This window comes from Micromonospora zhanjiangensis (assembly GCF_042650605.1).
Classification (GTDB): domain Bacteria; phylum Actinomycetota; class Actinomycetes; order Mycobacteriales; family Micromonosporaceae; genus Micromonospora_J; species Micromonospora_J zhanjiangensis.
The window spans coordinates 1-54,847 of the sequence record NZ_JBHSBN010000026.1 but is presented as its reverse complement, the minus strand read 5'-3'; the positions used below and the strand labels follow the sequence as shown (position 1 = coordinate 54,847).

The window sequence follows — 54,847 nt, the reverse complement described above, 5'->3', positions numbered from 1 at the left end:
GGTGCTGGCCGACCTGGGCCGGCTCGGTAACCGGGAGACCCCGGTGATCCTGTCCGTCCTGGTCATCGAGGACCTGGCGATGGCGTTCTACCTGCCGCTGGTGACCGCGGTGCTGGCCGGCACCGGCCTGATCGGCGGTGGCATCGCGCTGGCCGTGGCGGTCTGCACGGTGGTGGTGGTGCTGGTGGTGGCGATCCGCTACGGCCACGTCATCTCGGCGATGTTCTCCGCCAAGGACCCCGAGGCGCTGCTGCTCGGCGTGCTCGGCCTGACCCTGCTGGTGGCCGGCGTCGCCGCAGGCCTGCAGGTGTCGGCCGCGGTGGGCGCCTTCCTGGTCGGCATCGCGCTGTCCGGCCCCGTGGCGCACAACGCGACCGAGCTGCTGTCCCCGTTGCGGGACCTGTTCGCCGCCGTCTTCTTCGTCTTCTTCGGGCTGGCCACCAACCCGGCCGACATGCCCCCGGTGCTGCTGCCGGCCCTCGGCCTGGCCGTGGTGACGATGGCGACCAAGGTGGTTACCGGTTACCTCGCCGCCCGGCGGGTGGGCATCGCGCTACCCGGCCGGCTGCGGGCCGGGCTGGGGCTCATGCCACGCGGCGAGTTCTCCATCGTCATCGCCGGCCTGGCGGTGGCCACGCCCGGCATCGAGCCACGGTTGGCTCCGCTGGCGACGGCGTACGTGCTGATCACCGTAGTGACCGGGCCGCTACTGGCCCGGGTGCCGGACACCGCGTGGTTCAAGACCCGGATACGGCGGCTGGCCGCGCGACGGGCCGAACCGGTGCCGGTCGACGTCGGTGCAGGTCGATGACCGGGATGTCCGGCCTCGGGACGTCCCGAGTCTGGAAACTCCCGAGACCGCCTCTTCCCCAGTTTGCTCCGGCAAGCTAACCTGCCGCATCAGATAGCGGTGCGCGTGCCGAGGAGTCGCGCTCCGCAACGGCGAGCGGGAAGGTCGGCCCGTTGAGCGTGCAGCAGTCGGGGTTCCAGGGGTTTGCCAATCCGGTGGACCCGTCTCCCGCCGAGCTGCGCGCCTGGGCCTACGAACCGGACTCGGTGCCGCTGCAGTCGATGCCGCAGGACTGGGATCTGCTGGTCGCCGGTGACCGGCTGGTCCCGACGTTGTTCGAGCTGGCGATGGACCGGTCCTGCCCGGCCCGCCGGTTCGCCCTGCACTGCCTGTACATCTACGCCGCGGACGGCATCCGGACCAACTTCCGGGCGCACCCCCGGCGCCGGCTGCGCAAGCTGGTCGAGCAGGCGGAGCAGGCCGGCGACGAGCTGATGACCACCTGGGCGCACAACGCCCGGATGCTGCTGGCCCGGCCGGACCTGTTCAACTACCACGACTGGTGCGAGGGCGGCCTGGTCCGCCAGGGCAAGCGCCTCGGCTGAGGCGGGTCCGGGCCGGGAACACCCGCGGACGCGTGGGCCGGGACCGGGACGCACCTGGGCCGTGGCCCGGAGGCGCGCGGGCCGGGACCCCCCGTGGATCCCGGCCCGCGCCATCAGCCCCCCGGCCGACGTCATTTGTCGCTGCCGCGATCCTTGACCTCGTTCGCCCGTACCCGGGCCTGGTCCTGTCCCTTGTCGACCTGGTCGGTCAACTGGTCGACCTTTTGCCCGGCAGCCTCGGCCGCCTTCGCGGCTCTCTCCTTGGCCTTCTCGGCCACTCTTCTGACGGAATCGCCGCTCACGCTTCTCACCCCACCTTTAGCCCGTAATGGGAAAAATCGGACTATTCCCAGGTTATCCCAGTCGGCGGGTTCGGGAAGGGGAAACGCTCAGCCTCGTCCGCCGGGCCCACCGTCGGCCGACGGACGCGGCCGGGCGCCGGGCGGCTGGGACCGCATGCCGGCGGCCTGGGAGCGCCAGACCACCAGCGCGGTGGAGGTCCGGGTGGTCGGCACCAGGTCCCGGCGGGGGAAGGCGGCCAGCGATTCCAGCTCGGCGACCCGCTGGTACGCGACGTCCAGCTCGGCCCGCAGCTGGGCCATCTGCCGCTGCATGCGGTCGACCAGTTGCTCCAGCTCGATGATCCGTTTGATGCCGGCCAGGTTGACCCCGTCCTCCTGGCTGAGTCGCTGCACCTCACGCAGCAGCACCACGTCCCGGACGCTGTACCGGCGACCGCCGCCGGCCGTACGGCCGGGCTGGACCAGGCCCAGCCGGTCGTACTGGCGCAGCGTCTGCGGGTGCATGTTGGCCATCCTGGCCGCGACGGAGATCATCAGCACCTTGGCGTCGGACGCCTGGGCGACCGAGATGACGAACTCCTCGACCATCATGGGAGCACCTCCGGGAATGACCGGCTAACTGAACCGACGTACGCGGGCGTCGAGATGTTCCCGGTCGGCGCCGGGAGTCTGGGCGGCGAACGCCTCCAGCGTCTCGCGCGCCTCGGCGGACAACCGGCCGGGGACCGTCACCTCGACGGTGACCAGCAGGTCGCCCGGCTCACCGTCCCGCCGGGCCACACCCTTGCCCCGGGCCCGCAGGGTCCGGCCGCTCGGCGTACCCGGTGGCACCCGCAGGGTCACCGCACCGTCCATGGTGGGCACCCGCAGGTCGGTGCCGAGCACCGCCTCGGCGAAGGTGATCGGCACGGTCAGGGTCAGGTCGGCACCGTTGCGCCCGAACAGCTCGTCCGGACGCACCTTCACCAGGACGAAGAGGTCACCGGCCGGTCCACCCCGCTCACCCGGCTCACCACGCCCGGCGAGCCGGATCCGCTGCCCGTCGGAGACCCCGGCCGGGAACCGCACGTTGAGGGTGCGGGTCTTGGTCACGCCACCGGTGCCCAGGCACTCGGGACACTTCTCCTCGACCACGGTGCCGACGCCCTGGCACTCGCGGCACGGCTCGGAGAAGCTGAAGGAGCCCTGGTTACGGGTCACGACGCCGGCGCCGTGGCACTCCGGGCAGGCCCGTGGCCGGGTGCCCGGCTTGGCGCCGTCACCGTGGCAGGTGTCGCAGACGCCGGGCGCGCGCAGGCTCAGCGGCAGGGTGACGCCGCGCACCGCGTCGCCGAAGTCCAGCACCACCTCGGCCTCGACGTCCCGGCCCCGGGCCGGCCCTCGGGCCCGCCCGGCGTTACCGCCGGAGAAGATCGAACCGAACAGGTCGGAGAAGCCGGCACCGCCGAACCGTCGGTCACCGGCACCGGGCTGTGGTTGCGCGCCGGCACCGAACAGGTCGGAGACGTCGAACGGGAAGCCGCCCGGTTGCCCGGCCGACCGGGCGTTGCGCCGGAACGAGCCGGAGCCGAAGAGCGAGCGCATCTCGTCGTACTCCTTGCGCCTGCGCTCGTCGGACAGCACGTCGTACGCCTCGGAGACCGACTTGAAGCGGTCCTCGGCCTCCGGGTTGCCGGGGTTGTGGTCCGGGTGCAGTTCCCGGGCCAGCTTCCGGTAAGCCTTCTTGATCTGGTCCGAGGAGGCGGACCGGTCCACGCCCAACGCGGCGTAGTAGTCCTTCTCCAGCCAATCCTTCGAGCTCATGCCGGCACACCACCGCACTCGCTCACTGGCGTCCTCCTCACTCGTGTCGTGATCGAGGCGCCCACCCGGGCCGGCCGGGCCGGCGGGGTGGGCACCTCGATCACGCCAATTGCCCTATTCAGGATCGGCCACCGCGACCAGCGCGGCCCGGAGCAGCCGTTCGCCGAGCAGGTAACCCCGCCGCATCACGTCGACGCAGGTCGGCTCGGTCACGTCGGCCGAGGTCAGGTGCGCGACCGCCTCGTGCCGGGTGGGGTCGAACGGGTCGCCCTTCTCGCCGAACGCGGTCAGGCCCAGCTTGCCCACCACGGCGGTGAGGTGCTCGGCCACCGCGCCGAACGGTCCGACCAGGTCGCCGTGTTCGCGGGCCCGGTCGAGATCGTCGAGGATCGGCAGCAGTCCGGACAGCACCGTCCCGGTGTTCTGCTCCGCGACCAGTCCCCGGTCCCGGTCGACCCGCTTGCGGTAGTTGGCGTACTCCGCGGTGACCCGCTGCAGATCCCGGGTCCGCTCGTCGAGCTCGGAGCGCAGGGCCTGCAGCTCGGCACCGAGGCCGGCAGGCCGCTCCGGTGCCGGTACGTCGACCGGCTCGGCCGGGGCGTCGACCACCGGGCCGTCACCACCCGACCCGCCGGCCGCCTCGGTCTCCGCCGCCTTGGCGGTCTGCGCCGAGTCCTCGGCCAGCGCGGTCTCCACCGCCGAGGAGTCGACCCCGGCGGGCGCCGCCTCGGTCGACTCGGCCGGGTCCGGCTGTGCGTCGGCGGCCCCGGCCGAGGACTTCGCCTCGTCCGGGTCGGCGGCGGCCTCGGCCCGGTGGGCCCCGCCGCCGTCGCCGTCGGTGCGGATCTTCCGCTTGTTCCGGATGACGACGCGCTCGGCGGCCTGCTCCTTCGCCTGGCCGGCTGTCGCGGAGCCACCCGGCGTCGACCCGGTCGTCTCCGGGTCGGCGGCCCGTGGCTTGTCCGTCATGCGACTACCTCAATCCGTTGGACGTCTGAACTGAACCCTGGCGAACCAGGTTCCTCGGAAACGCGGGAGGGCGACACGTCACTTCTTGTCGTCCTCGTCGACGATCTCCGCGTCCACCACGTCGTCGTCGCTCTTGCGCGCCCCACCGGTCGCGCCGGCACCGGTCGCACCGGCGGTGCCACCGGCCGCACCGGCGTCCCCGCCGGCCTGCTGCGGCTGCTCCGCCTGCTGGGCGTAGAGCAGCGAGCCGGCCTGCTGCGAAACCTGGGCGAGCTTCTCGTGCGCCGACTTGATCTTCTCCAGGTCGGAACCGCCCAGCGCACCCCGCAGGTCGCCCAACGCCTCGTTGATCTGGTCGCGGTTCTCCGCCGGGAGCTTGTCGCCGCTCTCGGCGAGGAACTTCTCGGTCTGCCACTGCAGCTGCTCGGCCAGGTTGCGGGTCTCCGCCTCCTCGCGCCGCCGCTTGTCCTCGTCGGCGTGCTCCTGGGCGTCGCGCATCATCTTCTCGATGTCGTCCTTCGGCAGGGCGGAACCGCCGGTGATCGTCATCTTCTGTTCCTTGCCGGTACCGAGGTCCTTGGCGTGGACGTTGACGATGCCGTTGGCGTCGATGTCGAAGGTGACCTCGATCTGCGGGACGCCGCGCGGCGCCGGCGGCAGACCGGTCAGCTCGAAGGTGCCGAGCTTCTTGTTGTACGAGGCGATGTCCCGCTCACCCTGGAACACCTGGATCAGCACCGACGGCTGGTTGTCGTCGGCGGTGGTGAACACCTCGGAGCGTTTGGTCGGGATGGTGGTGTTGCGCTCGATCAGCTTGGTGAAGATGCCGCCCTTGGTCTCGATGCCCAGGCTCAGCGGGGTCACGTCCAGCAGCAGGACGTCCTTCACCTCGCCCTTGAGCACGCCGGCCTGCAGCGCGGCGCCGACGGCCACCACCTCGTCCGGGTTCACGCCCTTGTTCGGCTCCCGGCCGGTGAGCTGCTTGACCAGCTCGGAGACGGCCGGCATCCGGGTCGAGCCGCCGACCAGGATCACGTGGTCGACGTTGCCGACCTTGATCCCGGCGTCCTTGATGGCCTGCTCGAACGGGCCCTTGCAGCGGTCCAGCAGGTCCTGCGTCATGCGCTGGAACTCGGCCCGGGTGAGGGTCACGTCCAGGTGCAGCGGCGACGAGGGCGCGCCCTCGGTGGCCGCCGGACCCGCCGTGATGTACGGCAGGTTGATGCTGGTCGTGGTCGCGGCGGACAGCTCGATCTTGGCCTTCTCGGCGGCCTCGCGCAGCCGCTGCATCGCCATCTTGTCCTGGGACAGGTCGACGCCGTGCTGACCGCGGAAGGTCTTGACCAGGTGCTCCATGATCCGCTCGTCCCAGTCGTCGCCACCGAGGTGGTTGTCACCGCTTGTCGACTTGACCTCGATGACCCCCTCGGCCAGCTCCAGCAGCGACACGTCGAAGGTGCCGCCACCGAGGTCGAAGACCAGAACGGTCTGCTCCTTGGAGCCCTTGTCCAGCCCGTACGCCAGGGCGGCGGCGGTCGGCTCGTTGACGATCCGCAGCACGTTGAAGCCGGCGATCTCACCGGCCTCCTTGGTGGCCTGCCGCTGTGCGTCGTTGAAGTAGGCCGGGACGGTGATCACCGCGTCGGTGATCCGCTCGCCGAGGTAGGCCTCCGCGTCCCGCTTGAGCTTCATCAGCGTCCGCGCCGAGATCTCCTGCGGGGTGTACTTCTTGCTGTCGATGTCTACGGTCCAGTTGGTGCCGATCTCCCGCTTGACCGAACGGATGGTCCGGTCCGGGTTGGTCACCGACTGGCGCTTGGCGACCTCACCGACGAGCACCTCACCGTTGCGGGCGAACGCGACGATCGAAGGAGTCGTCCGCGAGCCCTCGGCGTTGGCGATGACGGTAGGCTCACCGCCTTCGAGAACGCTGACGCAGGAGTTCGTCGTGCCGAGGTCGATGCCGACCGCACGTGCCATCTTCGCTTCCTCGCTTCGTTACTAGAGCAGGTGACGGGCACCGCCCGCAGCACACCCACCACAAGTTGAGTGGACCGGACTCAATAGTGCCACGATCACCGGTAACGTCAAGTCGACTTGAGCCAGACCGACGCAACCCGCCGCCATATTCGGACATCAGGGGCGATAGCCCGGACGGAGGTACCAGTTGTCTGCGGTGCATAGATCAGGCACGCTTTACCGATGACCACGCAGGGTGAGCCGGCTGTCCGATCCGGCAGGACACCCGTCGCCCCGACCGAACCGGACCTTCGGGATGCGTTGACCGGGTTGCGGGCGACGATCGCCGACACCCCGTACCCGTTGGCGCTGCCGTCGGCCGACGAGGCCCGACGGGTCGGCGCCGCCCTGGTCGGGCAGCTCGACGACTACCTCCTACCCCGGCTCGCCCGACTCGACGCCCCGCTGCTGGTGGTGGTCGGCGGCTCGACCGGTGCCGGCAAGTCGACCCTGGTCAACAGCCTGGTGCAGGCCCGGGTCAGCGCCACCGGCGTGTTGCGGCCCACCACCCGCTCGCCCGTGCTGGTCTGCAACCCGACCGACTCGGCCTGGTTCCGGCAGGGCGACCTGCTGCCCGGCCTGACCCGCACCTCGACGCCCAGCGACCGGCCGGACACCCTGCAACTGGTCGGGGCGCCGGCCCTCACCCCCGGCCTGGCCTTCCTCGACGCGCCGGACATCGACTCGGTGGTGGACGCCAACCGGGCCCTCGCCGCGCAACTGCTCGCCGCCGCCGACCTGTGGCTGTTCGTCACCACCGCCGCCCGGTACGCCGACGCGGTGCCCTGGGGTCTGCTGCGTACCGCCCGACTACGCGGGACGGTGATCGCGCTGGTCCTGGACCGGGTCCCGCCAGCGGCCGCCGACGAGGTGGCGACCCACCTGCGGGAGATGCTCGCCGAGCACGACCTGGCTGCGGCACCGCTGTTCGTGCTGCCGGAGACCGTCGTCGACGGACAGGGCCTGCTGCCCGAGTCCACCACGGCCGAGTTGCGTACCTGGTTCGGTCGACTGGCCGCCGACAGCGCGGCGCGCGGTTCCGTCGTCCGGCAGACGCTGGACGGCGCGCTGGGTGCGCTCAGGCCCGCCGTCGAAGGACTGGCCGACGCCGCCGACGAGCAGGCCACCGCCGCCGACGCCCTGGCCGAGCGGGTCCACGCCGCGTACCGCAACGCCCGCCAGACGGTCGCCGCCGGGCTGCGCGACGGCCGGTTGCTGCGCGGCGAGGTGCTCGCCCGGTGGCAGGAGTTCGTCGGCACCGGGGAGTTCTTCCGCACCTTCGAGGCCCGGATCGGCCGGTTACGGGACCGGATGGTGGCCGCGGTCACCGGCCGGCCGGCGCCGGACCAGCAGTTGCAGACCGCGATCGAGTCGCAGCTGGTCACCCTGTTGACGGGGGTGGCCGCCGACGCGGCCGAGCACACCCACAGCGGGTGGCAGGCGCACCCGGCCGGGGCCGCGTTGCTGGACCCCGCCCTGGGTCGGCCGGCCGCGGACTTCCCGGCCCGGGCCGAACGACTGGTCCGGGACTGGCAACGCGACGTCCTGGAACTGGTCCGGACCGAGGGCGGCGACAAGCGGTTCGTCGCCCGTACGGCCGCCTACGCGGTCAACGCCACCGGGCTGGCGGTCACCATCGCGGTGTTCGCCTCGACCGCCTTCATCCCGACCGGGCTGGAGGTGGCCACCGGCGCCGGCACCACGATCGCCTCGCAGGTGGTGCTCCAGGCGATCTTCGGCGACCAGGCGGTACGGACGCTCGCCGCCAAGGCCCGGGAGGACCTGCTCCGGCGGGTCGACGGGCTGCTCGACGAGGAGGCCGAGCGGTATCTGGCCCGGATCGCCGCCGCCGAGGTGGGCGCCGGACCGGGCGAACGCCTGCGGGCGGCGGCGGTCGCCGTCGAGCAGGCCCGCAACCACGCGCGACTGCGCGACGACGTGCCGCTGCGCCTGCCCGGAGACGACCGTTGACCAATATCGTTGACAAGATGCGTGACGCGTTGCGCCGCGACCGGTGGGTGGACGCCGACGCCCTGCTCGACCGGGTACGCGCGGTGGACCGGTTCCGGCACGAGGCCGAGGGCCACCTGCCGGACGATCTGCTGGTCGCCGCGCACACCGTGGTCGAGCGGGCCGGGACCCGGCTGGCGCTGTCCCAGGACCACACCGTGGTGGCGCTCGCCGGTGCCACCGGGAGCGGCAAGTCCAGCCTGTTCAACGCGCTGGCCCGGATCACCCTGTCCCCGGTCGGCGTCCGCCGGCCGACCACCGGTGTGGCGTACGCCTGCGTGTGGGGGGCACTGGACGGGGCGACGAAGCTGCTCGACTGGATCGGCGTACTGCCCCGGCACCGGTTCGTCCGGGAGAGCGTGCTGGACGGGGACGACGAGGCACCCCTGCACGGGCTGGTGCTGCTCGACCTGCCGGACTTCGACTCGGTGAAGCGGGCGCACCGGATCGAGGTGGACCGGCTGCTCGGCCTGGTGGACCTGGTGGTCTGGGTGGTCGACCCGCAGAAGTACGCCGACCGGGTGGTGCACTCGGCGTACCTGCGTCAGTTCCACCGGCACCGGGACGTCACGGTGGTGGTGCTCAACCAGTCCGACCGGCTGCCGCCGGCCGAGGTGCCCCGGGTGCTCGCCGACCTGCGCCGGCTGTTGGAGGCCGACGGGCTGACCGGCGTACCGGTGCTGGCCACCTCGGCGGGCGACCGGCCGGCGATCACCGACCTGCGCGCCACCCTGGAACAGGCCGTGGCCGAGCGCCAGGCCGCCCTGCTCCGGCTCTCCGGCGACGTGGACGCCGTGGCTGAACGGCTCGCCCCGGTCGTCGGAGCCGGCACCGACGTGGCCGAGGTGGACCGCACGGTGGTGCGGCAGCTCACCGCCGCGCTGGCGGCCTCGGCCGGCGTACCCGCGGTGGCCGACGCCGCCACCCAGGCGTACCGGCACCGGGCCGGCGCGGCGACCGGCTGGCCGCTGGTGCGGGGCTGGCGGCGGTTGCGGCCCGACCCGCTGCGTCGGCTGCACCTGCCCGGGGGCGGCTCGGCCGGCGACCCCGCGGCGACGCCGGTGCCACCGGCAGCCACCTCGCTGCCCGACCCGACGGTCGCGCAGCGCTCCGCGGTCGGGTTGGCCGTCCGGGCCGTCGCGGACCGGGCCGGGGCCGCCCTGCCGGAGGCCTGGCGTCCCGCGGTCGGCGCCGCCGCCCGGTCCCGGCTGGGCGACCTGCCGGACGCGTTGGACCGGGCGGTCGCCGGCACCGACCTCGGGCTCGGTCGGCGGCCGGTCTGGTGGCGGGTGGTCGGCGGCTGGCAGTGGTTGGTGACCCTGGCCGCGCTGGGCGGCCTCGGCTGGCTGGTCCTCGGCTACCTGCTGCGCGTGCTGGGGCTACCCGCCCTGGACTATCCCCGGGTCGGGGTGGTCCCGGTGCCCACCCTGCTGCTGCTCGGCGGGCTGTCGCTCGGCCTGCTGACCGGGCTGCTGGTGAAGCCGGTCACCGGCTGGGCCGCGGGCCGGGCCCGGCGGCGGGTGGAGAAGCGACTGCGGGAGGCCGTCCACACCGTCGGCCAGGAGTACGTGGTCACCCCGGTGCACGAGGTGCTGCGGTCGTTCGTCCGGGCCCGGGAGGCTCTCGCCGAGGCCCTGCCCGGCCGGTGAGCCACGCGCTCCTGATGACCGACGGGCGCCCCTCGGCGTAGGGTCGGAGCATGGCCACCACACCTCAGACCCCCTACGAAGCGGTGCTCCAAGCCGCCCGCGAGGTGACCAAGCTCGACTGCGCGCTGGACGCCGAGATGCTCGGCACGGCCCTGCTCGGCAGCGTCTACGCGATCGCCGAGGAGGACCGCGGCGGTGCCGTCCGCGACTTCGTGACCGGGTTCCTCGCCGCGACCAGTCGGCGCCGTACCCCCGCCGCCACCACGATCCGGCGGGTGTTCGCCACCCTGGTGCCGGACGCCGCCGGGGCCGCCGCGGTCAAGCCCGGCACCCAGGCACCGCCGTGGTCCGACCAGCTCGGCCGGGTACGCCTGACCGGCAGCTACGCCTACGGCGACGTGTACGGCGACCAGACCTCATACCTGGCCACCTTCGCCTACGACGACAGCGACTCGGGTGGGCCGGAGCACGCCGTGGTGGCCCTGGTCGACCACAACATCGGGATCACCAAGGACGTCTTCGTCGGCGGCCCCGCCGAGCGGATCCTGGACCAGGTCCGGCAGATGTGCTCCGGCGACGAGTTGACCTGGTTCCGCGAGGAGGACCCGCGCCGGCTGCGCGGCGAGGTGGCCCGGCACCTGAGCATCACCGACGGCCTGGAGTCGCTGCCGGACGAGGGCTCGCTGGCCACCGACCGGGCACTGGTCGGCGCCCGGCTGGCCCTGCTGCCGGCGCCCCCGTTGGCCGTGGTGCGGGACGAGCCGGAGCCGATGTCCCGGGAGCAGAGCAGTGCCTTGATCCGCGAGTTCCTCGACTCGCCGGCCGCGGCCCGGTTCGGGCTGGACGAGGTGGACGGCGCCGACCTGGCGTCGTTGCACTTCTGCCTGAGCCTGGTGCTGGACCACGCGGCGACGTTCTCCGAGCCGGATCCGATGCGTTGGAGCCCGGCGGTGGCCGGCCTGTTCCTGCTGGACTGGGTGCACCGGCGGGCGGTGCTCGACATGGACGACGCCGCCATGCTGCCCCGGGTGGTGCGCGGCTGGGCGGCCCACGCCGCGGCCCGCCGGGGCCTGCCCGCTCCGGCCGCGGCACAGACCGACGCCGCGATCGAGGAGATGGTGCCGGAGTTCGTCCGGCTCTACACCACCGGCGAACGGCGCAGCCCGGCCACCGCCGCGGTCGCCCAGCTGATGGCCGACGGGGTGGACCCGAACGACCAGGCCGCGCTGGAGGCGTGGATCGAGGCCAACCGCGAACGGCTCGGCGAAGACCCGGCCTGACGCACTGTCGACGGTCTCCACCCGACCCTCCATCCGTTCTCCACCCCGTCCTCCACCGCCGGGTGGGTCCCCGCGGCGGCCGCGGTCCCTAGCGTTGCTGTCCATGAGGGAATCGGAGAAGGACCTGCTCACGCGGCTGGTGCGCCGGTTCGTGGCCGGAGAGGGTGGCAGCGTGAGTGGGAAGTCGGTCATAGGATTGGCGGTCGTCGGACTGATCGCGCTGCTGGTGTTCGTGGGATACCGGCTGCTGGTGGTTGAGTTGATCACCAACCTCCGGCACTGACCGTCGGGAACGGGAGCCCGGTCTGATGCAAATGCCGTCCGCCGTCCCGCACCCGATCCGCAGGGCCCGCCGTCCGACGGCCTGGCAGGTCGAGTGCACCATCGGAACGGTCATGATGGTCGCGGCTCCGCTGACGGCCAGGACCCCGTTGCCGACGGACGTCCGGCTGACGGCGGGCGTCGGCATCGTCGGGTGGCTGGTGTTCCTCGTCCTGGACCACCGGCGGCCGGCGGCCGCGCCGTTCGTTCTCGGCGGTTCGGCCCTGGTGCTGGCGCAGTCCATGGCCGCCACCGACGACGGCACGATTGTGATCATGGTGTGTGTCGCCCTGGCCGCGCTGTCCGCACACACCCGACCGGCGCCGGTCACGATCGTGCTGGCCACGGTGGCGGTCCTCGGCTCGGCGGTGCTCGGTGACGTGGTACGGGCGCGTCCGGTGGCGCACGTCGGCGGCAGCGCCTCGATCGTCCTCGTCGTGGTGATGCTGGGACTGATCCGCCGCGACTACCGGGTGAAGGCCGAACACGCCCAACGCCTGGTGGAACGGGAGGAGCATGCCCGGCGGGAGCATGCCCGGGCCGCGGCGCTCGAGGAGCGGACCCGGATCGCCCGCGAGTTGCACGACGTGCTGGCGCACTCGCTAGGCTCGCTCGCGATCCAGCTCGAGGTCGCCGACGGGCTGCTCGACGAGCGCGCCGACGTGGCCGCGGCCCTGCACCGGATCCGGCGCGCCCGGCGCCTGGTGGACGAGGGGCTGGTGGAGGCCCGGCACGCGGTGGTGGCGCTGCGCGAGGACGTACGGCCGCTGGCCGAGGCGTTGGCCCGATTGGCCGCCGACCACCAGGATGGCGGGACGAACCGGGTACGGATGGCGGTACTGGGGACGGTCCGGCCGGTGGCCGCGGACGCCGCTGTCGCCCTGCTGGGTGCGGCCCGTGAGGCGTTGACCAACGCCGCCAGGCACGCGACCGGCGCGGACGTCGGCATCACGCTCGAATTCCGACCCGACGCGGTCCGGCTGACCGTGCGCAACGATCCCGCGGAGCGACCACGTGGTCCGGAGCACGGACCCCATGGCTACGGTCTGACCGGCATGGCCGAACGCCTCGCGCTGGTGGGCGGGTCGTTGACGGCCGGCCGGGACGGGGACGGTTGGCTGGTCGCCGTCGAGGTGCCCGGATGACCGGCGACCCCATCCGGGTCGTCGTGGTCGACGACCAGCACGTCGTCCGGGAGGGACTCGTCGCCCTGCTCGGTCTCATCGACGGCATCGAGGTGGCCGGTGCGGCGGGGGACGGCCGCCAGGCCGTCGCCCTGCTCCGGGCCGTCCGCACCGACATCGTGCTGATGGACCTGCGCATGCCGCACGTCGACGGCGTCGAGGCGACCCGACGAATCACCGACGAGCACCCGGAGGTGGCGGTCATCGTGCTGACCACCTACGTCGACGACGAATCCATCCGGGCCGCGTTGCGGGCCGGGGCGCGCGGCTACCTCACCAAGAACGCGAGCCGGGACCAGATCGCGGTCGCGCTGCGGGCGACCGCACAGGGACAGGCCACGTTCGACCCCGCGGTGTCGCGCCGGCTGGTCCACGCGCTGCGGGTGTCGACGCCCGCTCCGGCATGGACCAACCCGGACCGGCTCACCCCTCGGGAGGTCGAGGTTCTGCGCCTGATCGCCGCGGGCACCGGCAACAGCGCGATCGCCGCGGCCCTGTTCGTCGCGGAGAGCACCGTCAAGACACACATCAACAACCTGTTCGCCAAGATCGGCGCGCGGGACCGCAACGACGCGACCCGGTACGCCCGCCGCAACGGCCTGGTCGAGGGCTAGCTCACCCGCCGAGGGTCGGTTGTCCGAGCGGGGTCGACCAGGTCGACTCCGGCGCCGACGGGACCGTGGGGGGCGACGACGGCCCGGTCGAGGCCGGCTGTGTCGGCGGCGGGCCGCTCGGTACCGCCGGGCCGACGGTGGGCGACGACGGCGGCTGGGTCGGAGCCGGAGGTGCCGGAAGGGCGGGGGACGGCGTACCCGAAGCGGTCGGGACGGCCGATGACATGGGCTGCCGCGACGGCGGTGGCTGTGGCGGCTGCGGGTCGGTGCGCACCGACCCGGTCGACGGCCGGGCGGCCGGTGAGCCGGGACCGGTGGGCAGGTCGCGGCGCGCCGGCGTACCGGGGTGGTGATGGGTGGCGGCCGGCGCGCCGCCGCCGACCGCCGACGGTGGCGCGTCGGAGGTCAGGACGACCGGTGGCAGCGGTATCACCACCGGAGCCGCCGGCGGGGGCAGGATGAACGGCGTGACCTCCGCGCCCTGACCACCGCCGTCGACGGTGGCCGAACCGGCGCCCATCACCGCGATGATGGGCATCGACGCGGTCCCGGCCAGTAGCGCGACGGTGAAGAGGTATCGCCGCGCCGGCCCGGCGAGACCGTCGGCCCGGTGCACGCCGACCCCCCGGCGGCCGGCGCGGTCACCGCCCGGCGACCGGTGCCGGGTCGGCGGCGACGGTTCACGGGCAGGGCCGGGTTCGGACACGGAAAGCTCCTCGTCAAGGGCGCGGAAGCCGGACGGACGCGGGGCGCGACCCACCGCTGTCACAGACTCGCTCAGTAACGCTGAGTTTTCCAGTCATGCACAGCATGTCAAAACGGCGAGTCGCGATTCCTCGACCCGGCGAACGGAGCAAACAGGGTACGGCTCGCGAACCAGGCACATACCGGCGGCGGTTGGAGACCGAACTGTGGGAGTGCTCACCTCCTCTGCGAATATGGGACCCGACGGCAACGCAGCCGCGGCCGCGGCGTACCCCGCAGCAGGTCCGGCTGGGCGTCGGCACTCCCGGATCGGATCCGGTCAGGACCCGGTCCACGCCGCGTGGCAACCCCCACCGGGGCTAGACGCGGAGCCAGGAAACCGCCCGGCACCAGTCGGGCGGGTGCACGAGTCGCGCGGTCGGGACACCCCCGGTGCCGACGCACGAAAGACAGGGAGATACGGATGGCGAAGGGCGACCCCGGGGTCACCTCCCGCGGCAAGCGGGCCACATCCCGGTCACGACGACCTGGGACCGGCGGCAGCGCCGATCCGGAGCTGGTGCAGCTACTCACCCCGGACGGCGACCGGGTCGACAGCGTCACGGCCCCGGACGGCACCGAGTACCGCGTCGACTTCACCGACGAGGAGTACCGCGGGCTCTACCGCGACCTCGTCCTGGTACGGAAGCTGGACGCCGAGGCGACCGCCCTGCAACGGCAGGGTGAGCTGGGCATCTGGGCGAGCCTGCTGGGTCAGGAGGCGGCCCAGGTCGGTTCCGGCCGCGCCCTGCGCCCGCAGGACATGGCGTTCCCGACCTACCGCGAGCACGGCGTGCTCTACTGCCGGGGCATCGACCCGATCATGCCGCTGGGCCTGTTCCGCGGGGTCGACCAGGGCGGCTGGGACCCCAACGAGTTCAAGTTCAACATGTACACGATCGTCATCGGCGCGCAGACGCTGCACGCCACCGGCTACGCCATGGGCGTCAACATGGACGGCCGGACCGGCACCGACGACGGCGAGGCGGTGATCGCGTACTTCGGTGACGGGGCGACCTCCCAGGGCGACGTGAACGAGGCCTTCGTCTGGGCCAGCGTGTTCAACGCGCCGCTGGTGTTCTTCTGCCAGAACAACCAGTACGCCATCTCCGAGCCGCTGGAGCGGCAGACCCGGATCCCGCTCTACCAGCGGTCCGCCGGCTTCGGCTTCCCCGGCGTACGGGTGGACGGCAACGACGTGCTCGCCTCGTACGCGGTGACCCGGGCGGCGCTGGACAACGCCCGGCACGGCCAGGGTCCGACCCTGATCGAGGCGTACACCTACCGGATGGGCGCGCACACCACCACCGACGACCCGACCCGGTACCGGATCGCCAGCGAGGTCGAGGCCTGGCGGGCCAAGGACCCGATCGCCCGGATGCGCGCCTTCCTGTCCAAGCAGCAGATCGTCGACGAGGCGTACTTCGCCGAGGTGGACGAGCAGGCCAAGCAGGAGGCGCTGCACCTGCGGGAACGGGTGCTGTCGATGCCCGACCCGCAGCCGCTGACCCTGTTCGACAACGTCTACGCGCACGGTTCGCCGCTGATCGACACGCAGCGCGAGCAGCTGTCCGCGTACCTGGGCTCGTTCGAGGGGAGCACGCACTGATGGCCACCGAGACCATGACCATCGGCAAGGCCCTGAACGCGGGCCTGCGCCGCGCGCTGGAGAACGACCCCAAGGTCGTCATCATGGGCGAGGACGTCGGCAAGCTGGGCGGCGTCTTCCGGATCACCGACGGCCTGCAGAAGGACTTCGGCGACAACCGGATCATCGACACCCCGCTCGCCGAGTCCGGCATCATCGGCACGGCGGTCGGCCTGGCCATCCGCGGCTACCGCCCGATCTGCGAGATCCAGTTCGACGGCTTCGTCTACCCGGCGTACGACCAGATCGTGTCGCAGGTGGCGAAGATGCACTACCGGTCCGGCGGCAAGGTCAAGATGCCGATCGTGATCCGGATCCCGTTCGGCGGCGGCATCGGCGCGGTGGAGCACCACTCCGAGTCGCCGGAGGCGTACTTCGCGCACACCGCCGGCCTCAAGGTGGTCTCCTGCGCCTCGCCGCAGGACGCGTACGCGATGATCCAGCAGGCCGTCGCCTCGGACGACCCGATCGTGTTCCTGGAGCCGAAGCGGCGCTACTACGAGAAGGGCCCGGTCGAGCTGGACGCCCCGCTCGGGCAGGCGTACCCGCTGCACGCCTCGCGGGTAATCCGACCCGGCTCCGACGCGACCGTGCTGGCCTACGGTCCGATGGTGCGGGTGGCGCTGGAAGCGGCCACCGCCGCCGAGGAGGACGGCCGCCAGATCGAGGTGATCGACCTGCGGTCGCTCTCCCCGCTGGACCTCGGCCCGGTCTTCGACTCGGTCCGCCGCACCGGACGCTGCGTGGTGATCCACGAGGCACCGTCCAACCTCGGCATGGGCGCCGAACTCGCCGCCCGGATCACCGAGGAGTGCTTCTACTCGCTGGAGGCCCCGGTGCTGCGGGTGGCCGGCTTCGACACCCCGTACCCGGCCGCCCGGGTGGAGGAGGACTACCTGCCCGACCTGGACCGGCTGCTGGACGCCGTCGACCGAAGCTTCGGGTGGTGAGCGGAATGTCGCGGATCAAGGAGTTTCCCCTGCCCGACCTGGGCGAGGGTCTGACCGAGGGCGAGATTCTCAAGTGGATGGTCTCGGCCGGTGACATGATCGAGCTGAACCAGCCCATCGTCGAGGTGGAGACCGCCAAGGCGGCGGTCGAGATCCCGGCCAAGTGGGGCGGTCGGGTGCACGCGATCTTCCACGAGGAAGGCACCGTGGTCGAGGTCGGTTCGCCGATCATCGCGATCGACACCGACCCGGGCGCGGGACCGGTCCCGTCCGCGCCGGCCGGTGGTGCCGTACCGGCCGGGGCCGCCGGGCCGGGGGCGACCACCTCCCAGTCGACCGACGCGCTGCCCGAGCCGTCGGCCGAGTCGCTGGCCGCGGTGCAGCTGGCGCCGGCCGAGGGCGCGGTGGAGCCGGGCCTGATCGGTGGCCCGGCGCCGGGCGGCCGGACCGCCGTACTGGTGGGTTACGGCCCCAAGACCACGGTGGCCAAGCGCCGGCCGCGCAAGACCGACGCGGCCGGTCCGGCGGGTACCACGGCACCCGCGCCGGCGGTCGCCACGCCGGCTCCGGTCGAGCCCGCACCGGCCCCGCGGCCGGCCACCGCGACGCCCGCGCCGGCACCGGCCCCCGTGCCGCGCACCGGCGCCGTCGTGCTGGCCAAACCGCCGGTACGCAAGCTCGCCCGCGACCTCGGCGTCGACCTGGCCGGGGTGGTCGGCTCGGGCCCGCTCGGCTCGATCACCCGGGACGACGTGCACGCCGCGGCGGCCGGGCGGACGGCGACCGCCGAGCCGGTGGTCGCCCCGGCCCCGGCGGCGAGCGGCTTCGGTGCCGACCGGGAGCAGCGCATCCCGGTCAAGGGGGTGCGCAAGCTCACCGCCGAGAACATGGCCCGGTCGGCGTTCACCGCGCCGCACGTCACCGAGTTCCTGACCGTCGACGTGACCCGGGCGATGAAGGCCCTGGACCGGCTGCGGTCCCGGCCGGACTGGCGCGAGGTACGGGTCTCCCCGCTGCTGCTGGTCGCGAAGGCGGTCCTGCTCGCGGTCCGCCGGCACCCGATGGTCAACTCGACCTGGGCCGGCGACGAGATCGTGGTCAAGGACTACGTCAACCTGGGTATCGCGGCGGCCACCGAGCGTGGTCTGATCGTGCCGAACATCAAGGACGCCGGCCGTCTCACGCTGCGTGAGCTGGCCGACGCGATGACGGCCCTGGTGCAGACCGCGAAGGCGGGGCGTACCGCACCGGCCGAGATGTCCGGGGGCACGCTGACCATCACCAACGTCGGTGTGTTCGGGGTGGACACCGGTACCCCGATCCTGCCGCCCGGCGAGTCGGCCATCCTGGCCTTCGGCGCCGTGCGGGAGATGCCCTGGGTGCACAAGGGCAAGATCAAGGTACGCCAGGTGACCACCCTGGGGTTGTCCTTCGACCATCGGATCATCGACGGCGAACTCGGCTCGAAGTTCCTCCGCGACGTCGGAGCCTTCCTGGCCGACCCGGAGGCGACCATGCTCGCCTGGACCTGAGCGAGCCGCTCGGCCCGAACGGCCGGTGGGTCCGCGGTGTTCACCGCGGGCACACCGGCCGTTCCGCTTCCCGCCGACGAAACTTCGGGGAAGCCTCCGCACGGCTTTAGATTATTAGGCCGGTGTTGCAGCTCACCTAAGAATCGTTGGGATTTTGGCGCGTACTGCGGCACACTCGTAGGCACAGACGGGTGACAACCGAATAGCCAGGAGAGCACCGCAATGAGCATGATCAACCGTTTCCGCAGCCGCCGCGACGCCGCACGCCGCACCCGGGCCATCGAGAAGGCGCTCAGCGCCGCCAACTCGCCGGCCGTGCGCGAGGAGATCCGCGCCATGGCTCAGCGCCACTACGGCTGAACCCACCCGGACTTCTCTCGTCCCCATACCCCCGATGACCCGCCCGGCCCGCCGGGCGGGTCATCGTCGTCCGGGACCGGCCGACACCGGGATTCCCCCTCAACCCGACGCCCGGTACGGTTGGGCACGGCCGCCACCCCCGACCGGCCACGGACGTACGCCCCGGTGCGACGCGACGCGTCACCCCGGGCCGCGCCATCTCGGGTCGGCGGTCAGCGCCCCCCGGCGCCGCCGGTCCCGACCGGCTACGGTGCGGGAGGGTTCGCACAGCCGGTTCCGCCCGGCGACCGTGCCACCGGCGCCCGTGTCGGCCGGCACGGCCGACACACACTGGAGGAGGCGCGCGCATGACTTCCGAGGGCCGCCAGCACAACGTGGAGGCGCCGGACGAGGCAGCGCCCGGCGCCGCGGGATCAGCACCGGACGGCAGCCACCGGGACGATCCCGACGAACGACCCGACCGACGGCCCGAGCCGGGCGGCTGGGCGCCGACGACCACCGGACCCCCGGCTCCCGCCTGGGGAAGTCCGGGCCCGACGCCACCGTCCGCCGCCCCGGCCTGGGGCACGCCCGACCCTGCCGGCGCGTCGGCCACCCCGGAGGCGCCGACCCACTGGGCGCCGTCGACCGCCGGACAGTCGAGTGCCCCGATGTCCTGGGCTCCCGCCGACAACGGTCCGTCGTCCGGCCCGCCGCAGTCCTCCGGGATGCCGGACGATCAGCGCGCGGCCGACCCGGCGGACGCCTGGGCCCCGCGTGGCGCGCCGCCCGTGACGCCGGGCTGGAATCCCGACAACGCGTGGACCCAGCAGCCGGCCGCCCCGGCGGAGCAGCCGTCCTCCGGCGCCCCGTGGAGCCCGCAGACCGCGCCACCGGCGAGCCGACCCGCGGCGGACGCGCCGTGGCAGTCCACGGCGGCGCCGGCCTGGCCGTCGGGTTCCCCGTCCGAGCCCGGCGCGGCCGGTCAACAGCCGGACGAGGCCCGGGGCTGGCCGGGTGGCAACGCCTTCGCCCCGCCGAGCGCCGACCCGGTGGCCGCCGGTCGGGCCGCGGCGGCGGCCGCCGCGGCCGCGGAGCCGTGGTCGCCCGAGGACGCCTGGGGCGCCGCCCGCACGGACGACCCCGCCGGACAACCGAACGACCCCAGTGACCCGGTCGGGCCCGGCAGCGACAGCCTGTCCCAGCGCCAGCGGGGCCGGTTGTCCGACGAGCACCAGCCGTCCGACGGCGCCGAATCCACCGCCTTCCCACAGCGGAGCCACGACTCCGGTGGCTTCCCGACCGCCGGGCCGGACCGGGACCTGTCGGAGCCCGGGCCGGCGTACCAGCCGGCGCCGGCGCCGGGCATCGTCCCGGCCCCCGCCGCCGTGCCGCTCCCGCCGCAGCAGACCCGGGTGCCGGGCGCCAGCCTCGCCACGGCTCCGCCGCCCGACTTCGACCATTTACCGGCCGCCGACCACGTACCCGGCGACGCACCGGACCGGCGCGAGCCGACCGGCGGCGGCGAGGCGTCCCGCGGCTGGGACCGGGAGAGCTTCCAACCGACCGGGTACGAGGCCGCGCCGCCGACCGGATCGCCGATGGTGCCCCGGCAGCGTACGGGCGGATTCGACCCGGCCGCCCAGGACCCGGCGGCCGGGTCGGACCCGGCCGGGGCCGCGACCGCGGCCGTCTCCGCCAGCGCCTCCGTGCCGCTGTCCAGCCGGGTCATGCCACCGACCGACCAGGGCCTGCGGCCGGGTTCCGCGCCGCCACAGTCGCGCGTGTACGGACGGCCGGCCGCCGAGCGGTCCGAGGAGAACGTCGGCGGCCCCGAGCCCGACGACGCCTCGGGTTCCGGATCCGGCCCGGTCGACCACGACCAACCGGCCCAGTACGGCGGCTACGGCCAGGACGGTCCCGCCCCGGCCGGCACCTACGGGGCGCCGCCGCGCGCCGGCGCTCCGGCCGCCGGCACGTACGGGACACCGTCCACCCCGGACGGACCCCCGCCGGGTGTCTACGGCCAACCGCCGAGCCAGGACGGACCCCCGCCGGGGGTGCACGGCCAACCGGCCACCGGCCCGGACGTCCCACGAGCCGGCGGCACGTACGGCCAGCCGGCCGGCCCGGAGAGTCGACCGGCGGGCGTCTACGGCCAACCGCCGAACCAGGACGCTCCCCCGCCCGGCCCCTACGGCCGGCCGGGGGGTGACCAGGACGGTCCGGCCGGTTACGGCGGTCCGGCGGCGTTCTCGGACCTCACCGGGCGTCCCGTCTCCGGCGGTGCCCAGGCCGGCCCGGCTCAGCCGGGCGCCCCGGCGCCGTACCAGGCACCGGATGCCTTCCCGGGCACCGGTGGCGGGCCGTTCGGCGACCAGGGTGAGCAGTTCCGCAACGGGCCGGGCGGGCAGCCGTTCGGTCCCCGCCCCACCGGACCGGCCGGATTCGGCCCGCCGGACGGACCCCCCGGATTCGGCCCGCCCAACGGACCCCCGGGGTTCGGCCCGCCCAACGGACCCCCCGGATTCGGCCCGCCCAACGGACCCCCGGGGTTCGGGCCGCCGGACGGACCGCCCGGATTCGGCCCGTCGGACCGGCCCTCCTCCGGGCCGCCGATGGACCGCACCGCCCTCGCACCGGCGGTGCCGGCGAGCGGGCCGCCCGGCGCCTGGACACCGCCGTCCGACGCCGCCCAGAACCGGTTCGACTCGTTCAGCCCGCAGGCGGAGCCGGCCCCGGCGGAGGAGAGCGGCGAGCAGCCGGTACCGCAGGTCCGCAACGTCCGGGTGCTGATCACCGTGCTGACCGCCGCCGTCCTGCTGCTGGTGGTCGCGTTTGGGCTGGTGTGGCTGTTCAGCGGGAGCGACGACAAGGCGGCCTTCAACCCGGATGTCGGCTCCTGCGTCAAGCAGTCCGGTGAACAGCCCGCCCCGGCCAACTGCGGCGACGCGGGAGCGTTCAAGGTGCTGTCCAAGGTGCCGACGAAGGACAAGTGCCCGGACCAGGCCCAGCCGCACATCGTGCTGAAGGCCACGGACAAGCAGCCGGAGCAGGTGCTCTGCCTGCAACCGGCCACCGCCGGCTGAACCCCGCCACCGACGTACTCCGACGCGTGCCCCGTCATCCGACCGGGGCACGCGTCACTCGGTGGTGCTGCGCCGGGGTGGCGGAGCCGGCATGGCAGTCTTGAGACCATGAGTGCGACTCCCCGGGTACGGGCGCCCGAACTGCGCGGTCGAGGCTGGCTGAACACCGGCGACCGGCAGATCCGCCTCGCCGACCTGCGCGGCAAGATCGTTTTGCTGGATTTCTGGACCTTCTGCTGCGTCAACTGCCTGCACGTGCTGGACGAGTTGCGCCCGTTGGAGGAGAAGTACGACGACGTCCTGGTCGTCGTCGGCGTGCACTCGCCGAAGTTCGAGCACGAGCGGGACCCGGCCGCGCTGGCTGCCGCCGTCGAGCGGTACGGCGTCCGTCATCCGGTGCTCGACGATCCGGAGTTGATCACTTGGCAGCAGTACGCCGCCAAGGCGTGGCCGACGCTGTCCGTGGTCGACCCGGAGGGCTACGTGGTGGCCACCATGGCCGGCGAGGGGCACGTGGAGGGCCTGACCCGGCTGGTCGAGGAGTTGGTCGCCACGCACGAGGCCAAGGGCACCCTGCACCGCGGCGAGGGCCCGTACGTCCCGCCGGCCGAACCGACCAGCACGCTGCGTTTTCCCGGCAAGGCCGTCGCGCTGGCCGGCGGGAACCTACTGGTCTCCGACTCGGCCCGGCACTCACTGGTCGAACTCGCCCCCGACGGGGAGACGGTGCTGCGCCGGATCGGCTCGGGGGCCCGGGGCCGGGCCGACGGCACCGCCACCGACGCGGCCTTCGCCGAGCCGCAGGGGCTCTGCCCGCTGCCGGAGCACGTCGCCGAGATCGCCGGCTACGACCTGGTGGTCGCCGACACCGTCAACCACCTGCTGCGCGGCGTGAAGCTGGCGACCGGCGAGGTGTCCACGGTCGCCGGCACCGGCCGCCAGTGGCGCTCGACCGTCGACGACCACGCGCACGACGCCCTGTCCATCGACCTCTCCTCGCCGTGGGACCTGGCCTGGTACGACGACAAGGTGATCGTCGCGATGGCTGGCATCCACCAGCTGTGGTGGTTCGACCCGGTGAAGCGGACCACCGGCGTCTACGCCGGCACCACCGTGGAGGCGCTGCGGGACGGGCCGCTGCCGGACGTGTGGATGGCCCAGCCGTCCGGGTTGTCCGTATCGGCGGACGGTGCCCGGTTGTGGATCGTCGACAGCGAGACCAGCGCCCTGCGGTACGTCCAGGACGGTGCGATGGGCACCGCCGTCGGGCAGGGCCTCTTCGACTTCGGGCACGTCGACGGGCCGGCCGACCGGGCGCTGCTGCAGCACCCGTTGGGTGTCCGCGCGCTGCCGGACGGTTCGGTGCTGGTGGCGGACACCTACAACGGCGCGGTACGCCGGTTCGACCCGGCCACCGGTACGGTCCAGACGATCACGGACGGGCTGGCCGAGCCGAGCGACCTGGTGCTCGGCGCGGACGGTGCGGTGCTGGTGGTCGAGTCGACGGCGCACCGGTTGACCCGGCTCGCCCCGGGCGCGTTGTCGGCGGCCGGCGCGACCACCGTCGAGGGCGCCCGGCGCCGGACCGAGCGGCCGGCCACCGAGCTGTCCGGTGGTGAGGTCACCCTGGACGTGATCTTCACGCCGGCACCGGGTCAGAAACTGGACGAGACGTTCGGCCCGTCCACCCGGCTGCAGGTGTCGGCCTCCCCGACGGAACTGCTGCTCGACGGGGCCGGCGCGGGCACCGAGTTGTCCCGGCGGTTGACGCTCAACCCCGAGGTGCCGGCCGGCGTACTCCAGATCGTCGCGCAGGCGGCCACCTGCGACGCCGACGCCGAGCACTCGGCCTGCCACCTGACCCGCCAGGACTGGGGCGTCCCCGTCCGAATCACCGAAACCGGCCCCACCCGCCTCCCCCTAATCCTCCGCGGCCTGGACACCCCCTGACCACCCCACCCCACCGCGTTGATCATGAAGTTGTTGTCGACCGCTTCGGCGTGTCGCGACAACAACTTCATGATCAACAACAGGGGAGGGCGGGTCAGGGGAGTTTGTAGCCGGGGATCGAGGGCCAGCGGACGGTCATCACCACCGACTCCTCCTCGGCGTACCAGGAGTGGTCGACGCCGGGACCCCAAACCAGGTAGTCGCCCGGTTCGACCAGCAGCACGCTACGGCCGGGCAGGTCCACCCGAAACCGGCCGCTGACCAGCACCAACAGGGCCGTACGGGTCTCGCCGGTGGCCCATGCCGCCCGCTTGTCACCCGGCGGGTGCACGCCCCACTTGATCTCGACGTCGGTGCTGTGCCGGGGGTCGCCGGGCGGCTTGAAGTGGCCGAGCAGCCAGCCGTGGTCCGCCGCCGCGTCGATCTCCGCCCTGCCCACGTACACGCTGTCCGTCACGACCCGCGACGCTAACAGCGCCGCCGAGCATCGGTGACAGCGATGTCCCCGACATTGCTGTCACCGTCGCGCTTCGAAGCAGCAATGTCGGGGACATCGCGCTCTCCGGCGCGGGACGCGCACGGAGTGCGCACGGGGTGCGCTCCCGGGTGGGCGGCGCGCAGGGGGCGCGGTGGGGTGGGGCGGGAGTGGGCCGGTGGCGGTCGATGGCGGTGGGGGTCAGGTGGGGGGTGCGGTGAAGGGGGTGAGCGTCACGTCGGTGCGGCGCAGCGCGGCGCGGACGCGTCGGGCGAGGTCCACGGCGCCCGGGGTGTCGCCGTGCAGGCAGATCGACTCCACCGGGCACGGCAGGTCCGTACCGTCGACGGCCCGGACGGTCCGCTCGACCGCCATCCGTACCGCCCGCTCGGCGACCTCGTCCGGATCGGCGACCAGCGCGTTCGGGGCGCCGCGCGGCACCAGGGTGCCGTTCGGCAGGTATCCCCGGTCCGCGAAGCCCTCGCCGACCGTCCGCAGTCCGGCGCCGGTGGCGAGTTGGGCCAGGACGGACCCGGGCAGGCAGAGCAGCGGCAGCGTACGGTCGTGGTCGAGCACCGCCGCCACCACGGCCGCCGCCTGGGTCTCATCCACCGCCGCGGTGTTGTAGAGCGCGCCGTGCGGTTTGACGTACCGGACGGCGGTGCCGGCCAGCCGGCAGAACGCGTCCAGCGCCCCGATCTGGTAGATGACCTCGTCGCGCAGGTCCGCGAAGGCGTACTCGATCCGGCGACGCCCGAAGCCGGCCAGGTCCCGGTAGCCGACCTGGGCGCCGACGGCGACGCCGCGCGCGGCCGCCGCCGCGCAGACCCGGCGCATGATGCCCGGGTCGCCGGCGTGGAAGCCGCACGCGACGTTCGCCGAGGTGATCACCTCGAGCAGCGCCTCGTCGTCACCGAGCCGCCAGTGGCCGAAGCCCTCCCCGAGGTCCGCGTTGAGGTCCATGCCTGGGACCGTAGCGAGGGTCGATCGTTGTTCACCAGGCCGGCCTGGATCGAGCCGCCCCGGCGACGCCTGCCGACCGACTCGGCCAGCGGGCTGCCACCGGCGCACCCGGACACCCGCGTGGCCCAGGGATCCCCGGCCGGAAGGTCGACGGTGACGGGGCGCACTACCGCGAAGTAACCTACGGTGCCGTAACCTGGTCCGGTGACCACCTCCACCCCGTTCCGGATGAAGCCGGTCGACATCGGCAAGCCGCGGATGCGCGGCTGGTTGCACACGTACGCGTTCTTCGTCGCGGTCGTCTGCGGCATCGTGCTCTGCTCGATCGCCGCCGGGCGCCCCGGCTGGTCGCCGGTGCTGAGTTGCGCGGTCTACAGCCTCACGGTGTGCGGGCTGTTCGGCACCAGCGCGCTCTACCACCGACGGGTGTGGTCGGAGACCGGCTACCAGATCATGCGCCGGATGGACCACTCGATGATCTTCGTGTTCATCGCCGGTACGTACACCCCGTTCTGCCTGCTGCTCCTGCCGGAGCGCAAGGGCGTCATCCTGCTCTCGATCGTCTGGGCCGGGGCGCTTGCCGGGGTGGCGGTGAAGCAGATCTGGCCGCACGCGCCACGCTGGGTCTCCGCCCCGCTCTACCTCGCCCTCGGGTGGGTCGCGGTCGCGGTCCTGCCGGACATCCTGCACCGCGGCGGGGTCACCGCCCTGGTGCTGATGCTCGCCGGCGGGGTGGCGTACAGCGTGGGTGCGGTGTTCTACGCGCTGCGCCGGCCCAATCCCTGGCCGACGGTGTTCGGGCACCACGAGTTCTTCCACGCCTGCACGCTGGTCGCCGCGATCCTGCACCACATCGCGATCTACTTCGCCCTGTTCGCCTGACCCGACCCGACCGGCACCCGCCGCACCCGATCGGCGGGCCGCGCGGCGGGCCGGCGGCGCCACGCCGGGCGGGAAAGTCGCGGCGCGCGTCGACCTGGCCGCCCGTTTCGGTCCCCGATCCGGCAAGCTGTCCGCATGACCGAACGCAGCATCGTACTGTTGCGGCACGCCAAGGCGGAGCGCACCACCGGCACGCCCGACGCGGACCGTCCGCTGACCGCCCGGGGTCACGCCGACGCCGCGGCGGCCGGTGCCTGGCTGGCGCACAGCGGCTTCCTGCCCGAGACGGTGATCTGCTCGCCCGCCAAGCGGACCCGGCAGACCTGGCACGACGTCGCGCTCGGCATGGCCGAGCCGCTGCGCCGGCTGACCGCCGCCGCGCCGGGCGGGAAGATCCCACCGACCGACCCGACCGAGCCACCCGGCGGTCCGCGCCCCGCCCGGTCCGGCCCGACCGTGCGGTACGAGCGACCGGTGTACGCCGGCACCGCGGAGACTCTGCTCGACCTGCTGCGGGCCGTGCAGCCGACCGCCGCGACGGTGCTGCTGATCGGGCACAACCCGATCCTCTCCGAACTGTCCGTCCTGCTCGACCCGGTGCATGCCGACCCGGACGGGCTGCGGACCTGCGGCATCGCGGTGCACGGCATCACCGGCGAGTGGACGGCGCTGGCCCCGGGCCGGGCACCCCTGACGAAATGGCACACCGCCCGCGGCTGAGCGCGTCCCGGGCGAGGTGCCGGTCAGGTGGGTGGAGCGTTGGGCGGGGGCGGATCCGGCGGCGGTGGCATCATCGCCGTCGGATGGGACAGCCGGTTCTCCTCGACGATCAACGTCCGGGCCCGCTGCCGGCGGGCCTGCCAGTAGGAGAGAGTGATCAGCAGTACGGCCAGGCCGGCGAGCATGAAGACCCAGCCGACCGCCCGCAGGTCGACCCACCACACGTTCGCCCGTACGGCGAATGTGAAGATTGCCCCTATTGCGATCAGCAAGATACCGCTACCGATGCCCATGTGCGTTGCACTCCCTGTGCGGTGGCTTCTGGGCTAGCTGTGGCGACTCACGCTAGTGGTGCAAGCCCGGCAAAATGCGCGATTCTCCGGCTCCCGATTACCACGACGGCCGGCGGGCAAACCGCCCGCCGACCGTCGGAACCACCGTCACACAGGGATTTCGGGTACGTCCCGTCAGAACGCGTCCTCGTCGAGGTCCATCAGGTCCAGCGAGGTGGATTCGATGATGCGCCGGTCGGCGCCGATCCGCGGCAGCACTTCCCGGGCGAAGAACCGCGCTGCCGCGATCTTGCCCTCGTAGAAGGACTTGTCGGCGCCGGACGTCTCGCCGGCCAGGGCCCGCAGCGCCACATCCGCCTGCCGCTGCAGCAGCCAGCCCACCACCAGGTCGCCGACCGCCAACAGCAGTCGCCGGCTGGAGAGGCCGACCTTGTAGATGGCCCGGACCTCGCCGGCCTGGGCCTCGCCCAGCCAGCCGGTCATCGTGCCGATGATGGTCTGCACCTCGACGAGCGCCTTGCCCAGGGCGAGCCGCTCCTCCTTCAGCCGTCCGTTTCCGGCCTCGGAATCGATGAACGCCTGAATCTCACCGGCGACCGCCATCAGCGCCTTGCCGCCGTCCTTCACGACCTTGCGGAAGAACAGGTCGAGACTCTGGATCGCGGTGGTGCCCTCGTACAGGGTGTCGATCTTCGCGTCCCGGACGTACTGCTCCAGCGGGTAGTCCTGCAGGAAGCCCGAGCCACCGAAGGTCTGCAACGACTCGTGGCCGAGCAGCTCGTACGCCCGCTCCGAGCCGACGCCCTTGACCAGCGGCAGCAGCAGGTCGTTGACCCGCTTGGCAATCTTGGCGGCCTTCTCGTCGCCGGCCAGCTCGGCCTCGTTGATCTTGTCCTGCCAGGAGGCGGTGTAGCAGACCAGCGCGCGCAGGCCCTCGGCGTACGACTTCTGCATCATCAGCGAGCGACGCACGTCCGGGTGCCGGGTGATGGCCACCCGGGGGGCCGTCTTGTCGGCCATCTGCAGCAGGTCGGCGCCCTGCACCCGGTTCTTCGCGTACTCCAGCGCGTTCAGGTAGCCGGTGGAGAGGGTGGCGATCGCCTTGGTGCCGACCATCATCCGGGCGTACTCGATGATCATGAACATCTGCCGGATGCCGTCGTGCTTCTCGCCGAGCAGCCAGCCCTTGGCCGGGGTGCCGTGCTCGCCGAAGGTCAGCTCGCAGGTGTTCGAGACCTTGATGCCCATCTTGTGCTCGACGTTGGTGGCGTAGACCCCGTTACGCTCGCCCAGCTCGCCGGTCTCCGGGTCGAAGTGGAACTTCGGCACCACGAACAGCGACAGGCCCTTGGTGCCCGGACCGCCCACGCCGTCGACGCCGACCGGACGGGCCAGCACGTAGTGCACGATGTTGTCGCTCAGGTCGTGCTCACCCGAGGTGATGAACCGCTTGACGCCCTCGATGTGCCACGAACCGTCCGGCTGCGGAACGGCCCGGGCCCGCCCGGCGCCGACGTCGGAGCCGGCGTCCGGCTCGGTCAGCACCATCGTCGAGCCCCACTGCTTGTCGATGAACAGCCGGGCCCACCTCTTCTGCTCCTCGGTGCCCTCGACGTGCAGCACGTGGGCGAAGGACGGGCCGGAGGCGTACATCCAGATCGGGGCGTTCGCACCGAGCACCAGCTCGGCGATCGACCACCACAGCGCCCGGGGCGCGTTGCTGCCGCCCAGCTCGGCCGGCAGGTCCAGACGCCAGAACTCCGAGTCCATCAGGGCCCGGAAGGACTTCTTGAACGACTCGGGCAGCGGGGCGGTGTGGGTCGCGGGGTCGAAGACCGGGGGGTTACGGTCACCGTCGGTGTAGCTGGCCGCCAGATCCTCGCGGGCCAGCCGGTCCACCTCGGCGAGGATGTCCCGGGCGGTCTCCACGTCGAGTTCGGCGAACGGCCCCTGACCGAGCACGCGGTCCGCGCGGAAGACCTCGAACAGGTTGAACTCGAGGTCCCGAAGGTTGCTCTTGTAGTGCGTCATGCGGGCTGGACCCCCCGATACGAGACAGGTGTTACCGGTCAGTAACCAGTGCCCCCGACTGTATTACTCGCGGGTAGACATCGACAACCCACCGTGCTGAGTGAAACCGGACACTTTCCGGTCCGATCCGGGGTCGACGCAACGGGGCGCGGGCCGGCGGCCTCCGTCAGTGCTCGGCCGCGCCGACCTCCCAGCTCGGTACGGCCGGGCCACTCGCCGGCCGCGGTCCGGCGTACTCCATCAGCACCAGGGCGATGTCGTCGTCCAGCCGTCCGTGCACCCACTCGACCAGGGCCGTCTCCAGCGAGGCGAGCCCGTCGGCGACCGTGCCGTGCCCGAGCAGCCGCCAGGCCCGGTCGGCGATCGGGAAAAACTCACCGTCCCGGCGCGCCTCACCCAGACCGTCGGTGAACAGGAGCAACCGGTCACCCGGTTCGAGTCGTTCCACCCGGGGCTGAACCACCGGCATGAAGCCCAACGGCGGCGCCGTCGCCGGTGGCTCCAGGGTGATCACCTCGCCGCGACGCAGCAGCAGGGGCGCCGGGTGGCCGCAGTTGACGATGGTCAACGTGCCACCGCGCTCCTCCACCAGCGCGGCGGTGACGAAGTCCTCGTCGCCGACGCTGCGGGCCACCGCCCGGTCCAGGTCGGCCACGATCGCCCGCAGGTCGGCCCGCTCGTAGGCGACGTGCCGGTACGAGCCGAGCACGATACTGGCCAGCCGGACCGCGTCCAGCCCCTTGCCGCGTACGTCGCCGATCAGCATCCGTACGCCGTACGGCGTGTCCACCGCCTCGTAGAGGTCCCCGCCGATGTCGGCGGCGGCGGTGGAGGAGATGTAGTGGCCGGCCACGGCCAGCGTCCCGACCTGGGGCCCGAGCGGTCGCAGCACGGCCTGCTGGGCCACCGAGGCGAGTCTGGACAGCTCGGCGATCCGCTCGGCCTGCCCCTGCCGGATCGCCGCCACCCGGGCGGCGATGCCGGTGGCGAGCACGATGCCGGTCAGGTTGACCACCGTGGCCACCGAGATCATCTGGCCGGCCAGCGCGAAGCCGGCCCCGACCAGTGTGGACGCCGAGCCGACACCGAGCACCACCCGCCAGTTGGCGAAGGCGGCGGCGAGGAAGGGGGCCGCCGCCAGCAGGCCGACGTAGTTGGCCTTCCGCCCGTCGGCCAGCTCGACGACGGACACCAACGCGAGCAGGACGAGGGCCGCGCCGATGCCGGCACGGGACTCGGGGCTCAGCGGACCGCCGCGGCGGGACCGCAGAAGATGCGTGCGTACGCGGAACAGCATGCCTGATCGATCGCCAGGACTGAACGACGTTGTCCCCTCGTCCGACCCGGGTGTGGCCGCCCGGCGCACCGCGCGACCGGAAAACCCGGCCGCCCGGTCACCGAGCGTGCCCGGATCAGCTACCGGAGAGGATCTCGTACTTGACGTCGACCTCACCCTGACCCAGCGGGGCGATCGTGGCGAACGCGGCCCGGGACAGGTCCAGGCACCGCCCGTCGATGTACGGGCCACGATCGTTGATCCGGACGATCACCGACTTGCCGTTGGCCGGGTTGGTGACCCGTACCCGGGTGTTGAAGGCGAGGGTCTTGTGCGCCGCGGTGAGCGCGTCCGGGTTGAACGTCTCGCCGTTGGCGGTCATCTGCCCCTCGTCGTAGAACGACGCGCCGCAGGATCCGCTGCCGACCACCATCGGGGAGCTGGTCTTGCGGGTGGCGGTCGGCTTCGGCGCGGTCCGGGTCTTGCCCCGGGAGGCGGCCGGTGACCTGGTCGTCCGCGGCGTCGGCGACGTGGCCGAGGGCGACGGCGCGGCGCCGAGCGATTCGACCACCGCCGGGCTGTCCGTCGGTGCCGAGCCCGTCGACACCGGCAGCGGCGCCGCGTCGCTGGTCGCGGCGGGCTGGGCAACGAGCTGGACCACCCCCACCGTGCCGCCCACCGCCAGCGCCACGCCGACCGCGGCGGTGCTGACGATGCCGGCCGGGGACCGGAGGATCCGAACTCGCGAGTGCTTTCCAGCCACGGACGCGTCCTTTCGCCGTCGAACAAGATCGCTTACGGCCGGCGCGAACACCGGCCGAAGCGGAACCTAGCGAGAGATGCTCGGATCAGGTCAACGTGATCATGCCCTTATGCCCGCATTTGTTGGCAAACGTCAAGCCGATCATCCGACCCCTGGTGGGCCGGTCGTGTCCGTGCCGCCAGGATGGGTCCGTGCACCCTGAGCTGAGCAAACGGCTGATCTCGCGGTTCCGCTGGATCGATCCCGATCCAACCGGCCCACACCTGGTCAGCGACGGTTCCGGCTGGTGGCGCGATCCGGACATCCTGCGCCGGATCGGACCCGCCCTGGCCGCGCCGTACCGGACCGCGGCGCCCACCGTGGTGCTCGCGCCCGAGGTGGCCGGGCTGCTGCTCGGCCCGCTGGTCGCGGTCGCGCTCGGCGCCGGGTTCGTCCCGGCCCACAAGGACGGCCGCGCCGGGTCCGACCCCCGCCGGATCGCCGGCCCGACCACCTGGGCCGACACCGCGCCGGACCATCGCGGCCGGGTGCTGCGCCTCGGCGTACGGGACGACCGGCTCGGCCCCGGCGACCGGGTGCTGCTGGTGGACGACTGGGTCTCCACCGGCGCGCAACTGCGGGCCCTGTACGAGCTGATCGCCGCGCGGGGCGCGGAACCGGTCGGCGCGGCGGCCGTGGTCGCCGACTGCCCGCCGGAGCTGGCCCGCGAACTGCGGCTGACCGCCCTGCTGGACGCCGCCCAACTCGACAACTGACCCGGCTCCCGCGAACCGTCATCGCCGCGATCCGGCCGGCGCCGGCCGGTAGGGTCCGGAATTATGTGGCCCCGGATCGACGGACTGCGCACCCTGGCCCTCGGTACGCCCGGTGAACAGCGCGCCCGGCTCAACGCCCTGGTGCTCGCCGGCACGAAGACCGCCACCGCCGGCCTGCTGTCCGAGTACGCCGCCGAGGGCGAGGAACTGGAACAGCCCGGCGAGCGGTTGGCGCTGATCGACGACGCGGACGCGGCGGTCGGCACGATCGAGATCCTCGACGTACGGGTGCTGGCCCTCCAGGACGTGCCGTGGGAGTTCGCCGCCGCCGAGGGCGAGGGGGACGACTCGATCGAGCAGTGGCGGGCCGGGCACCTGGCCTACTGGGCCCGCCTCGGCGAACACGTCACCTCCGACACCGACATCGTCTGCATCACCTTCCGCCTGCTCTAGACACCAGATAGCGCCGTCCCTTGGTGTCTTTCTATCCGGATACCTGGCGTATCCTTGCATTCATGACGCGCATCACCGTGGACATCAACGACGACTGGCTCGATGCTGCCCGTGAAGCCTTGGGCACGGAGACCAAGGTCGCCACGATCAACGAAGCGCTCCGCTCGTTTGCCGTTCGACGGCAGGCACGAGAGATCGTGGCCGCCTTCGACGAGGTGCCGGTCGAGTTTTCTGACACCGACCGCGCATGGGGGTACGGAGGGGGCAGGGACCTGTCCCGACTGGTTGAGGACGCCCGCAAGGCCGACGCCGCCTGATGGCCAGCACCATCTACCTCGCCGACACCTCGGTCTACGTCCTTCAAGGCCACCATCCACAAGTGCGACGGCGATTCGAGAGCCTGCTCGCCGAAGGACGCCTTGCCGCCTGTCAGATGACCGCGCTTGAGTACCTCAACAACGCGCCTGATCCCAGGGGCTACGAACGGCTGTGGCACGCATTGCACGGCCAGCGGTGGATCGATGTGAGCACCGCAGCCATGGATCGTGCGCTGGACGTACACCGGCAACTCGCTCTCAGGAGCCAGCATCGAAAATTCCGGCTACCCGATCTGATCATCGCCGCGGCTGCCGAATTGCACAGCGCGACCGTGCTGCACTACGACGCCGACTACGACCGGATCGCCGAAGTCACCAACCAGCCCACCGAGTGGGTCGCTCCGCGAGGCTCGCTCTGACAGTGCGGTTCTCCGAGCCTTGCCCGGACCGGCCTACGATGCCGGGATGACCACGTCCGCCTTTCTCGCCGAGTCGAACCGGGTCGCCATCCGCCGGCCCACCGCCGCGGACCGGGAGGAGTTCGTGGCCCGGGTCCGGGACAGCCGGGACCTGCACCATCCCTGGCTGACCATGCCGGAGACGGCGCAGGAGTACGACAGCTACCCCGCGCCCGCCGAGGGGATGCCGCGCGAGCGGCTGCTGGTCTGCGACCGGGAGACCGGTGACATCGCCGGCTTCGTCAACATCAACACCATCGTGGCCGGACGGTTCCAGTGCGGGTCGCTCGGCTACGGGGCGTTCGTCCCGTACGCGGGCCGGGGCTACCTGAGCGAAGGGCTCCGGCTGGTGCTGCGCTTCGCGTTCGACGACCTCGGCCTGCACCGGCTGGAGGCGAACGTCCAGCCGGGCAACACGGCCTCGATCAACCTGGTGAAGCGCAACGGTTTCCGCCGCGAAGGCTACTCGCCGGACTTCCTCTTCATCGACGGCGCCTGGCGGGACCACGAACGCTGGGCGATCACCACGGAGATGTGCGTCGGCTGAGCGGGCTCAGCGCGACCGCAGCCGGGGCAGCACCGTCGTCGCGACCTCTTCCAGGACCGACTCGTCGCCCGCGTACCAGCTCGACCGGCGCGGCCAGTGGGTGAGCACGTCGGTGAAGCCGAGCGCCGCGGCCCGGTCCACCGCCTCGACGAAGTAGCCGACGCTGGACAGCGAGTACACCGGCGCCGAGTCGAGCAGCAGGTAGCGATCCAGGTCGGCCGGGTCCCGGCCGGCAGCGGCCAGCTCGGCGTCCATCCGGGCGACCAGGTCGGCCGTCCCCCGCCACCACTGGTCGAGATCGTCGCCGCCCGGGCCGGTGGTGACCCAGCCCTGGCCGTACCGGGCGGTCAGCCGCATCGCCCGCGGACCGTTCGCGGCGACCACGAACGGCACCCGGGGCAGCTGGACGCAGCCCGGCGTGCTGCGGGCGTCGACCGCGGCGAAGTGCTCGCCCCGCCAGGTCGTCCGGTCCTGTCGCAGGATCAGGTCGAGCAGCTCGACGAACTCGGCGAACCGCGCGGTCCGGACCTTGGGCGGCAGCGGCGGTGCGCCCAGCACGTCGGCGTCGAAGCCGGTCCCGCCGGAGCCCACGCCGAGCACCAGCCGCCCGGCGGAAACGTCGTCCAGGGCGGTGACCTGCCGCGCCAGGTGCACCGGGTGCCGGAAGTTCGGCGAGGTGACCAGGGTGCCCAGCCGGATCCGGGAGGTCACCGTGGCGGCGGCGGTCAGGGTGGACATCGCGTCGAACCACGGCCCGTCGACCAGGTCGCGCCAGCCCAGGTGGTCGTACGTCCAGGCGTGGTCGAAGCCCCACTGTTCGGCCTGCCGCCAGCGGTGCGCGGAGTCGGCCCAGCGCTGATCGGGCAGGATCACGATGCCGATTCGCATGATCGCCAGCCTAGGTCAGCCGGTCTTCGGGTGTCCGACGGATCACACCCGACGGTCCTTGGCCGGGGTCGGCGGGCGGCGTAGACAGCGTTCATGTCCACGGGATCCAATGCGCCCCACGGCCTTCCCGCCGTCGTCCGGGTCGACCCGGGCACCGACCGCGAACCGGGCTCCCCGGTGTCCGTACTCCTGGTTTCCGGCAGTACCCGGCCCGACTCCACCAACTCGGCCGCGCTGCGCACGGTCGCGGCGCTCGCCCCGGCGGGCGTCCGGACCGTGCTCTACGACGGACTCGCGGACCTGCCGGCGTTCAATCCCGACGACGACCGGGAGGGCGTGCGGTTGCCACCGGCGGTCGCCCGGCTCCGGCGGCAGATCGAGGCGGCCGACGGGGTGCTCTTCTCCACCCCGGAGTACGCCGGCACGCTCCCCGGCAGCTTCAAGAACCTGCTGGACTGGACGGTCGGGGGCGGGCAGCTCGACGGCAAGCCCGTCGCGTCACTGCAGGTGGCCGCCCCGGGGCGCGGTGGTGGTGCGCAGGCGACCCTGGTCACCGTGCTCGACTACGTGAACGCCGCCCGGCACGACGCCCCGCCGCTGCGGGTGTACGTGCCGCGCGACTCGGTCGGACCGGACGGACTGGTCGGCGACCCGGACCTGCGCGCCGCGCTGACCCGGGCGCTGGCGGACTTCCTGGCCCGGCTCGCCTGACGCCCGGCTCGCCTGACGCCCGGCTCGACCGACGCCCGGCTCGCCCGACCAGGGGTAGATGCACGACCGAGATCTATTCGTTACCCTGCCGAGAATGAACGGTTGGCGCCCGTGACGGGCCGGCGCATCCTGGCCGCCATCGCCGGCGCCGCCCTCGCCCTCCCGACCGGGACGGTCCTGCCCGGACCCGCCTCGGCCGAGACGGCTCCGGCGACCACCGCGGTCACCGGATCGGCCCGATCGGCCACGGCGATCGTCGGGACGGCTCCGACGTCCACCGTGGCCGCCGCCGGGCCGGTGGTGCCCTGCCCCACGCCGGCGGTGCCCCGCTCGCCCCGGCCCAGGCCACCCGCCGGCGACGAGGCCGACCGCGAGATCGGCGGGCCGGAACTGGCCACCCCGGGCCTGGTCGTACCGCCCGGCGCGAAGGCTCCCCCGGCCGTCTCGGCCACCTCCTGGGTCGTCGCGGACCTGGACAGCGGTGCCGTGCTCGGCGGTTGCGGTCCACACGAGGCCAGCCCGCCGGCCAGTGTGCAGAAGCTGCTGCTGGCCACCACCGTGCTGACGAAGATCGACCCGAAGCAGGTCGTCACCATCACCCGGCAGGACCTGAACTTCGAGCCCGGCAGCTCCGCGGTCGGCTTGCTGGAGGGTGGCCGCTACCCGGTGGAGACGCTCTGGCTCGGGCTGATGCTCAACTCCGGCAACGACGCGGCCAACGTGCTGGCCCGGCTCGGCGGCGGCACCGACGGTGTCGCCGGCACGCTCCGCGAGATGAACGAGAACGCCCGCCGGCTGGGCGCCCGGCAGACGCACGCGGTGACACCGTCCGGCCTGGACGGCCCGGGCCAGTTCACCAGCGCGTACGACCTCGCGCTGATCGCCCGCTCCTGCTTCGCCGACGCCGCGTTCCGCCGGTACACCTCGGCCCAGCGGGCCCAGATCCCCGCCCAGCCGCCCAAGACCAAGACCGGCTTCCAGATCCAGAACGACAACCAGCTGCTGCTGAACTACAAGGGCGCGATCGGCGGCAAGACCGGCTTCACCGACCAGGCCCGGCACACGTACGTCGGCGCGGCGCAACGCGGTGGCCGACGGTTGGTGGTCACCCTGCTCGGCGCCGAGGCCCGGCCGCTGCGCGGCTGGCAGCAGGGCGCGGCACTGCTCGACTGGGGATTCGCCCAGCCCCGGGAAGCCTCGGTCGGCCGGTTGGTCGATCCGGGCGAACTGGACCGGCCGAAGGCATCCCCGCCCGCCCCGGGGGTCGCGGCCGGGGCCAGCGCGGCGACCCGGCCCGCCGCCCATCAGTCGTGGACCCTCCGGTCCATCATGATCACGGCGGCCGCGGTGCTGGGCGCCCTGGCGCTGATCCTGGCGGCGGTGGGCAGCCGGCGCGGCGCCCACCGGGTCGGCCGTCGCCGGGCCGGGGCGCGGGGCGGCGGCACCCGAAGCAACGTCCGGGCCCGCGCCCGGTAGCGACCCGCTCGCCGCGGGCGTCGGTCGGACCGGACCGGAGGGGCCTAAACGGCCGGGCTTTCCGCCTTATAGATTGCTGAAGAATGGCGGCATGGAAACCGACGAGATGAGCAGGTCGCGGCACGTCGCCGTGTCGATCGACCGACCGGCGGCCGAGGTCTACGCGTACGCGGCCGATCCGGCCAACCTGCCGGCCTGGGCGGCCGGGCTGAGCAGCGGGATCGAGCGGGTGGACGGCGAGTGGGTGACCGAGTCGCCGATGGGCCGGGTGGTCGTCACCTTCGTCGAACCCAACCCGTACGGCGTCCTCGACCACGACGTGACCCTGCCGTCCGGCGAGGTCGTGTACAACCCGATGCGGGTGGTCCGGGACGGGGACGGGTGTGAGGTGGTGTTCACCGTACGGCGGCGCCCGGGCATGAGCGCCGAGGAGTTCGACCGGGACGTGGCGGCGGTGGCCGCCGACCTCGCCGCGCTCCGCCGGATCATGGCGGGCCGGTGACCGGTGGACACGCCCGCCGCCGACCTCGCCGTCGACGCGCACCTGGTGGACCGGTTGGTCCGGGCCCAGCATCCGGACCTGGCCGGCCCGCTCACCCTGGTCGCGAACGGCTGGGACAACGCCGTCTTCCGGCTGGGCGACGAGCTGTGCGTACGGCTCCCGCGTCGCCGGGTGGCGGTCGACCTGCTCCGCAACGAACAGCGCTGGCTGCCGCTGCTCGCCGCCCGGGTCGGCGTGCCGGTCCCGGCGCCGGTACGCCTCGGCGAGCCGAGCGGGGACCACCCGTGGCCGTGGACGATCACGCCGTGGTTCCCGGGGGTCCCGGCCGTGGACCGGTCACCGGCACGGCGTGGCCCGATCGCGGTCGAGCTGGCCGACTTCATGGCCCGGCTGCACGTACCGGCGCCGGCGGACGCGCCGCGCAGTCCCGTACGCGGGGTGCCGCTCGCGGCCCGCGACCCGGAGGTACGACGGCGGCTGGCCGGCGGGGAGTTGCCCCGGTCGGCCGAGTTGGCCGCGCTCTGGGCCGACCTGGTCGGGACGCCGGCGTGGGCCGGCCCACCGACCTGGGTGCACGGTGACCCGCATCCGGCGAACCTCCTGCTCGCCGAGGAGTCGGTCGGGTTGGCCGCCGTGCTCGACTTCGGCGACCTGAACGCCGGCGACCCGGCCTGTGACCTGGCCGCCGCCTGGTTGGTCTTCGACGCGGACGGCCGCGCGGTGTTCCGGCGGCGGTTGGCCGAGGTCGGCGGGGCGGACGCGGACAGCTGGGCGCGGGGCCGCGCCTGGGCGCTCAACATCGGCAGCGCGATCGCCGTGCACTCCGGCGACAACCCCCGGATGGCCGCCGTCGGCGCGCACGCCCTGAAACAGGTCCTGCTGGACGAGTAGTTGGTGACGACCCTTCCGTGATCAGATGGAGGTGCCGAGCGAGGAGTACCAAGTCATGCCCAGCTCTCCGAGCAGTACAGCGTCAGCGTCTCCACAGCTCAGGCGGCGCTTCGCATCCTGCGGGACCGGGGCCTGGTCGAAGGCCATCAGGGCAAGGGCACCTTCGTCGCGGAGCACCCCTCCGAACACTGAGCTGGCAGTACGCCTCCGGGCCCGGCCCGACACGCCTCAGACCGGACCGATGGGATCGCACGCGGTGCCGGCGTTGTGCGATCCTCGACCAGGAGGGAGGCGAGAGGCATGATCGACCGCTTTACCGTGCCGTTGCTGACTCCGCTGGAGGCGGCCGAGCACCTCCAGGTGCCGGAGCGGACGATGCACCGCTGGCTGAGTCAGAATGCCGCCGGACATCCGCTCGTACACAGCATCAGGCCTCAGCGCCGTGGTCACCCCTCGGTCCCGTTCGTGGCCCTGGTGGAGGCGTACGTGTTGCGCTCGTTGCGCAAGCTCGGCCTGTCCACCGACAAGATCCGCGAAGCCGCCACCGACATCCGGCAGCAGTTCGACACCGAATACGGCTTGGCCAGCCGGCGCATCGCGACGGACGGAATCGACGTCTTCATCCACTACCTCGATACCGACGAAGTGGCTCGGGCGGGCGACCGTCAGATGCCGCTACGACAGGTCATCAACGACTATCTCCGATACATTTCCTGGACGGATGACGACGAGTTCCCGAGCAGACTCGTGCTTCGCAAGTACGATCCTGCGGTGGCCGAGGTCGTCATCGACCCGAGGTTCGCCTGGGGCGCCCCGATCGTCGAGTCCACGAAAGTTCCCGTGTCCGCCGTTCTAGGCATGTGGAGATCTGGAGAACCCCTCGATGTCGTCGCCGACGAATACGGCCTGAGCGTTGACCAGGTCGAGGCGCTCGTCCGGGTCGCAGCCTGAATTCTTCGCCGACCGGTGCCTGGGCAAGAGTGCGCCCCGCATGCTGATAAGCCGAGGATGGATAGTTCACGCCATCAGCGACTATTTTCCTGACGACGCTCAAGCCGTCAGCGATCCGGAGTGGATCGAATACGGGCTGAGCCGTGGTTGGGCGTTGTTGACGCAGGACCTCCGGATCGCGACGCAGACGGAGGTCCACACGCTGCTCCGCCGGTACCAGGCGTGCATACACTGCCTGGACAGCTCCGAGCTTCCGGTGCAACTCCGAGCTGAGCGGTTCGACACCAGAAGGCCGGCGATTCACCAGTCTGTCCTGGACCGACGCGTTGGTTTCTTCGTGATCCACGAAAATGGTCCACCACGTCGCAAGCGATGAAGCGACCACGCGGACGGCCGAGCGGTGCCACCCCGCGCTCGTGGGATGACATCGCCCTGGCGGATCAGGACCCGTTGACGTTCAGGTAGTAGTAGTGCGTGTCCGACTCGGAGCCGTCGGCGGCGACCGCGTAGACGTCCAGTTGATGGGAACCGGCCGTGTCCGGGGTCCAGGTCACCGTCGCGGTGCCGTCCGGGCCGGCCGGAACGGTGACCGGGGTGCCGTAGTCGAACGAGTAGACGTACGAGACCACCCCGTCGCTGCGCGGCGCGAAGGTGAACGTTCCGGCGATCCCGACGCCGCCACCGGCCACGTCCCCCTCCGGGTAGGTGCTCGACCGCACCGCCGGGGCAGTGTCCACGTACTGCGACCAGGTGGTCGCCGGGGACACCCAGCCGTTCGCGCTGAGACTCGACACCGAGACCGTGAAGAACGAGTTCGCCCGGGCGGTCAACTCGATCGAGGCGGTGCCGTCGGCGTCCGGGATGACCGTGTTCGTCTCGCCGTCGATGGTGTAGGTGTAGATGTAGCGCACGATCTGCCCGGTGTTCGGGCCGGGCGCGATGTGCAGTCGGAACGGCTTGCCACCCCGCACGTCACCGTCGACGGTGAGGACCGGCGAGGTTTCGGACACGAAGAACTGGTAGCGCGCCTCGGGCGAGAGGTGGCCCGCCCGGTCGCGACTGCGCACGACCATCTCGTTGACCCTTCGCGACGCGGACAGGGACACGGTGGCCGAGCCGCCCAACCGGTCCGCCGGTACGTCCACCGGAGCACCGGCGTTGAGCTGGTACGTGAAGCCCTCGACGTCCTCGACGCCGTTGGCGCTGAAGGTGAAGGTGCCGGGGACCCCGCCCGGGTATTCGTGTCCCCTAGCCAGGATGTGCGCCGTGAGCTGCCCCGTTTCGGCCGCCCGTTACTCCTCGGCGTCCTGCGGGTACCAGCGCAGTTCGATCGAGTTGCCGTCCGGGTCCCGTACGTAGATGGAGGTCGCCTCGCCGCGGGCGCCGTACCGGCCGACCGGTCCCTCGGTCACCGTGAAGACGCCCGAGTCGATCACCTGTTGCCAGTCCAGCGGGGCGACCACCAGGCAGAAGTGGTCCACGTTGGACTCCCCGCGCGGACCGTGCATCAGGTCGATGATGGTGTCCGGGCTGACCCGGACCGACGGGAACCTGAGCTTGCCGGCCCGCCACCGGTCCACCCGGACCAGCTCCAGGCCGAGCGTGCCGCAGTAGAAGTCGAGGGACCGTTCGATGTCCTCGACGTTGAGCACCAGATGGTCGAACGCCGTCACCCGCACGATGGTGGCGTCACTCGCACGTCCCGAGGCTGTCGTTGTCGTCATGACGGGAACGATGCCCTGGTCGGCGGGGTGGACCAAGACGCGACCGGGCTACGATCGTTGAGCCGGAGTCAACGAACGGGCGGACGATGCTGGAGCGGTACGAGTACGAGACCTTCCTGACCCTCGCGGACGAGCTGCACTTCGGGCGTACCGCCGACCGGCTGCGGGTCACCACCGGCCGGGTCAGCCATGTGATCAAGAAGCTGGAACGGCGGATCGGGGCGCCGCTGTTCGCCCGTACCAGTCGGGTCGTCACCCTCACCCCGATCGGCCGGCGGCTCGCGGACGACCTGCGGCCGCTGGTGGTCCAGCTCGACGACGCGGTACGCCGGGCCGTCGACGCGGGCCGGGGCGTGACCGGGAGCCTGCGGGTGGGTTTCCTCGGTGAGTGGACCGGACCGGTGCTGCTGCGCGCGGTCAGCCTGTTCACCGAGCGGCATCCGGACTGCGCGGTCGACGTACGCGAGGTGCAGTTGTCCAATTCGCGGTCCAGCCTGGTCGACGGCTCGATCGACGTACTGATCGCGGCTTTTCCGTTCGACGGCATGGCCAACGGGCCGGCGCTGATGTCGGAGGCGCGGATGCTGGCCGTGCCGGTCGGGCATCCGCTGGCCCGCGCGGAATCGGTGTCCCTGGAGGTGCTGGCCGAGCATCCGGTGGTGCAGTATCCGGCGGTGACCTCGGTCGCGTTCAAGCGCGACCGGACGCCCGAGCGCACGCCGTCCGGTCGGCCGGTCCCGCCAGGGCCGGCCGGCAACACGTTCTCCGAGATGCTGTCCCTGGTGGCGCTGGGCCGAGGCGTGCTTCCGGTCGGCGAACACACCCGGCGGTACTACCCGCGTCCCGACCTGGCCTACGTGCCGATCCACGACGCACCGCCGATCCACCGCGGTCCGGTCTGGCTGGAGAGCAACACCACCACGCGGGTCCGCGAATTCGTCCGCGCCGCCGCCGACGCCAACGGGTAGCCCTTTCCGGACCGACCGACGCGAGCCGGCCGGGGGACGCCCGACCCGGCCCGCCCCGAAACGTGGACGATCGGGGGACGGGCCGGGTCACCAGTATCGGTGTCCCTTCATTCGCCGCCGACCGCACGGTCCGCAGGTGAACAGCGGATTCTCGTGAAGAACCCATGAATATGCCGTCAACACTGATTCGGGCGCGGTTGTCCGTTCGACGGAGCCGAATTACATTTGCTCCGCTCACCCGAGCAGGAATGGGGGAATCCCTTGCAGATCTTCACGAGACGGCGTCGCCTGACCGCGGGCCTGTTCGCCGCGGCCGGCGCCCTGCTGGCCCTCGTCCCCGCCGGGGCGGCGCACGCCATCGCCAACGGCACCCCCGTACCGGAAGGGCAGTACCGGTTCTCGGTCAAGCTCACCATGACCGGCATCCCGACGGCGGACGGCGGACGCCGCAACAGCGCCTGCTCCGGCGCGCTGATCGCCCCACAGTGGATTCTCACCGCCGGTCACTGCTTCCGGGACGCAGACGGCGTCCGGGTCGACCGGCCGGTCGCCGACCTGACCACCGCCACGGTCGGCCGCGCCGACCTGACGGGCAGCAACGGCCACGTCGCCACCGTGATCGCGGTACGGCAGTCGCCGTCCAACGACATCGCCGTCGCGAAGCTGGACACGCCGATCACCGACATCCGACCGATCCGGCTGGCCACCACGGCTCCGGCCGTGAACAGCGTGGTGCGGCTGACCGGATACGGCTCGACCGACGGAACGGTCATCGTGCCGGCCACCCAGCTGCACACCGGGCAGTTCACCGTGACGTCCGTGGCCGCCACCACCCTCACCGTGACCGGCCACGCCCCCCAGCGGGACACCAGCCCGTGCCCGTACGACTCCGGCGCGCCGTACTTCGTGGAGTCGCGGAACCGGCAACCGGTCCTGGTCTCGGTGGAGAGCGACGGACCCGACTGCCCCCACTCGCTGGACGAGACCACCTCCCGGGTGGACGTCGTCCGGCGCTGGATCCAGACCCAGGTCGCCAAGGGCTAGGCAGCTGCTCCCTGCCCGCTGGCAGCTCCGTCCCTTCGGGTGGGACGGAGCTGCCAGTGCTTCCGGCCGGCAGTGTTCCCGCCTGGGCACGCAGTGTTTCCGCCGGGCACGACGGCCGTCCTTGCCACCGCGGGCGGACGATGCGGGCGGCGGTGGCATAGCCTTCGGCCAGGAGGGTCGAGTGGATCGACACCCGGTTTATGCAGCTCGAACTCGACTGACGGTATCGGGCCGCCCTCGCGAACGAGGGGCCCAGCGGCGGCAGAATGCGGGAGACATCCGTCTACAGGGGAGGCCAGGGGATGGACTTCGAGACCGCGTTGGGGTCGCTGTTCGTGCCGGAGGGGCGCGTCGACCCGTATCCGGCCTATGACGTACTCCGGGCGCACGCGCCGGTGTTCCCGGCGCCCGACGGGCGCTGGTTCGTCACCACCCACGCGCTCACCAGCCGGTTGCTGCGCGACCCGGCGCTGCGGGTCGCGGACGTCAGCGACTACGACGCCGCCTGGCCGGACTGGCGACGCAACCGGGGAGTCGCCTCGATCGTGCTGTCGATGCTGCAGACCAACCCGCCGGATCACACCCGGATCCGCCGGGCCGCCGCGGCCACCTTCACCGCCCGCCGGGTCGCCGCGATGCGCGACGTCATCACCGGCCAGGCCGAGGATCTGATCAAGGTGATGCCGGCCAGCGCCGACTTCGTGAGCGCGTTCGCGTATCCGTTGCCGATCGGCGTGATCTGCGCGCTGCTCGGCGTCCCGGACGCCGACCAGCCGTGGTTCCGGCAGCGGGCCGCCGATTTGACCGTCGTGCTGGAACCGATCAGTACGGAGGAGGAGATGCGGCTCGCCGACACGGCCGGTCGGGATCTGGAGGCGTACTTCACGGAGCTGATCGCGGAGCGCCGGCGCGCCCCGCGGGAGGACCTGACCAGCGCGCTCGTCGCGGTGCAGGACGACCCCGACGGCGCCGGACTGACCGGCGAGGAACTGCTCGCCAACCTGGTGCTGCTGCTGGTCGCCGGCTTCGAGACCACCACCAACCTGCTCAGCACCGGCCTCCGGATCCTGCTGGAGCATCCCGAGCAGGCGGACCGGTTGCGCGCCGAACCGGACCTGGCGCCCGCGTTCGTCGAGGAGATCCTTCGGTACGACTCCCCGGCGCAGCTCGCCGGCCGGTTCACCGCCGGTCCGCTGGACCTCGGCGACGGGCTGCGGCTCGACGGCGGCGCGATGCTCACCCTGCTGCTCGGCTCCGCCAACCGGGACCCGGCCCGCTACCCCGACCCGCACCGGTTCGACCCGGACCGGCCGAACGTCCAACCGGTCTCGTTCGGCGGCGGCGCCCACTACTGCCTCGGCGCGCCGCTGGCCCGGCTGGAGGCGCAGGTCGCCTTCCCGCTGCTGCTGACCATGCTGCCCCGGCTCAGCCTGGCCGGGCCACCGACGCTCCGCGACCGCCTGGTGCTGCGCGGCTACGCCACCCTGCCGGTCAGCACGGGCTGAGCTGTCCTGCTCGGCGGCCGGTCGGCTTGTCGGGCCGGTTCGCTCGTTGCAGGGGCGGCCAGTTGGCGGGGCGGTTCACTCGTCGACGGTTTCGGCGAGGACCCAGTCGACGTAGGCGGGGTTCCCGGCGATGACCGGCAACGCGATCACGCACGGCACGTCGTACGGGTGCTCGTCGTTGGCGCGTTGCACGATCCGCGGTACGAGGCTGAGCCGGGTGTGCAGGGCGACCCGGGCCTCCGGGTCGTCCTGGACCTCGCCGTCCCAGCGGTAGACCGACCGGATCGCGGCGATGTTCTGCCCGCAGGCGGCCAGCCGGTCGTCGACGAGCCGGCGGGTGAACTCGACAAGCCACTCGGCGCTGCCGGCGGTGACGACGACCTCGCAGATCTCAGTGCTCATCGGGGACGACCTCCTCGTTCTTGAGCGTGTCGACCATGCTCAGCGCCTCTTCCTCCGTCTTGGCGACAGCACCCCAGCCGGTGACGATCGGCCCGTCGTAGCTGAGGCCGACCCACCGCCCGCTCATCCGCTGTCCGTGCTGGTGCAGCACGAAGTAGAGCGTGCCCTTCGAACGGACGGCTGCTTCGTCGGCCACGTACCAGCCCATCAGGATCTCGTTGTCCCACAGCCGCAGTTCACCCCGCCACAGGTAGCCGCCGTCCTCGAACCTCTGGGTGCCCCGGGTGACGGCGAGAACCTCGACGGCGTCGCCCTTCTGGCGCATCCGGACCTGGTGCGGGTTGAGGATCTCGCGGCCCTTGTTCCAGGTCTGCCAACACGCCCACCAGTCGCCCGAGAGATCGATCCGGTGTACGTCCTCACCGGCAAGTTCGTCGACAGTGACCTCCAAGGCGCGGGCGATCGCACGAGCCACCGAGAGTGTCGGCTGGGTCTCGCCCGCCTCGTACCGCCTGATCTGGCGCTTGTCGACCCCGACCCGCGCGGCCAGGTCGGCCTGCGACAGGCCCAGCGCGTTCCGTCGCTGGCGCAGGACCTCGGACATCTCCACGCTCCCTATCTTCCGGGGACAGATACGTCCGATGCAACGACCCGCTCGCGTCCCCCAAAAGGGGCAGAACCGTCCTTGACACCGCTACAGCCCGACCGGACCAACTGAACCGGATGAGCAATGGGGAACTTGCCGTCGCGATTCATGCCGCCGGCATTCCCGCCAGGCCCAACGCGTTGACGGTCAGTCAGATCAAGGCTCTCGCCCTTGCCGGTATCGCGCGGCTCGGCCTGGCCGAGATCCGGCGGGTCCATGAAGAATCGCGGCGGTCCAACCTTTCCTACTGCGAGAAGACGCGCCGCGACGCCGGGGCCGACGTCGATGCCGAGGTCGCGACCACCCGCCGGATCTGGGGCTCGTTCCGCAAGGAACAGATGGCGACCAACCTCGCGTACCGGCTCAGTCGCACAATCCATGAAAGCCTGCTGACGCAACCGTAGGGCTAGAACCGCGTGGCGCCAAGGCCCCGCCCAGGAAGCCAGTTCTGGGTGGGGCCACGCCCACTGGCTACAACCGTTTCGCCAGCTGCTGGGCCATCACCTCGTAGCCGCTCGCCCGGTACAGCGAGATCGCGGGCGCGTTGTCACCGAACACGTTGAGCCCGAGCCGACTCGCGCCCTCCTCCCGCGCCACCGCCTCGACGGCTGCGAGGATTGCCCGCCCGTAGCCGGATCGCCGATGGGCCCGCGCCACCTCGATGTCGTGCAGCCAGGCGGTGTCGGCCGGCCCGGTCGGTGGCTCCGCCAAGCCGACCCACGCGTGCCCCACGACCTCACCGCTGGCGTTCTCAGCCACCAGGAGGTGCTGGTGTTCCGTCGCCAACCCCTGGGGCAGGAACCGGGCTCGATCCTGTCGCGCCTTCTCCTCGGCGGCCTCGGTCGACATCATCTCGGTGAGGGACTGGACGTACTCCTGGTCCCGTCGCCTCGCGTAGTCCTCGTACTCGTCCGGGCGCATCGCGCGCAGCGTGATCGCGGGTGAGTTCACCCGGACATGCTGACAGGCATCCTTCTGGGCGAGCCAGTTGGTCTCCGCCCGATCCCCTGAGGTCAGTTCGCCGACTCCGTCCGTGGTTTGTTGTCCAGGCAGCATTGGACGAAATCCCGGATCACCGGATCGGTGTCGGCGGTGGACGACCAGGCCACCCCGACCTGGCTGGGGCTGACGCCACTGACGGGCCGGTAGGTGACGTCGGGACGCGCGTATTGACTTCCTCCACCGCCATGAATGGCGGGGATTCCCTCCACGCTGCGCGTGGAACGCGCAGCGTCCGGGCGGGTTCCTGCTTCACCGCGCGGTGCCGGGACGAGTCTCGGTCCTACCCCGTCATCCCGCCTGCCGCGCAGACAGTGGGGTGAATCGTTCGGTGCCGGTGACGCGGAGTAGGTCGAGCGCCGAGCTTTCGGGTGTGTCGGGTGCGGCCGAGTAGACAATGAGAGTTTGATCGGCTTCCGGTACCAGGAGGATGTCGCAGTCGAGGATGAGCGGCCCGAGTTCGGGGTGCTGGATGGTTGTTGTGGTGGCGCGTAACTGTTCCGAACGCCCGGCTCGCCACAGGTCGTCGAACCGGTTGCTGCCGGAGCGCAGATCGGCGATGAGGCGGTTGAGGTCGGGGTCGTCGGGGTAGCGGGCCTGGGCGGTTCGCAGGCACCCGACGCAGTGGGCGGCCGTTGCCGCCTCCTCCTCTGGTGTCAGCGTTATTCGGTCCGGGTCGGTGCTCAGAAAGCGCTGCCGAATGAGATTGCGTTGCGCGGGTGGCCATTCGGAGAAGTCGCCGAAGAGCGCGGCAGCAAGGGGATTCCAGGCGAGGATATCGGACTTGGCCGACAACACCAGGGCGGGCAGGTCCGACATCCGATCCAGGAGCCGCAGCACGCTCGGACGTATCAGCATCGGGACGCGTCCGGCCTGCGGCGGCTCGGATCCGGCCAGCCGGAATACGAGGTCGCGGTCGCTGTCGCTGAGTCGCAATGCCCTGGTCAGCGCGCCGAGTACCTGGCTGGAGGGTTTGGGGCCGCGTCCCTGCTCGAGCCGGACCACGTAGTCGACGCTGAGGCCCGCAAGCTGGGCGACCTCTTCGCGGCGCAGCCCCGGTACCTGTCTGCGTTGCCCGGTCGAGAGGCCGACGTCGACCGGTCTCACCCGTGCGCGTGCGGTGCGCAGCACCGCCGCCAGTTCGGCTTTGTCCACGCATCCATCCTGCCGCAGCATTGAAGCCTGGGGGTGGTACCGCAGGTCCCATGCCTGGGCAGCCCTGGCGGGCGGCAGACCCGGCGGGGACGCTATCGGCATGGCATCAACGACGACTGCTCTGGTTACCGGGGCGAACAAAGGGCTGGGACGCGAGACCGTACGTAGGCTCGCGGGGCTGGGCTGGCAGGTGTTCCTCGCCGCGCGGGACACGACGCGCGGCATGGCGGCGGCGGCCGAGCTGGTCGGCGACGGGTTAAGCGTGGAGTTCGTACCGCTCGATGTGACCTCGGATGAATCCGTCACCGCGGCTGCCGGAACGGTGAAGGCGCGTGCGGGGCGGCTGGACGTATTGGTGAACAACGCCGGCATCGGTGGCACGAACAGCGCTCCGGCCGATACCTTGGTGTTCGATCTGCGGGAGGTGTTCGAGGTGAACGTGTTCGGCCCGGTCCGGGTGACACACGCGTTCCTGCCACTGCTACGCGCCTCCGAGCACCCCCGGATCGTGATGGTGTCCAGCGGAATGGGATCGGTCGCCACAATCACCGACCCGAGCCTGAGCGGATTAGTGCCCCCCACTCTCGCTTATCCGGCGTCGAAATCGGCACTTAACATGATCACCACTCAATACGCCAGCGCATTGAGTGATATCAAGATCAATGCGGTCGATCCCGGCTACACCGCCACCGACATGACTAACAATTCGGGTTTCCAAACGGTGACCGAGGGGACCGATGCAATCGTACGACTGGCCGATATCGGCTCCGACGGACCGACCGGTGGGTTCTTCGACCGCACCGGCCCCGTTTCGTGGTGATCGTGGCCGTCCGCTTTTGGTGCCGCGGGCCGCTGACGTCCGGATTAATGGGCGCGGGATCGGCACCGTGTGTCCCCGCCGCTGATCCTGTGTCTGATTGTATGGGTGTGGGATCGAGACAAGAATGGTGAGCACTGTGGGAGACCGTGATTCGAGCCAGGGGAACGATATCCTGTCGATCGGGTTGCATCCGAGCACCGTGGACTACAGCCGGTACCCCGGTCTGGACGAGGCGACTCTGGCCGCACGAATCGAGGCGGGCGAGGCTGCGCTGCGTGTGGCCGGATTCGATTTCGTGTCGTGCCAGGTGCCTGCTGTGCCGGACGAGGCCGAGGCGAAGATGCGCGAGTGTGCCGCCACAGGGTCGTTTCGAGTCGCGATGATCGGGGCAGGTGTGCGGATGACGGCCGAGCACACCCTGCTGTTCGAACGGCTCGTAAATGTGCTCAATGAGATGCAGCCCGGTATCAAGTTTTGCTTCAACACGTCACCGGAAACCACAATCGACGCGCTGCGACGATGGGTGCAACCGACGCAGCGCGACAAGGGCTGACAATCGGAACCTTTGACCAGAGCCCGCAGGTCTACTGCGACGAGGCCGTGGTGGGGCTGCGGCGCGTGTACCCGGGTAGGCCCCGGCCTGCCAGCAATAGCCGACGGGAGGGGGTCGCAGAGGCTCCGGGGCCAAGGGCGGCCCGCAGGGCCGTCGCGAAGCGATGCGAAGCACCCTTGCTCGCCGAGACGCTTGCAGACGAGACAGTTTGCCCTCACTGCAACGCCTCACTGTCTGCCGTCGGCCCGCCCGTCTGGGGAGCGGGCCGCCGACCGGCCCGCCACGCCAAGACGGCCTTGACGCAGGTTCGGACGCTGGCGGGGCGGGTGGTGGTCTGCTCGGCTTGCCCGGGTCGATGGCAGGCGGGATGGCTCCTTCCGCAACCACCCACGGACCGTGACCCGCCGGCGGAGCCCCGGCCATCCTGGAGCCGGAGCGCCCCCGCCGGAGGCGCTCTAACCGCAGCCCCGCGACTGCCGCCAGCTCGCCGACGCGGCCGGCGCGCGCCCAGGCGGCGGCGCGTGCGGCCCGTTGCGGGCCGCCTTGAAGACGTACAGAAAGTTCTCACGGCTTCGCCGGCAGCCGCGAACGGGCAAAACCCGTCCTGGCCGAGGGGGCCGGTCGGGAGATCACGGCGGTCTCCGGCGGCGAGCCGGTGCGACGCATGGTGGAGACGACCGATCCGGTCAATTGACAGACATTGATTAATGCGGTCAACTGGCGGCGCCCGTATCCCCCGGCTCACCCAGGAGGACCCTCTTGCGTACGCTCCTGACCCTCGCTGCGGCCGCCGTCTGCGCCGCCGGTGCACTGGCCGTCCCCGCAACGGCGGCGCAGGCCGATCCGGCCGGCACCGCCCCGGCCGGCGCGACCGTCCCGGCCGACGCCTGCGCCGGTACCGTCCAGATCCAGTCGCTCACCTTCAACCCGCCGCGGGGGGTTCCGGGCCAGACCATCACCGCCACGGCCGTCGGGCAGAACTGCACCGCCCAACAGCAACAGGTCTCCACGGTGATCTACGCCCGGTTCGTCGGCTCCACCCCCGGCATCCCCACCGGCTGCCCGGCCCTCGACCCGCTGCCTGGCCGGGCGGTCACCGTCGATCCGGGCGCGACCTTCAGCTGGAGCACCGGTTACCTGGTGTTCTCCGGCTGTACGGCCACCGGCCTGGAGGTCACGGCCCGGGTAGAGGACGACGCCACCGGCGCCCTGCTCACCCGGACCGCCACGGTGCCGATCGGCCCGCCGCCGGCGGCGCCCTGCACCGTGAGCTACCGCACCGGGAGCGAGTGGCCGGGAGGCTTCACCGCCCAGATCACCATCAAGAACACCAGCACCGTGCCGATCAACGGTTGGACGCTCAGCTTCACCTTCCCCGGTGACCAGCACATCGTCCAGTCCTGGTCCGCCACCGCCCAGCAGAGCGGTGCCACCGTCACGGCCCGGAACCCCAGCTACAACCCCCTGGTGGCGCCGGGCGCCTCGGTGGTCTTCGGCGTCCTGGGCACCTGGCAGGCCAGCGACGCGGTGCCGATCGCGTTCACGCTCAACAACGTCAGCTGCGCCGCCGGGTAGCCCGCGCACCGGACCGCGGGGCGTCTGGGCGGCCAGGCGCCCCGGGGGCCACTCCCGGCAGGCCCGCCGTCGCAGAACCTCCGGCGGGGTCACCGGCCCGGATCGGCGTGGCGCGAAGGCGTTGACCTCCCCATGCATTGTTGGCATAGCCGCCGAAGTCGCGAGCGGGCGTGCGGACCGTCGCGCTACCGAAGGCCGCCCTTCCCATGCTGAAACAGCACATCAGCGGCTACCTGGGCGAGGCACCCGAGGCGTTCGTGTTCACCGGCGAGAGCGGACGGAACCTCTGGCACGGCAACTTCAACAAGCTGGTCAAGTGGCCCGAAGCGGTCGCTGCCGTAGGCGTCGCCGGGCTCCACTTCCACAACCTGCGGCATACCGGCAACACGCTCGCGTCGCGGACGCCGGGCGCCAGCCTGCGCGACATCATGGCCCGGATGGGGCACGACAACCCCCGCGCGGCGCTGATCTACCAGCACGCCAATCAGAGGGAGCCATGAGAGTGCATCCGATCATGGCTGCGGGAGGGCTGGGAGGTCAGCGGCGCTGACGATCGCGCGGGAGGCCGCGGCGTGCGTTACCGCGCTGCGTGAGTTTGGAGCGCCGGTCAGTCTCAGGTATGGATCGACGCGATGCGGCAACGGCCGCTGCGGGTGATGCTTCTCCGCGCCGGACTGCCCACACTGTCGCGCAGAGCGTCGATCTCACAGTGATCAGCGAGCCGCGCGGGCTCGACCGCCCCGTGGGCGGCTACCTCTGCCGGCTGCCAGGCGAATCCGCATCCGGCGTGCTGGTTGACGTGGAGCAGATCTAGTCCGCACCGCCCGGGAGGTCCATGGATGCGAGGCGTTCCGGATCGGTCACTGACAGGATCTCGACGATCCGTCCATCGACTACGGTGCACGCCATGACGCCCACCGGCTTGCCGTTCGCGTCCCATGCCATGATTCCGGGTGCACCGTTGACGAGGACGGGGCGCGCGGTTGCCTTCACGTGGACCGCGTGCTGGATCCTAGCGGCCACCTCGGTTGCCCCCAGCCTGACGACCATGCCGCGCTCGGTGTGGGTGCGCCAGGTCACGTCCGGGTCGAGCACCCGCAGGAGCCCTTCGAAGTCTCCGCTTCGCGCTGCGGAGAGGAACGCATGGACCACTGCACGCTGCTGCTGCCGTTCATCGGTTGGGCGAGGCGTGTCCTGCACCTTACGGCGGGCCCGGCTGGCGAGCATTTTGGCAGCGTCGGTGGACCTGCCGATGATCTGACCGATCTCCTCGAATGGCACTGCGAACATGTCGTGCAGCACGAACGCCAGCCGCTCGGCGGGGCGGAGGGTATCGAGCACCACCAGCATTGCCAGCCCGACGGATTCGGCGAGCAGCGCGTCGTCCTCGGGTGTTGCGCCGCCGTCCTGGGTCACGATCAACTCGGGCAGCCGGTCGTCGTAGGACGCCTCCGGCCGGGCCGTGCGCGAGCGCAGCACGTCAATGCACACGCGGCCCACCACGGTGGTCAGCCAGCCGGCGAGGCTGTCGATCGTGGCCGCGTCCTGACGCGCCAGTCGCAGCCAGGCCTCTTGCACCGCGTCCTCGGCGTCGGCCCGCGATCCGAGCATCCGGTAGGCCACCGCCACAAGGCGCCCACGCTGCTCCTCGAACGCCTCTGCGACAGCTTCCTCCGGACCGGATCCGGTCATGCTGTTACCTCCCACGAGCGAGTTCCGTCATGGGTGATGACGGGCCCGGAAGGGCCAACGTAACCGTCAAGGAGAACCTCATGAACACCGCGCTGTGGATCGTTGCCGGCCTCCTGGCCGTACTCTTCCTGCTTGCCGGGGGCGGCAAGCTGTTCGTAAGCAAGAAAAAGATGGCCGAGGCTCGTGGCGCCCAGGGATGGGTCAACAACGTCAACCCTGGCTTCGTCAGGACCCTCGGAGCACTCGAGGTCCTGGGCGCGATCGGCCTGATCCTGCCCGCTCTACTCGACATCGCGCCGATCCTGGTGCCACTGGCTGCCACAGGTCTGGCGACAATCATGGTAGGTGCTGTGATCCTGCGCATCCGACGCCACGAACCCAAGGCAATGCTGTTGGACCTGTTCTATCTCGCCCCGATCGTCTTCGTGGCGATCGGCCGCTTCGGCCCTGAGGCCTTCGGATGATCTCCCCATAACCGCCCACACGTGCGGGGACTTCCCAGGGCCGATCTGGCGCGGAACGCGGACACGGGACGGGCCGTACCTTATGCCAGTCGCTTGAGTCCCAAGCCAGACATCCCAATTCGGCATGACAGGGCACCCGCCGCCCGTGAGGCGATCCACCCTCACCACAATGAGGGCAGTACGAAGGGCTGGTCCGGTCCCGCCTGGCCGGTGTCCGGTCCCTGGTGCGGGCGGTTCCGGCGTGACTGACCAAGGGTGGCCTGCGATGGACGGCGCGAGGGCCGGTCCGCCGGTGCCGCAGCGCGCTACCTCGGCGTCGCACCTGATTCCCAGGTGGCTATTCCGGCACCGGTGTTCATCGCAGGGTGAGCGGGGTCTCGGATTCGACGCGGGTCAGCTTTGCCGGGTTGCGGACGTAGTAGATGCCGGTGATGCGGGCGTGCTCGACACGGATCGCCAGGATGCCGTCGATCTCGCCGTCTAGGCGTACGAGGAGTGCCGGGTTGCCGTTGACCACGGTCGGTTCACCGGTGAGGGTGCCGTCGACCTTGCCTAGGCCACTGAAGAACATGCGGACCACCTTCTCCGCCCCGGTGATCGGCCGCAGCGTGGCCTGCTTGACGCCGCCGCCGTCGCCCACCAGGACGACGTCAGGGGCGAGCACGTCGAGGAGACCCTGCAAGTCCCTGGTTTCGACCGCGCGCTGGAACGCTCCCAGAGCCGCCCGGGTCTCGCTCGGGGAGACCACCTGGCGGGGGCGGCGGGCATCGACGTGCTGGCGGGCGCGGTGCGCGATCTGGTGGACGGCGGCGGGGCTCTTGCCGACGGCGGCCGCGATCTCGTCGTAGCTGACGTCGAAGGCCTCGCGCAGCACGAAGACGGCGCGTTCGGTCGGCGACAGTGTCTCCAGGACGACCATGAGCCCCATCGACACACTCTCGGCGAGTCCGACGTCCTCGGCCACGTCCGGCGCGGTGAGCAGCGGATCGGGCAGCCAGGGGCCGACATAGGCCTCCTTGCGGCGTTTCATTGTGCGCAGCCGGTTGAGCGACTGCCGGGTGGTGATCCGGACCAGATAGGCGCGCTGGTCGCGCACGTGCTCCGGGTCGACCTTGATCCACCGCAGCCAGGTTTCCTGGAGGACGTCTTCGGCGTCGGCCGCCGATCCGAGCATCTCGTATGCGACGGTGAAGAGCAGGTTGCGGTAGGCGACGAAGGTGTCGGTCGCCGGGTCAGTGGCGTGGCTAATATCTCGACCCTTCTTCTTCGCGGCCGGCCCTGGTTGCCGAAGGCCTTCGATCGTGCATCACCAGCACGGTCCTGATCCTGGCTGAGCTGGCTGTGCTGCTGATGACGTTCTGGTTCTGGCAGGACCGGCGACGCCGCGCTCGTACCCTGATCCAAGTCTGTCTGCCGGGTGCGTTTGGCCGGCGAGCAGCCGGTCAATCCGGCCGAAGCCACCGCCGGGGCGGCCCGTGCTTCGGATCACCCGCGCCAACACGACACCACCCCGCCAGCGGCACATCTTCGTCAGCCGGTGAAAGGCTCAAGGCCGAAGCGGCCCCACGCGATGAAGGCTGCAAGCGCAACATAGCCCACGTTCACCATTACCAACTTGAACTGACCAAGGCGGCCATGGATGATCGCCGCACCGACCATGAGCAAGACCCAGCAGACGGCAGTCACCGGCACCATGAACGGTGCGATGTCGAGCACGGCGGGCAGGATCAGGCCAACCGCGGCGAGGAGCTCGAGGACCCCGATAGTCTTGATGAAGCCAACGCTGGCGTGTCCGGTCCATTCCCCGCCCTTAATCGCAGCCAGTTTCTCCTTGGGTATGAAAATCTTGGTGATGCCGCCGCTTAGCCTCGATCGTTCATGGCTGGTGTCGGGTGTTTCGACCCGGGGTGATTGATCGGTGGTCTCCGATTGATCTGGTTCGGGGGTGTAGTGAGGGGCCGTCTGTCGCGGCGGTGGGCGTGGTCTCCTGGGGGTCCTCCGGTCGGTGGGATGGCGGCTGTGTTGGTCAGCCGGGTGCGGGGATGGCCGCGATCCGGGCGAACGCGGCGGTGATCTGTTCGGCCCAGGGCCAGGTCGGTGGGATGCGTAGTCGGCGGCGGCGTTGGCCGTGGACCAGGCGCGCGGCGGTG

At 71.6% G+C, this 54,847-nt stretch carries 56 protein-coding genes and 4 pseudogenes (1 of these 60 cut by a window edge); 38 read left to right on the top strand and 22 right to left on the bottom strand.

The window, feature by feature from the left end; all coding sequences use genetic code 11:
* On the top strand, positions 1–811 hold the 3' portion of the coding sequence (locus ACFOX0_RS27220) for a cation:proton antiporter (protein WP_377551196.1). 404 nt of this gene lie to the left of the window's left edge; 811 of the gene's 1,215 nt are visible here — the last part of the coding sequence; its start codon lies beyond the left edge, outside the window; the stop codon is at positions 809–811.
* A gap of 152 nt (positions 812–963) precedes the next feature.
* A complete protein-coding gene (locus ACFOX0_RS27215; RefSeq protein ID WP_377551193.1) occupies positions 964–1,395 on the top strand; it encodes a hypothetical protein in 432 nt (143 codons plus the stop codon).
* Between the two features lie 131 nt (positions 1,396–1,526).
* Here the strand turns inward: ACFOX0_RS27215 and ACFOX0_RS27210 are convergent, their stop codons facing one another.
* The 5 genes and pseudogenes from ACFOX0_RS27210 to dnaK all read right to left on the bottom strand — a co-directional run bounded on the left by ACFOX0_RS27210 (position 1,527) and on the right by dnaK (position 6,449).
* Positions 1,527–1,697 (bottom strand): hypothetical protein, encoded by a 171-nt coding sequence (locus ACFOX0_RS27210; protein ID WP_377551190.1) that lies wholly within the window; start codon positions 1,695–1,697, stop codon positions 1,527–1,529.
* A 171-nt stretch (positions 1,698–1,868) separates the two neighbouring features.
* Positions 1,869–2,285, bottom strand: a pseudogene (locus ACFOX0_RS27205) (heat shock protein transcriptional repressor HspR); the annotation flags it as partial.
* Between the two features lie 27 nt (positions 2,286–2,312).
* On the bottom strand, positions 2,313–3,500 hold the full coding sequence (gene dnaJ, locus ACFOX0_RS27200; protein WP_377551187.1) for a molecular chaperone DnaJ: 1,188 nt from the start codon (positions 3,498–3,500) through the stop codon (positions 2,313–2,315).
* Positions 3,501–3,614: 114 nt separating this feature from the next.
* The gene (gene grpE / locus ACFOX0_RS27195; protein WP_377551184.1) at positions 3,615–4,469 is read right to left on the bottom strand and encodes a nucleotide exchange factor GrpE; all 855 of its coding nucleotides are present in this window, start codon (positions 4,467–4,469) and stop codon (positions 3,615–3,617) included.
* A 78-nt stretch (positions 4,470–4,547) separates the two neighbouring features.
* A complete protein-coding gene (gene dnaK, locus ACFOX0_RS27190; RefSeq protein WP_377551181.1) occupies positions 4,548–6,449 on the bottom strand; it encodes a molecular chaperone DnaK in 1,902 nt (633 codons plus the stop codon).
* Positions 6,450–6,671: 222 nt separating this feature from the next.
* Between dnaK and ACFOX0_RS27185 the strand changes: the two genes are divergently transcribed.
* The 6 genes from ACFOX0_RS27185 (at position 6,672) to ACFOX0_RS27160 (ending at position 13,546) form a co-directional block, all read left to right on the top strand.
* The gene (locus ACFOX0_RS27185; protein WP_377551178.1) at positions 6,672–8,459 is read left to right on the top strand and encodes an ABC transporter; all 1,788 of its coding nucleotides are present in this window, start codon (positions 6,672–6,674) and stop codon (positions 8,457–8,459) included.
* Positions 8,460–8,476: 17 nt separating this feature from the next.
* Positions 8,477–10,147, top strand: coding sequence for a GTPase family protein (locus tag ACFOX0_RS27180; RefSeq protein ID WP_377551175.1), 1,671 nt, complete (start codon positions 8,477–8,479; stop codon positions 10,145–10,147).
* A 50-nt stretch (positions 10,148–10,197) separates the two neighbouring features.
* Entirely contained in the window at positions 10,198–11,427 is a 1,230-nt protein-coding gene (locus tag ACFOX0_RS27175) for a hypothetical protein (RefSeq protein WP_377551172.1), read from the top strand.
* A gap of 103 nt (positions 11,428–11,530) precedes the next feature.
* Positions 11,531–11,710 carry a hypothetical protein gene (locus tag ACFOX0_RS27170; RefSeq protein ID WP_377551169.1) on the top strand — a complete coding sequence of 60 codons (180 nt, stop codon included), beginning with the start codon at positions 11,531–11,533 and terminating at the stop codon, positions 11,708–11,710.
* A gap of 25 nt (positions 11,711–11,735) precedes the next feature.
* On the top strand, positions 11,736–12,893 hold the full coding sequence (locus ACFOX0_RS27165; RefSeq protein WP_377551166.1) for a sensor histidine kinase: 1,158 nt from the start codon (positions 11,736–11,738) through the stop codon (positions 12,891–12,893).
* Positions 12,890–13,546 (top strand): response regulator, encoded by a 657-nt coding sequence (locus ACFOX0_RS27160; protein WP_377551163.1) that lies wholly within the window; start codon positions 12,890–12,892, stop codon positions 13,544–13,546. Before ACFOX0_RS27165 ends, ACFOX0_RS27160 begins: the two co-directional genes overlap by 4 nt.
* Position 13,547: 1 nt before the next feature.
* On the opposite strand, the gene ACFOX0_RS27155 is transcribed toward ACFOX0_RS27160, so the two are convergent.
* On the bottom strand, positions 13,548–14,252 hold the full coding sequence (locus ACFOX0_RS27155) for a hypothetical protein (RefSeq protein ID WP_377551160.1): 705 nt from the start codon (positions 14,250–14,252) through the stop codon (positions 13,548–13,550).
* A 462-nt stretch (positions 14,253–14,714) separates the two neighbouring features.
* Between ACFOX0_RS27155 and pdhA the strand changes: the two genes are divergently transcribed.
* From pdhA to ACFOX0_RS27125, 6 genes are all read left to right on the top strand, one after another.
* Complete coding sequence (gene pdhA / locus ACFOX0_RS27150) at positions 14,715–15,899, top strand: pyruvate dehydrogenase (acetyl-transferring) E1 component subunit alpha (protein WP_377551157.1); 1,185 nt, start codon at positions 14,715–14,717, stop codon at positions 15,897–15,899.
* Positions 15,899–16,888 carry an alpha-ketoacid dehydrogenase subunit beta gene (locus ACFOX0_RS27145; RefSeq protein ID WP_377551154.1) on the top strand — a complete coding sequence of 330 codons (990 nt, stop codon included), beginning with the start codon at positions 15,899–15,901 and terminating at the stop codon, positions 16,886–16,888. Before pdhA ends, ACFOX0_RS27145 begins: the two co-directional genes overlap by 1 nt.
* Positions 16,889–16,893: 5 nt before the next feature.
* Positions 16,894–18,420, top strand: a complete 1,527-nt coding sequence (locus ACFOX0_RS27140; protein WP_377551268.1) for a dihydrolipoamide acetyltransferase family protein — start codon at positions 16,894–16,896, stop codon at positions 18,418–18,420.
* 222 nt (positions 18,421–18,642) lie between these two features.
* Positions 18,643–18,780, top strand: a complete 138-nt coding sequence (locus tag ACFOX0_RS27135) for a hypothetical protein (protein WP_377551151.1) — start codon at positions 18,643–18,645, stop codon at positions 18,778–18,780.
* Between the two features lie 347 nt (positions 18,781–19,127).
* Positions 19,128–21,848 (top strand): LppU/SCO3897 family protein, encoded by a 2,721-nt coding sequence (locus ACFOX0_RS27130; RefSeq protein WP_377551148.1) that lies wholly within the window; start codon positions 19,128–19,130, stop codon positions 21,846–21,848.
* A gap of 108 nt (positions 21,849–21,956) precedes the next feature.
* Positions 21,957–23,798, top strand: coding sequence for an NHL domain-containing thioredoxin family protein (locus ACFOX0_RS27125; protein WP_377551145.1), 1,842 nt, complete (start codon positions 21,957–21,959; stop codon positions 23,796–23,798).
* A 94-nt stretch (positions 23,799–23,892) separates the two neighbouring features.
* Here the strand turns inward: ACFOX0_RS27125 and ACFOX0_RS27120 are convergent, their stop codons facing one another.
* Both ACFOX0_RS27120 and ACFOX0_RS27115 read right to left on the bottom strand, forming a co-directional pair.
* Positions 23,893–24,255 (bottom strand): signal peptidase I, encoded by a 363-nt coding sequence (locus tag ACFOX0_RS27120; protein WP_377551142.1) that lies wholly within the window; start codon positions 24,253–24,255, stop codon positions 23,893–23,895.
* Between the two features lie 219 nt (positions 24,256–24,474).
* The gene (locus tag ACFOX0_RS27115; protein WP_377551139.1) at positions 24,475–25,236 is read right to left on the bottom strand and encodes a LamB/YcsF family protein; all 762 of its coding nucleotides are present in this window, start codon (positions 25,234–25,236) and stop codon (positions 24,475–24,477) included.
* Positions 25,237–25,440: 204 nt separating this feature from the next.
* Between ACFOX0_RS27115 and trhA the strand changes: the two genes are divergently transcribed.
* Together trhA and ACFOX0_RS27105 are read left to right on the top strand one after the other, a co-directional pair.
* A complete protein-coding gene (trhA, locus tag ACFOX0_RS27110; protein WP_377551137.1) occupies positions 25,441–26,118 on the top strand; it encodes a PAQR family membrane homeostasis protein TrhA in 678 nt (225 codons plus the stop codon).
* A 135-nt stretch (positions 26,119–26,253) separates the two neighbouring features.
* Positions 26,254–26,838 carry a SixA phosphatase family protein gene (locus ACFOX0_RS27105; RefSeq protein WP_377551134.1) on the top strand — a complete coding sequence of 195 codons (585 nt, stop codon included), beginning with the start codon at positions 26,254–26,256 and terminating at the stop codon, positions 26,836–26,838.
* A gap of 23 nt (positions 26,839–26,861) precedes the next feature.
* Here the strand turns inward: ACFOX0_RS27105 and ACFOX0_RS27100 are convergent, their stop codons facing one another.
* From ACFOX0_RS27100 to ACFOX0_RS27085, 4 genes are all read right to left on the bottom strand, one after another.
* The gene (locus ACFOX0_RS27100; RefSeq protein ID WP_377551131.1) at positions 26,862–27,131 is read right to left on the bottom strand and encodes a DUF6458 family protein; all 270 of its coding nucleotides are present in this window, start codon (positions 27,129–27,131) and stop codon (positions 26,862–26,864) included.
* 174 nt (positions 27,132–27,305) lie between these two features.
* The gene (locus tag ACFOX0_RS27095) at positions 27,306–29,162 is read right to left on the bottom strand and encodes an acyl-CoA dehydrogenase (RefSeq protein ID WP_377551129.1); all 1,857 of its coding nucleotides are present in this window, start codon (positions 29,160–29,162) and stop codon (positions 27,306–27,308) included.
* Between the two features lie 166 nt (positions 29,163–29,328).
* Positions 29,329–30,459: a PP2C family protein-serine/threonine phosphatase gene (locus ACFOX0_RS27090; RefSeq protein ID WP_377551126.1), complete on the bottom strand. Its 1,131-nt coding sequence runs from the start codon at positions 30,457–30,459 to the stop codon at positions 29,329–29,331.
* Between the two features lie 115 nt (positions 30,460–30,574).
* Complete coding sequence (locus ACFOX0_RS27085) at positions 30,575–31,201, bottom strand: septal ring lytic transglycosylase RlpA family protein (protein WP_377551123.1); 627 nt, start codon at positions 31,199–31,201, stop codon at positions 30,575–30,577.
* Positions 31,202–31,392: 191 nt separating this feature from the next.
* On the opposite strand from ACFOX0_RS27085, the gene ACFOX0_RS27080 reads away from it, so the two are divergent.
* The 5 genes from ACFOX0_RS27080 to ACFOX0_RS27060 all read left to right on the top strand — a co-directional run bounded on the left by ACFOX0_RS27080 (position 31,393) and on the right by ACFOX0_RS27060 (position 33,731).
* On the top strand, positions 31,393–31,956 hold the full coding sequence (locus ACFOX0_RS27080) for a phosphoribosyltransferase family protein (RefSeq protein ID WP_377551120.1): 564 nt from the start codon (positions 31,393–31,395) through the stop codon (positions 31,954–31,956).
* 63 nt (positions 31,957–32,019) lie between these two features.
* Positions 32,020–32,409 carry an ASCH domain-containing protein gene (locus ACFOX0_RS27075; protein ID WP_377551118.1) on the top strand — a complete coding sequence of 130 codons (390 nt, stop codon included), beginning with the start codon at positions 32,020–32,022 and terminating at the stop codon, positions 32,407–32,409.
* 62 nt (positions 32,410–32,471) lie between these two features.
* Positions 32,472–32,726, top strand: a complete 255-nt coding sequence (locus ACFOX0_RS27070; RefSeq protein WP_377551116.1) for a type II toxin-antitoxin system VapB family antitoxin — start codon at positions 32,472–32,474, stop codon at positions 32,724–32,726.
* Positions 32,726–33,145 carry a PIN domain nuclease gene (locus ACFOX0_RS27065; RefSeq protein ID WP_377551113.1) on the top strand — a complete coding sequence of 140 codons (420 nt, stop codon included), beginning with the start codon at positions 32,726–32,728 and terminating at the stop codon, positions 33,143–33,145. The genes ACFOX0_RS27070 and ACFOX0_RS27065 overlap by 1 nt, the downstream gene beginning before the upstream one ends.
* Positions 33,146–33,191: 46 nt before the next feature.
* Complete coding sequence (locus ACFOX0_RS27060) at positions 33,192–33,731, top strand: GNAT family N-acetyltransferase (RefSeq protein ID WP_377551110.1); 540 nt, start codon at positions 33,192–33,194, stop codon at positions 33,729–33,731.
* Between the two features lie 6 nt (positions 33,732–33,737).
* On the opposite strand, the gene ACFOX0_RS27055 is transcribed toward ACFOX0_RS27060, so the two are convergent.
* Positions 33,738–34,619 carry an LLM class flavin-dependent oxidoreductase gene (locus ACFOX0_RS27055; protein ID WP_377551107.1) on the bottom strand — a complete coding sequence of 294 codons (882 nt, stop codon included), beginning with the start codon at positions 34,617–34,619 and terminating at the stop codon, positions 33,738–33,740.
* A gap of 93 nt (positions 34,620–34,712) precedes the next feature.
* On the opposite strand from ACFOX0_RS27055, the gene ACFOX0_RS27050 reads away from it, so the two are divergent.
* The 7 genes and pseudogenes from ACFOX0_RS27050 (at position 34,713) to ACFOX0_RS27020 (ending at position 39,526) form a co-directional block, all read left to right on the top strand.
* Positions 34,713–35,330, top strand: coding sequence for an NADPH-dependent FMN reductase (locus tag ACFOX0_RS27050; protein ID WP_377551104.1), 618 nt, complete (start codon positions 34,713–34,715; stop codon positions 35,328–35,330).
* A gap of 177 nt (positions 35,331–35,507) precedes the next feature.
* Entirely contained in the window at positions 35,508–36,806 is a 1,299-nt protein-coding gene (locus tag ACFOX0_RS27045) for a D-alanyl-D-alanine carboxypeptidase family protein (protein ID WP_377551266.1), read from the top strand.
* Between the two features lie 91 nt (positions 36,807–36,897).
* Positions 36,898–37,308: an SRPBCC family protein gene (locus tag ACFOX0_RS27040; RefSeq protein ID WP_377551101.1), complete on the top strand. Its 411-nt coding sequence runs from the start codon at positions 36,898–36,900 to the stop codon at positions 37,306–37,308.
* Between the two features lie 3 nt (positions 37,309–37,311).
* The gene (locus tag ACFOX0_RS27035) at positions 37,312–38,199 is read left to right on the top strand and encodes an aminoglycoside phosphotransferase family protein (protein ID WP_377551099.1); all 888 of its coding nucleotides are present in this window, start codon (positions 37,312–37,314) and stop codon (positions 38,197–38,199) included.
* A gap of 57 nt (positions 38,200–38,256) precedes the next feature.
* Positions 38,257–38,391: pseudogene (locus ACFOX0_RS27030) on the top strand (GntR family transcriptional regulator); the annotation flags it as partial.
* Positions 38,392–38,499: 108 nt separating this feature from the next.
* On the top strand, positions 38,500–39,150 hold the full coding sequence (locus ACFOX0_RS27025; RefSeq protein ID WP_377551096.1) for a DUF433 domain-containing protein: 651 nt from the start codon (positions 38,500–38,502) through the stop codon (positions 39,148–39,150).
* Positions 39,151–39,190: 40 nt separating this feature from the next.
* A complete protein-coding gene (locus ACFOX0_RS27020; protein WP_377551093.1) occupies positions 39,191–39,526 on the top strand; it encodes a PIN-like domain-containing protein in 336 nt (111 codons plus the stop codon).
* A gap of 64 nt (positions 39,527–39,590) precedes the next feature.
* Here ACFOX0_RS27020 and ACFOX0_RS27015 read toward each other — a convergent pair whose 3' ends face one another.
* Both ACFOX0_RS27015 and ACFOX0_RS27010 read right to left on the bottom strand, forming a co-directional pair.
* Positions 39,591–40,223: a hypothetical protein gene (locus tag ACFOX0_RS27015; RefSeq protein WP_377551091.1), complete on the bottom strand. Its 633-nt coding sequence runs from the start codon at positions 40,221–40,223 to the stop codon at positions 39,591–39,593.
* Positions 40,224–40,442: 219 nt separating this feature from the next.
* Positions 40,443–40,874 (bottom strand): VOC family protein, encoded by a 432-nt coding sequence (locus ACFOX0_RS27010; protein WP_377551088.1) that lies wholly within the window; start codon positions 40,872–40,874, stop codon positions 40,443–40,445.
* A gap of 86 nt (positions 40,875–40,960) precedes the next feature.
* Here ACFOX0_RS27010 and ACFOX0_RS27005 point away from each other — a divergent pair, with 86 nt between their 5' ends.
* The 3 genes from ACFOX0_RS27005 to ACFOX0_RS26995 all read left to right on the top strand — a co-directional run bounded on the left by ACFOX0_RS27005 (position 40,961) and on the right by ACFOX0_RS26995 (position 44,391).
* Positions 40,961–41,842, top strand: coding sequence for a LysR family transcriptional regulator (locus ACFOX0_RS27005; RefSeq protein WP_377551086.1), 882 nt, complete (start codon positions 40,961–40,963; stop codon positions 41,840–41,842).
* A gap of 261 nt (positions 41,843–42,103) precedes the next feature.
* Complete coding sequence (locus ACFOX0_RS27000) at positions 42,104–42,886, top strand: S1 family peptidase (protein ID WP_377551084.1); 783 nt, start codon at positions 42,104–42,106, stop codon at positions 42,884–42,886.
* Between the two features lie 302 nt (positions 42,887–43,188).
* A complete protein-coding gene (locus ACFOX0_RS26995; protein ID WP_377551081.1) occupies positions 43,189–44,391 on the top strand; it encodes a cytochrome P450 in 1,203 nt (400 codons plus the stop codon).
* 75 nt (positions 44,392–44,466) lie between these two features.
* Here ACFOX0_RS26995 and cutA read toward each other — a convergent pair whose 3' ends face one another.
* Both cutA and ACFOX0_RS26985 read right to left on the bottom strand, forming a co-directional pair.
* Positions 44,467–44,793 (bottom strand): divalent-cation tolerance protein CutA, encoded by a 327-nt coding sequence (gene cutA / locus ACFOX0_RS26990; protein ID WP_377551079.1) that lies wholly within the window; start codon positions 44,791–44,793, stop codon positions 44,467–44,469.
* Positions 44,783–45,397: a helix-turn-helix transcriptional regulator gene (locus ACFOX0_RS26985; protein WP_377551076.1), complete on the bottom strand. Its 615-nt coding sequence runs from the start codon at positions 45,395–45,397 to the stop codon at positions 44,783–44,785. The genes cutA and ACFOX0_RS26985 overlap by 11 nt, the downstream gene beginning before the upstream one ends.
* A 119-nt stretch (positions 45,398–45,516) precedes the next feature.
* On the opposite strand from ACFOX0_RS26985, the gene ACFOX0_RS26980 reads away from it, so the two are divergent.
* Positions 45,517–45,843 carry a hypothetical protein gene (locus ACFOX0_RS26980; RefSeq protein WP_377551074.1) on the top strand — a complete coding sequence of 109 codons (327 nt, stop codon included), beginning with the start codon at positions 45,517–45,519 and terminating at the stop codon, positions 45,841–45,843.
* Positions 45,844–45,910: 67 nt separating this feature from the next.
* On the opposite strand, the gene ACFOX0_RS26975 is transcribed toward ACFOX0_RS26980, so the two are convergent.
* Together ACFOX0_RS26975 and ACFOX0_RS26970 are read right to left on the bottom strand one after the other, a co-directional pair.
* A complete protein-coding gene (locus ACFOX0_RS26975) occupies positions 45,911–46,390 on the bottom strand; it encodes a GNAT family N-acetyltransferase (protein ID WP_377551071.1) in 480 nt (159 codons plus the stop codon).
* A gap of 339 nt (positions 46,391–46,729) precedes the next feature.
* Positions 46,730–47,593, bottom strand: coding sequence for a helix-turn-helix transcriptional regulator (locus ACFOX0_RS26970; protein ID WP_377551069.1), 864 nt, complete (start codon positions 47,591–47,593; stop codon positions 46,730–46,732).
* Between the two features lie 100 nt (positions 47,594–47,693).
* Between ACFOX0_RS26970 and ACFOX0_RS26965 the strand changes: the two genes are divergently transcribed.
* From ACFOX0_RS26965 to ACFOX0_RS26950, 4 genes and pseudogenes are all read left to right on the top strand, one after another.
* A complete protein-coding gene (locus ACFOX0_RS26965) occupies positions 47,694–48,413 on the top strand; it encodes an SDR family oxidoreductase (protein WP_377551066.1) in 720 nt (239 codons plus the stop codon).
* A gap of 124 nt (positions 48,414–48,537) precedes the next feature.
* Positions 48,538–48,966, top strand: a complete 429-nt coding sequence (locus ACFOX0_RS26960; protein ID WP_377551064.1) for a hypothetical protein — start codon at positions 48,538–48,540, stop codon at positions 48,964–48,966.
* Positions 48,967–49,725: 759 nt separating this feature from the next.
* Complete coding sequence (locus tag ACFOX0_RS26955; protein WP_377551061.1) at positions 49,726–50,541, top strand: cellulose binding domain-containing protein; 816 nt, start codon at positions 49,726–49,728, stop codon at positions 50,539–50,541.
* A gap of 149 nt (positions 50,542–50,690) precedes the next feature.
* Positions 50,691–51,029: pseudogene (locus tag ACFOX0_RS26950) on the top strand (tyrosine-type recombinase/integrase); the annotation flags it as partial.
* Between the two features lie 322 nt (positions 51,030–51,351).
* On the opposite strand, the gene ACFOX0_RS26945 reads toward ACFOX0_RS26950, so the two are convergent.
* The gene (locus tag ACFOX0_RS26945) at positions 51,352–52,233 is read right to left on the bottom strand and encodes a sigma-70 family RNA polymerase sigma factor (protein ID WP_377551056.1); all 882 of its coding nucleotides are present in this window, start codon (positions 52,231–52,233) and stop codon (positions 51,352–51,354) included.
* 80 nt (positions 52,234–52,313) lie between these two features.
* Between ACFOX0_RS26945 and ACFOX0_RS26940 the strand changes: the two genes are divergently transcribed.
* Positions 52,314–52,697 carry a DoxX family protein gene (locus ACFOX0_RS26940; protein ID WP_377551054.1) on the top strand — a complete coding sequence of 128 codons (384 nt, stop codon included), beginning with the start codon at positions 52,314–52,316 and terminating at the stop codon, positions 52,695–52,697.
* A 355-nt stretch (positions 52,698–53,052) separates the two neighbouring features.
* On the opposite strand, the gene ACFOX0_RS26935 is transcribed toward ACFOX0_RS26940, so the two are convergent.
* Positions 53,053–53,946 carry an RNA polymerase sigma-70 factor gene (locus ACFOX0_RS26935; RefSeq protein ID WP_377551263.1) on the bottom strand — a complete coding sequence of 298 codons (894 nt, stop codon included), beginning with the start codon at positions 53,944–53,946 and terminating at the stop codon, positions 53,053–53,055.
* Positions 53,947–54,014: 68 nt separating this feature from the next.
* Between ACFOX0_RS26935 and ACFOX0_RS34380 the strand changes: the two are divergent.
* A pseudogene (locus ACFOX0_RS34380) lies at positions 54,015–54,098 on the top strand (DUF6458 family protein); the annotation flags it as partial.
* A 129-nt stretch (positions 54,099–54,227) separates the two neighbouring features.
* On the opposite strand, the gene ACFOX0_RS26930 reads toward ACFOX0_RS34380, so the two are convergent.
* The gene (locus ACFOX0_RS26930) at positions 54,228–54,551 is read right to left on the bottom strand and encodes a DoxX family protein (RefSeq protein ID WP_377551261.1); all 324 of its coding nucleotides are present in this window, start codon (positions 54,549–54,551) and stop codon (positions 54,228–54,230) included.
* Positions 54,552–54,847: the final 296 nt, after the last annotated feature.

Coding starts and splice junctions, on each gene's coding strand:
- ACFOX0_RS27075 (WP_377551118.1), top strand. CDS start 32,020: ATGTGGCCCCGGATCGACGGACTGCGCACCCTGGCCCTCGGTACGCCC.
- ACFOX0_RS26945 (WP_377551056.1), bottom strand. CDS start 52,233: ATGACCGGATCCGGTCCGGAGGAAGCTGTCGCAGAGGCGTTCGAGGAG.
- ACFOX0_RS27140 (WP_377551268.1), top strand. CDS start 16,894: ATGTCGCGGATCAAGGAGTTTCCCCTGCCCGACCTGGGCGAGGGTCTG.
- ACFOX0_RS27100 (WP_377551131.1), bottom strand. CDS start 27,131: ATGGGCATCGGTAGCGGTATCTTGCTGATCGCAATAGGGGCAATCTTC.
- ACFOX0_RS26960 (WP_377551064.1), top strand. CDS start 48,538: ATGGTGAGCACTGTGGGAGACCGTGATTCGAGCCAGGGGAACGATATC.
- grpE (WP_377551184.1), bottom strand. CDS start 4,469: ATGACGGACAAGCCACGGGCCGCCGACCCGGAGACGACCGGGTCGACG.
- ACFOX0_RS27020 (WP_377551093.1), top strand. CDS start 39,191: ATGCTGATAAGCCGAGGATGGATAGTTCACGCCATCAGCGACTATTTT.
- ACFOX0_RS27125 (WP_377551145.1), top strand. CDS start 21,957: ATGAGTGCGACTCCCCGGGTACGGGCGCCCGAACTGCGCGGTCGAGGC.
- ACFOX0_RS27040 (WP_377551101.1), top strand. CDS start 36,898: ATGGAAACCGACGAGATGAGCAGGTCGCGGCACGTCGCCGTGTCGATC.
- ACFOX0_RS27185 (WP_377551178.1), top strand. CDS start 6,672: ATGACCACGCAGGGTGAGCCGGCTGTCCGATCCGGCAGGACACCCGTC.
- ACFOX0_RS27170 (WP_377551169.1), top strand. CDS start 11,531: ATGAGGGAATCGGAGAAGGACCTGCTCACGCGGCTGGTGCGCCGGTTC.
- ACFOX0_RS27135 (WP_377551151.1), top strand. CDS start 18,643: ATGAGCATGATCAACCGTTTCCGCAGCCGCCGCGACGCCGCACGCCGC.
- ACFOX0_RS27065 (WP_377551113.1), top strand. CDS start 32,726: ATGGCCAGCACCATCTACCTCGCCGACACCTCGGTCTACGTCCTTCAA.
- ACFOX0_RS26940 (WP_377551054.1), top strand. CDS start 52,314: ATGAACACCGCGCTGTGGATCGTTGCCGGCCTCCTGGCCGTACTCTTC.
- ACFOX0_RS27005 (WP_377551086.1), top strand. CDS start 40,961: ATGCTGGAGCGGTACGAGTACGAGACCTTCCTGACCCTCGCGGACGAG.
- ACFOX0_RS26980 (WP_377551074.1), top strand. CDS start 45,517: ATGAGCAATGGGGAACTTGCCGTCGCGATTCATGCCGCCGGCATTCCC.
- cutA (WP_377551079.1), bottom strand. CDS start 44,793: ATGAGCACTGAGATCTGCGAGGTCGTCGTCACCGCCGGCAGCGCCGAG.
- ACFOX0_RS27145 (WP_377551154.1), top strand. CDS start 15,899: ATGGCCACCGAGACCATGACCATCGGCAAGGCCCTGAACGCGGGCCTG.
- pdhA (WP_377551157.1), top strand. CDS start 14,715: ATGGCGAAGGGCGACCCCGGGGTCACCTCCCGCGGCAAGCGGGCCACA.
- ACFOX0_RS27060 (WP_377551110.1), top strand. CDS start 33,192: ATGACCACGTCCGCCTTTCTCGCCGAGTCGAACCGGGTCGCCATCCGC.
- ACFOX0_RS27165 (WP_377551166.1), top strand. CDS start 11,736: ATGCAAATGCCGTCCGCCGTCCCGCACCCGATCCGCAGGGCCCGCCGT.
- ACFOX0_RS27025 (WP_377551096.1), top strand. CDS start 38,500: ATGATCGACCGCTTTACCGTGCCGTTGCTGACTCCGCTGGAGGCGGCC.
- ACFOX0_RS27010 (WP_377551088.1), bottom strand. CDS start 40,874: ATGACGACAACGACAGCCTCGGGACGTGCGAGTGACGCCACCATCGTG.
- ACFOX0_RS27095 (WP_377551129.1), bottom strand. CDS start 29,162: ATGACGCACTACAAGAGCAACCTTCGGGACCTCGAGTTCAACCTGTTC.
- ACFOX0_RS27105 (WP_377551134.1), top strand. CDS start 26,254: ATGACCGAACGCAGCATCGTACTGTTGCGGCACGCCAAGGCGGAGCGC.
- ACFOX0_RS27115 (WP_377551139.1), bottom strand. CDS start 25,236: ATGGACCTCAACGCGGACCTCGGGGAGGGCTTCGGCCACTGGCGGCTC.
- ACFOX0_RS27160 (WP_377551163.1), top strand. CDS start 12,890: ATGACCGGCGACCCCATCCGGGTCGTCGTGGTCGACGACCAGCACGTC.
- ACFOX0_RS27130 (WP_377551148.1), top strand. CDS start 19,128: ATGACTTCCGAGGGCCGCCAGCACAACGTGGAGGCGCCGGACGAGGCA.
- dnaJ (WP_377551187.1), bottom strand. CDS start 3,500: ATGAGCTCGAAGGATTGGCTGGAGAAGGACTACTACGCCGCGTTGGGC.
- ACFOX0_RS27055 (WP_377551107.1), bottom strand. CDS start 34,619: ATGCGAATCGGCATCGTGATCCTGCCCGATCAGCGCTGGGCCGACTCC.
- ACFOX0_RS26995 (WP_377551081.1), top strand. CDS start 43,189: ATGGACTTCGAGACCGCGTTGGGGTCGCTGTTCGTGCCGGAGGGGCGC.
- ACFOX0_RS27180 (WP_377551175.1), top strand. CDS start 8,477: ATGCGTGACGCGTTGCGCCGCGACCGGTGGGTGGACGCCGACGCCCTG.
- ACFOX0_RS27175 (WP_377551172.1), top strand. CDS start 10,198: ATGGCCACCACACCTCAGACCCCCTACGAAGCGGTGCTCCAAGCCGCC.
- ACFOX0_RS26965 (WP_377551066.1), top strand. CDS start 47,694: ATGGCATCAACGACGACTGCTCTGGTTACCGGGGCGAACAAAGGGCTG.
- ACFOX0_RS27090 (WP_377551126.1), bottom strand. CDS start 30,459: ATGCTGTTCCGCGTACGCACGCATCTTCTGCGGTCCCGCCGCGGCGGT.
- ACFOX0_RS27015 (WP_377551091.1), bottom strand. CDS start 40,223: ATGGTCGTGCGCAGTCGCGACCGGGCGGGCCACCTCTCGCCCGAGGCG.
- ACFOX0_RS27070 (WP_377551116.1), top strand. CDS start 32,472: ATGACGCGCATCACCGTGGACATCAACGACGACTGGCTCGATGCTGCC.
- ACFOX0_RS27050 (WP_377551104.1), top strand. CDS start 34,713: ATGTCCACGGGATCCAATGCGCCCCACGGCCTTCCCGCCGTCGTCCGG.
- ACFOX0_RS26985 (WP_377551076.1), bottom strand. CDS start 45,397: ATGTCCGAGGTCCTGCGCCAGCGACGGAACGCGCTGGGCCTGTCGCAG.
- dnaK (WP_377551181.1), bottom strand. CDS start 6,449: ATGGCACGTGCGGTCGGCATCGACCTCGGCACGACGAACTCCTGCGTC.